The 57,671-nt window shown below is 61.7% G+C and carries 48 protein-coding genes (1 of these 48 running past the window's edge); 13 read left to right on the forward strand and 35 right to left on the reverse strand.

Annotation, left to right across the window (positions count from 1 at the left end; translation table 11 throughout):
• The first annotated feature begins 128 nt into the window (after window positions 1–128).
• Together K3819_RS14035 and K3819_RS14040 are read left to right on the forward strand one after the other, a co-directional pair.
• A complete protein-coding gene (locus K3819_RS14035; RefSeq protein ID WP_221399598.1) occupies window positions 129–2,210 on the forward strand; it encodes a bifunctional diguanylate cyclase/phosphodiesterase in 2,082 nt (693 codons plus the stop codon).
• A gap of 85 nt (window positions 2,211–2,295) precedes the next feature.
• Entirely contained in the window at window positions 2,296–3,042 is a 747-nt protein-coding gene (locus tag K3819_RS14040) for an SDR family oxidoreductase (protein ID WP_085611724.1), read from the forward strand.
• 60 nt (window positions 3,043–3,102) lie between these two features.
• On the opposite strand, the gene mapR is transcribed toward K3819_RS14040, so the two are convergent.
• The 3 genes from mapR to K3819_RS14055 all read right to left on the reverse strand — a co-directional run bounded on the left by mapR (window position 3,103) and on the right by K3819_RS14055 (window position 6,518).
• A complete protein-coding gene (gene mapR / locus K3819_RS14045) occupies window positions 3,103–4,512 on the reverse strand; it encodes a GntR family transcriptional regulator MpaR (RefSeq protein ID WP_039772397.1) in 1,410 nt (469 codons plus the stop codon).
• 131 nt (window positions 4,513–4,643) lie between these two features.
• On the reverse strand, window positions 4,644–6,074 hold the full coding sequence (gene ccoG / locus K3819_RS14050; protein ID WP_221399599.1) for a cytochrome c oxidase accessory protein CcoG: 1,431 nt from the start codon (window positions 6,072–6,074) through the stop codon (window positions 4,644–4,646).
• 195 nt (window positions 6,075–6,269) lie between these two features.
• Complete coding sequence (locus tag K3819_RS14055; RefSeq protein ID WP_221399600.1) at window positions 6,270–6,518, reverse strand: DUF3203 family protein; 249 nt, start codon at window positions 6,516–6,518, stop codon at window positions 6,270–6,272.
• Window positions 6,519–6,641: 123 nt separating this feature from the next.
• Here K3819_RS14055 and K3819_RS14060 point away from each other — a divergent pair, with 123 nt between their 5' ends.
• Window positions 6,642–7,178: an MgtC/SapB family protein gene (locus K3819_RS14060; protein WP_074690911.1), complete on the forward strand. Its 537-nt coding sequence runs from the start codon at window positions 6,642–6,644 to the stop codon at window positions 7,176–7,178.
• Here K3819_RS14060 and K3819_RS14065 read toward each other — a convergent pair whose 3' ends face one another.
• Window positions 7,179–7,337: a hypothetical protein gene (locus K3819_RS14065; RefSeq protein ID WP_165369575.1), complete on the reverse strand. Its 159-nt coding sequence runs from the start codon at window positions 7,335–7,337 to the stop codon at window positions 7,179–7,181. It abuts the gene before it with no gap.
• 216 nt (window positions 7,338–7,553) lie between these two features.
• Between K3819_RS14065 and K3819_RS14070 the strand changes: the two genes are divergently transcribed.
• The 3 genes from K3819_RS14070 (at window position 7,554) to glgB (ending at window position 15,294) form a co-directional block, all read left to right on the forward strand.
• Window positions 7,554–9,548, forward strand: a complete 1,995-nt coding sequence (locus K3819_RS14070) for an alpha-1,4-glucan--maltose-1-phosphate maltosyltransferase (protein WP_221399601.1) — start codon at window positions 7,554–7,556, stop codon at window positions 9,546–9,548.
• A 170-nt stretch (window positions 9,549–9,718) separates the two neighbouring features.
• A complete protein-coding gene (gene treS, locus K3819_RS14075; protein WP_221399602.1) occupies window positions 9,719–13,060 on the forward strand; it encodes a maltose alpha-D-glucosyltransferase in 3,342 nt (1,113 codons plus the stop codon).
• Between the two features lie 2 nt (window positions 13,061–13,062).
• Window positions 13,063–15,294 (forward strand): 1,4-alpha-glucan branching protein GlgB, encoded by a 2,232-nt coding sequence (gene glgB / locus K3819_RS14080; protein WP_085611718.1) that lies wholly within the window; start codon window positions 13,063–13,065, stop codon window positions 15,292–15,294.
• Window positions 15,295–15,351: 57 nt separating this feature from the next.
• Here the strand turns inward: glgB and K3819_RS14085 are convergent, their stop codons facing one another.
• The 18 genes from K3819_RS14085 to K3819_RS14170 all read right to left on the reverse strand — a co-directional run bounded on the left by K3819_RS14085 (window position 15,352) and on the right by K3819_RS14170 (window position 38,186).
• Window positions 15,352–16,422, reverse strand: coding sequence for an autotransporter outer membrane beta-barrel domain-containing protein (locus K3819_RS14085; RefSeq protein WP_085611717.1), 1,071 nt, complete (start codon window positions 16,420–16,422; stop codon window positions 15,352–15,354).
• Between the two features lie 391 nt (window positions 16,423–16,813).
• The gene (locus K3819_RS14090) at window positions 16,814–17,611 is read right to left on the reverse strand and encodes an endonuclease/exonuclease/phosphatase family protein (RefSeq protein ID WP_085611931.1); all 798 of its coding nucleotides are present in this window, start codon (window positions 17,609–17,611) and stop codon (window positions 16,814–16,816) included.
• Window positions 17,612–17,702: 91 nt separating this feature from the next.
• Window positions 17,703–18,464 carry a PIG-L deacetylase family protein gene (locus tag K3819_RS14095; protein ID WP_221399603.1) on the reverse strand — a complete coding sequence of 254 codons (762 nt, stop codon included), beginning with the start codon at window positions 18,462–18,464 and terminating at the stop codon, window positions 17,703–17,705.
• 181 nt (window positions 18,465–18,645) lie between these two features.
• The gene (locus K3819_RS14100; RefSeq protein ID WP_221399604.1) at window positions 18,646–19,305 is read right to left on the reverse strand and encodes a glycosyltransferase family 2 protein; all 660 of its coding nucleotides are present in this window, start codon (window positions 19,303–19,305) and stop codon (window positions 18,646–18,648) included.
• Entirely contained in the window at window positions 19,302–19,901 is a 600-nt protein-coding gene (locus K3819_RS14105; protein ID WP_085611714.1) for a class I SAM-dependent methyltransferase, read from the reverse strand. Before K3819_RS14105 ends, K3819_RS14100 begins: the two co-directional genes overlap by 4 nt.
• Window positions 19,898–20,656: a PIG-L deacetylase family protein gene (locus K3819_RS14110; RefSeq protein WP_039768129.1), complete on the reverse strand. Its 759-nt coding sequence runs from the start codon at window positions 20,654–20,656 to the stop codon at window positions 19,898–19,900. The genes K3819_RS14105 and K3819_RS14110 overlap by 4 nt, the downstream gene beginning before the upstream one ends.
• Window positions 20,653–21,651 (reverse strand): acyl-CoA dehydrogenase family protein, encoded by a 999-nt coding sequence (locus tag K3819_RS14115; RefSeq protein WP_221399605.1) that lies wholly within the window; start codon window positions 21,649–21,651, stop codon window positions 20,653–20,655. The genes K3819_RS14110 and K3819_RS14115 overlap by 4 nt, the downstream gene beginning before the upstream one ends.
• Window position 21,652: 1 nt before the next feature.
• Window positions 21,653–23,812, reverse strand: a complete 2,160-nt coding sequence (glgX, locus tag K3819_RS14120; protein WP_064596299.1) for a glycogen debranching protein GlgX — start codon at window positions 23,810–23,812, stop codon at window positions 21,653–21,655.
• A 108-nt stretch (window positions 23,813–23,920) separates the two neighbouring features.
• Entirely contained in the window at window positions 23,921–24,256 is a 336-nt protein-coding gene (locus K3819_RS14125; RefSeq protein WP_085611710.1) for a DUF2934 domain-containing protein, read from the reverse strand.
• 29 nt (window positions 24,257–24,285) lie between these two features.
• Window positions 24,286–27,063 (reverse strand): malto-oligosyltrehalose synthase, encoded by a 2,778-nt coding sequence (locus K3819_RS14130; RefSeq protein WP_221399606.1) that lies wholly within the window; start codon window positions 27,061–27,063, stop codon window positions 24,286–24,288.
• Window positions 27,060–29,138 carry a 4-alpha-glucanotransferase gene (gene malQ, locus K3819_RS14135; RefSeq protein ID WP_221399607.1) on the reverse strand — a complete coding sequence of 693 codons (2,079 nt, stop codon included), beginning with the start codon at window positions 29,136–29,138 and terminating at the stop codon, window positions 27,060–27,062. The genes K3819_RS14130 and malQ overlap by 4 nt, the downstream gene beginning before the upstream one ends.
• Complete coding sequence (treZ, locus tag K3819_RS14140; RefSeq protein WP_039768135.1) at window positions 29,135–30,937, reverse strand: malto-oligosyltrehalose trehalohydrolase; 1,803 nt, start codon at window positions 30,935–30,937, stop codon at window positions 29,135–29,137. The genes malQ and treZ overlap by 4 nt, the downstream gene beginning before the upstream one ends.
• An 18-nt stretch (window positions 30,938–30,955) precedes the next feature.
• Window positions 30,956–32,542, reverse strand: coding sequence for a glycogen synthase GlgA (gene glgA / locus K3819_RS14145; protein WP_039768136.1), 1,587 nt, complete (start codon window positions 32,540–32,542; stop codon window positions 30,956–30,958).
• A gap of 529 nt (window positions 32,543–33,071) precedes the next feature.
• Window positions 33,072–34,025, reverse strand: coding sequence for a D-2-hydroxyacid dehydrogenase family protein (locus tag K3819_RS14150; protein ID WP_221399608.1), 954 nt, complete (start codon window positions 34,023–34,025; stop codon window positions 33,072–33,074).
• A gap of 13 nt (window positions 34,026–34,038) precedes the next feature.
• Window positions 34,039–35,064, reverse strand: coding sequence for an alpha/beta fold hydrolase (locus tag K3819_RS14155; protein ID WP_085611706.1), 1,026 nt, complete (start codon window positions 35,062–35,064; stop codon window positions 34,039–34,041).
• 85 nt (window positions 35,065–35,149) lie between these two features.
• Window positions 35,150–35,584: a YqaA family protein gene (locus tag K3819_RS14160; protein ID WP_221399609.1), complete on the reverse strand. Its 435-nt coding sequence runs from the start codon at window positions 35,582–35,584 to the stop codon at window positions 35,150–35,152.
• Window positions 35,584–36,030, reverse strand: coding sequence for a DUF411 domain-containing protein (locus K3819_RS14165; RefSeq protein ID WP_007957572.1), 447 nt, complete (start codon window positions 36,028–36,030; stop codon window positions 35,584–35,586). The genes K3819_RS14160 and K3819_RS14165 overlap by 1 nt, the downstream gene beginning before the upstream one ends.
• Window positions 36,031–36,194: 164 nt before the next feature.
• On the reverse strand, window positions 36,195–38,186 hold the full coding sequence (locus tag K3819_RS14170) for a methyl-accepting chemotaxis protein (protein WP_221399610.1): 1,992 nt from the start codon (window positions 38,184–38,186) through the stop codon (window positions 36,195–36,197).
• A 382-nt stretch (window positions 38,187–38,568) separates the two neighbouring features.
• On the opposite strand from K3819_RS14170, the gene K3819_RS14175 reads away from it, so the two are divergent.
• Window positions 38,569–39,102, forward strand: coding sequence for a hypothetical protein (locus tag K3819_RS14175; RefSeq protein ID WP_064596317.1), 534 nt, complete (start codon window positions 38,569–38,571; stop codon window positions 39,100–39,102).
• 40 nt (window positions 39,103–39,142) lie between these two features.
• On the opposite strand, the gene K3819_RS14180 is transcribed toward K3819_RS14175, so the two are convergent.
• The 6 genes from K3819_RS14180 to K3819_RS14205 form a co-directional block, all read right to left on the reverse strand.
• Window positions 39,143–40,060, reverse strand: coding sequence for a GNAT family N-acetyltransferase (locus K3819_RS14180; RefSeq protein WP_085611703.1), 918 nt, complete (start codon window positions 40,058–40,060; stop codon window positions 39,143–39,145).
• Window positions 40,060–41,349 carry a phenylacetate--CoA ligase family protein gene (locus tag K3819_RS14185; protein ID WP_221399611.1) on the reverse strand — a complete coding sequence of 430 codons (1,290 nt, stop codon included), beginning with the start codon at window positions 41,347–41,349 and terminating at the stop codon, window positions 40,060–40,062. Before K3819_RS14185 ends, K3819_RS14180 begins: the two co-directional genes overlap by 1 nt.
• Window positions 41,333–43,777 carry an aldehyde dehydrogenase family protein gene (locus tag K3819_RS14190; protein ID WP_221399612.1) on the reverse strand — a complete coding sequence of 815 codons (2,445 nt, stop codon included), beginning with the start codon at window positions 43,775–43,777 and terminating at the stop codon, window positions 41,333–41,335. Before K3819_RS14190 ends, K3819_RS14185 begins: the two co-directional genes overlap by 17 nt.
• Window position 43,778: 1 nt before the next feature.
• Complete coding sequence (locus tag K3819_RS14195) at window positions 43,779–44,909, reverse strand: acyl-protein synthase (protein ID WP_221399613.1); 1,131 nt, start codon at window positions 44,907–44,909, stop codon at window positions 43,779–43,781.
• Window positions 44,909–46,168, reverse strand: a complete 1,260-nt coding sequence (locus K3819_RS14200; RefSeq protein WP_085611699.1) for an MFS transporter — start codon at window positions 46,166–46,168, stop codon at window positions 44,909–44,911. Before K3819_RS14200 ends, K3819_RS14195 begins: the two co-directional genes overlap by 1 nt.
• A 262-nt stretch (window positions 46,169–46,430) precedes the next feature.
• The gene (locus K3819_RS14205; RefSeq protein WP_178076145.1) at window positions 46,431–46,571 is read right to left on the reverse strand and encodes a hypothetical protein; all 141 of its coding nucleotides are present in this window, start codon (window positions 46,569–46,571) and stop codon (window positions 46,431–46,433) included.
• 157 nt (window positions 46,572–46,728) lie between these two features.
• Here K3819_RS14205 and K3819_RS14210 point away from each other — a divergent pair, with 157 nt between their 5' ends.
• Entirely contained in the window at window positions 46,729–46,917 is a 189-nt protein-coding gene (locus tag K3819_RS14210) for a hypothetical protein (protein ID WP_039768149.1), read from the forward strand.
• Window positions 46,918–46,935: 18 nt separating this feature from the next.
• Here the strand turns inward: K3819_RS14210 and K3819_RS14215 are convergent, their stop codons facing one another.
• Entirely contained in the window at window positions 46,936–47,313 is a 378-nt protein-coding gene (locus tag K3819_RS14215; RefSeq protein WP_085611698.1) for a fe2+ zn2+ uptake regulation protein, read from the reverse strand.
• 294 nt (window positions 47,314–47,607) lie between these two features.
• On the opposite strand from K3819_RS14215, the gene K3819_RS14220 reads away from it, so the two are divergent.
• Complete coding sequence (locus K3819_RS14220) at window positions 47,608–49,944, forward strand: acylase (protein ID WP_221399614.1); 2,337 nt, start codon at window positions 47,608–47,610, stop codon at window positions 49,942–49,944.
• Window positions 49,945–50,006: 62 nt separating this feature from the next.
• On the opposite strand, the gene K3819_RS14225 is transcribed toward K3819_RS14220, so the two are convergent.
• On the reverse strand, window positions 50,007–51,011 hold the full coding sequence (locus K3819_RS14225) for a FecR family protein (protein WP_064596334.1): 1,005 nt from the start codon (window positions 51,009–51,011) through the stop codon (window positions 50,007–50,009).
• Window positions 51,012–51,165: 154 nt separating this feature from the next.
• Here K3819_RS14225 and K3819_RS14230 point away from each other — a divergent pair, with 154 nt between their 5' ends.
• Window positions 51,166–51,435: a PepSY domain-containing protein gene (locus K3819_RS14230; RefSeq protein WP_085646474.1), complete on the forward strand. Its 270-nt coding sequence runs from the start codon at window positions 51,166–51,168 to the stop codon at window positions 51,433–51,435.
• 328 nt (window positions 51,436–51,763) lie between these two features.
• A complete protein-coding gene (locus K3819_RS14235; protein ID WP_221399615.1) occupies window positions 51,764–52,795 on the forward strand; it encodes an Ldh family oxidoreductase in 1,032 nt (343 codons plus the stop codon).
• 55 nt (window positions 52,796–52,850) lie between these two features.
• Here K3819_RS14235 and K3819_RS14240 read toward each other — a convergent pair whose 3' ends face one another.
• A complete protein-coding gene (locus K3819_RS14240; protein WP_007957537.1) occupies window positions 52,851–53,168 on the reverse strand; it encodes a YqjD family protein in 318 nt (105 codons plus the stop codon).
• A 153-nt stretch (window positions 53,169–53,321) separates the two neighbouring features.
• On the opposite strand from K3819_RS14240, the gene K3819_RS14245 reads away from it, so the two are divergent.
• The gene (locus tag K3819_RS14245) at window positions 53,322–53,576 is read left to right on the forward strand and encodes a hypothetical protein (protein ID WP_007957535.1); all 255 of its coding nucleotides are present in this window, start codon (window positions 53,322–53,324) and stop codon (window positions 53,574–53,576) included.
• On the opposite strand, the gene K3819_RS14250 is transcribed toward K3819_RS14245, so the two are convergent.
• Window positions 53,577–54,491 carry a LysR family transcriptional regulator gene (locus K3819_RS14250; RefSeq protein WP_221399616.1) on the reverse strand — a complete coding sequence of 305 codons (915 nt, stop codon included), beginning with the start codon at window positions 54,489–54,491 and terminating at the stop codon, window positions 53,577–53,579.
• A gap of 84 nt (window positions 54,492–54,575) precedes the next feature.
• Here K3819_RS14250 and K3819_RS14255 point away from each other — a divergent pair, with 84 nt between their 5' ends.
• Window positions 54,576–55,499, forward strand: a complete 924-nt coding sequence (locus K3819_RS14255; RefSeq protein WP_221399617.1) for a carbon-nitrogen hydrolase family protein — start codon at window positions 54,576–54,578, stop codon at window positions 55,497–55,499.
• Here K3819_RS14255 and K3819_RS14260 read toward each other — a convergent pair.
• The 3 genes from K3819_RS14260 to K3819_RS14270 all read right to left on the reverse strand — a co-directional run.
• Window positions 55,489–56,046, reverse strand: a complete 558-nt coding sequence (locus K3819_RS14260; protein ID WP_221399618.1) for a GNAT family N-acetyltransferase — start codon at window positions 56,044–56,046, stop codon at window positions 55,489–55,491. The genes K3819_RS14255 and K3819_RS14260 overlap by 11 nt on opposite strands.
• Window positions 56,047–56,096: 50 nt before the next feature.
• Entirely contained in the window at window positions 56,097–56,570 is a 474-nt protein-coding gene (locus tag K3819_RS14265; RefSeq protein ID WP_039768163.1) for an LEA type 2 family protein, read from the reverse strand.
• Window positions 56,571–56,639: 69 nt separating this feature from the next.
• On the reverse strand, window positions 56,640–57,671 hold the 3' portion of the coding sequence (locus tag K3819_RS14270; RefSeq protein ID WP_085611690.1) for a nucleobase:cation symporter-2 family protein. 435 nt of this gene lie beyond the right edge of the window; 1,032 of the gene's 1,467 nt are visible here — the last part of the coding sequence; the start codon falls outside the window, past its right edge — the gene reads right to left on this strand; it ends in the stop codon at window positions 56,640–56,642.

Consider the following 57,671-nt stretch of genomic DNA (forward strand, 5'->3'; position numbering starts at 1 on the left):
AGCGTTTCATCGGCTTGATGGCCATTTGATTACTTTGTCAGTGCGTTCTTCTGTGCAATCAGTACAATCGGCGCATTTGGCCCCGCGGAGATCGGACGCAGTACGGCGGGGTGGTCACGAGAATTCCCATGCTCATCGGTAGCTATTCCTTCACGCTGGTTTTCATTTCGCTGTGTGTGGCGATCCTCGCTTCCTACACCGCGCTCGATCTCACCGGGCGCATTGCCACTGCCAAGGGCCGCGCCGTGCAGTTATGGACCGCCGGCGGGGCGTTTGCCATGGGCATCGGCGTCTGGTCGATGCACTTCATTGGCATGCTGGCGTTCAAGCTGCCGATCAGCCTCGGTTACGACATTTCGATCACGGCGCTTTCATTGCTGATCGCCGTGCTGTCCTGCGGTTTTGCCCTGTGGCTGGTCAGTCAGCCGAAACTGCCGGCCTGGCAACTGGCCTTTGGCGCGTTGATCATGGGCGCCGGCATCAGCGCCATGCATTACACCGGCATGGCCGCGATGCGCATGCAGCCGGGCATCGACTACGATCCGACACTGTTCGGCGCTTCGCTGCTGATTGCCGTAGGGGCGTCGGCGGCTGCGCTGTGGATTGCCTTTCGCCTGCGTCAGCACTCGCCTTACGTGCGGCTGTTCCGTGCCGGGGCGGCGATTGTCATGGGCGTGGCGATTGTCGGCATGCACTACACCGGCATGGCGGCGGCGCGGTTTCCCGACGGCAGTTTCTGCGGTGCGGCACTCAGCGGCCTGAACGGCAATGGGCTCGACAATCTGGTGCTGATCACCACGCTGGCGGTGCTGGCCATCGCGCTGCTGACCTCGATTCTCGACGCGCGCCTGGAAGCCCGCACGGCTGATCTGGCCCATTCATTGACCGTGGCCAACCGCGAACTCACCCAGCTGGCGCTGCACGACACCCTGACCGGCCTGCCGAACCGCATGTTGCTGGACGACCGGATCAATCAGGCGATGAAAAAGGTCAACGAGCAGGGCGGCTGTTTTGCTTTGATGTTCATCGATCTGGACGGCTTCAAACCGGTCAACGACGCTTTCGGTCACCACATGGGCGATCAGTTGCTGCGCGAAGTGGCGGTGCGTCTGCGCGAAGACTTGCGCAGCCTCGACACGCTGGCGCGGATCGGCGGCGACGAATTTGTCCTGCTGGTGCGCCTGACCGAACCCAACGATGCGCTGGGTCTGGCGGCGCGTCAGGTCGGGTTGATCGCCCGGTCGTTCCGGGTCGCCGAGCATGAGTTGCAGATTTCCGCCAGCGTCGGCATTGCCCTGTACCCCGGCAACGGGGAGAGCGCCCAGGAACTGCTGATGAACGCTGACGCCGCGATGTACCACGCCAAGGGCGGCGGCAAGAACGGCTACAGCTTCTTCGACGTTTCGATGAACAGCAACGCGCGCAAGCAACTGCAATTGCTGCAGGACTTGCGGGCGGCGCTGGAGCATGGCGAGTTCAGCCTGCATTACCAACCCAAATTCCATGCGGCCGACGGTCGTCCGGTCGGTGCCGAAGCCTTGTTGCGCTGGGAGCACCCGACCCAGGGCATGCTGATGCCGGACAAGTTCATCGATCTGGCGGAGAAGACCGGGCTGATCATTCCGATTGGCGAGTGGGTGCTCAATGAGGCCTGCCGGCAGATGCGCGAGTGGTACGTACTGGGCTACACCGACTGGCGAATTGCGGTGAACCTGTCGGCGTTGCAGTTCTGCCATGCAGGGCTGGTAAGCAGCGTGGCCAAGGCCTTGGCCACCCACCATTTACCGGCCAACAGCCTGACCCTGGAAATCACCGAAACCACCGCCATGAGTGACGCCGATGCGAGCATGACGGTGTTGCAGGAACTGTCCGACATGGGCGTCGATCTGTCCATCGACGACTTCGGCACCGGTTATTCGAGCCTGATGTACCTCAAGCGTCTGCCGGCCAACGAGTTGAAAATCGATCGCGGTTTCGTCCGCGATCTGGAACACGACAGCGATGACGCGGCCATCGTCTCGGCGATCGTCGCCCTCGGTCAGGCGCTGGGGCTGCGCATCGTGGCTGAAGGCGTGGAAACCGATTCGCAGCAGGATTTCCTGACGCAACTGGGCTGCGATTCGCTGCAGGGTTATCTGCTCGGTCACCCGATGCCGGCGGATCGCTTCCTGCAGGACATCGTGCGCGGCAAACCATTGGCGGTGAGCTGAGCCGCTAATCGCAGGTCATGCAAAACCCTGCAATGACGGTTATTCTTGCCCCGACTGTTACGTGTGCATCGGGGGAAAGGCCAGCATGGATAAAGTCATTGTGATCACCGGCGGTGGTCGTGGAATCGGCGCCGCCACCGCGCTGTTGGCTGCCGAGCAAGGCTATCGGATCTGCATCAATTACCAGACCGACGAACAGGCCGCTCACCACGTGCTCGAACAGGTCCGCGAACGCGGCGCCACGGCCATCGCCGTGCGCGCCGACGTCAGTATCGAAGACGAAGTGATCGCGCTGTTCAACCGGGTGGACAGCGAACTGGGCCGCGTCACCGCCCTGGTGAACAACGCCGGCACCGTCGGGCACAAGTCGCGAGTCGACGAGATGTCCGAATTCCGTATTCTCAAAATCATGAAAACCAATGTGCTGGCGCCGATCCTCTGCGCCAAGCACGCGATCCTGCGCATGTCGCCCAAACACGGCGGGCAGGGTGGCAGCATCGTCAACGTCTCCTCGGTCGCCGCGCGGCTGGGCTCGCCGAATGAGTATGTCGATTACGCGGCGTCCAAAGGCGCGCTCGACACGTTCACCATCGGGCTGTCCAAGGAAGTGGCAGGCGAGGGGATTCGGGTCAACGCGGTGCGTCCGGGTTACATCTATACCGACTTCCACGCCTTGAGCGGCGACCCGGATCGGGTCAGCAAGCTGGAGTCGGCCATTCCGATGGCCCGGGGCGGGCGGCCGGATGAAGTGGCGGAGGCGATTGTCTGGTTGCTGTCGGACAAGGCTTCGTATGCCACCGGGACTTTTGTCGATCTCGGCGGCGGGCGCTAAGCCTCCAATGATCGTTCCCACGCAGAGCGTGGGAACGATCATCGTGGTTGCATGGGAACGTCAGAACGACCGCACAATCCGCCCCAGCGTCTCCATCGCCTTCTCCGCATCCTCGGTCCACGGGCTGCCGTAGTTCAATCGAATGCAATTCCTGAAGCGCTGGGTCGGCGAAAAGATCGGCCCCGGCGCGATGCTGATCCCCTGCGCCAACGCCATCTGAAACAACTTCAACGAATCCATCTGCGGTGGCAGTTCCAGCCACAGAAAATAACCGCCGGCGGGTTGGCTCACGCGTGTCTGTGCCGGGAAGTAGCGGGCGATAGCCGCGAGCATGGCGCTTTGCTGTTCTTCCAGGGCGTAGCGCAGTTTGCGCAGGTGACGGTCGTAGCCGCCGTGTTGCAGGTAGTCGGCGATGGCGGCTTGCGCGGGCATCGAGGCGCACAGCGAGGTCATCAGTTTCAGTCGTTCGATCTTTTGCGCGTAGCGGCCGGCGGCGACCCAGCCGATGCGGTAGCCGGGAGCCAGGCTCTTGGCGAAGGAGCCGCAGTGCATCACCAGCCCTTCGGTGTCGAAGGCCTTGGCCGGTTTCGGCGCCTGCTGGCCGTAATAGAGTTCGGCGTAGACGTCGTCTTCGATCAATGGCACTTGATGCTGTTTCAGCAGTTCCACCAGTTCCTGTTTCTTGGCCTCGGGCATGGTCGCGCCCATCGGGTTCTGGAAACTGGTCATGCACCAGCAGGCCTTGATCGGGTGTCGTTCCAGTGTCTGGGCGAGCACGCCGAGGTCGATGCCGTCGCGCGGGTGCACGGGGATTTCCACGGCTTTGAGCTTCAGCCGTTCCAGCACTTGCAGGCTGGCGTAAAACGCCGGGGCTTCGATGGCCACCAGATCACCAGGCTCGGTCACGGCTTGCAGGCACAGGTTCAGCGCTTCGAGTGCGCCGTTGGTGATCAGCAGTTCTTCCATCGGCAGCATCAGGCCGCCGACCATGTAGCGCAGGGCGATCTGCCGCCGCAGTTGCGGGTTGCCCGGCGACATGTCGGTGACCACCATGCGCGGGTCCATCTCCCGGGCGGCGCTGGCCAGTGAGCGGGACAGGCGTTGCAGCGGGAACAGGGTCGGGCTGGGGAACGCCGAGCCGAACGGCACGGTGCTCGGGTCTTTGATCGATTCCAGTACCGAGAACACCAGTTCGCTGACGTCGACCTTGGTGGACTCGTTGACCTGACTGCTGATCACCGGCTCCGAGAACGGGCTCGGGGCGTGGGTATTGACGAAGTAGCCGGAGCGCGGGCGGGCGCGGATCAGGCCGCGACGTTCCAGCAGGTAATAGGCCTGGAACACCGTGGACGGGCTGACCCCGTAGGTCTGGCTCGCGTAGCGCACCGACGGCACCCGCTGACCGGGGCCGAGGACGCCGGAGCGGATCAGTTCAGCGATGTCGTCGGCGAATTTTTCGTAGCGTTTCATCTAGATCCTGCGTTAGGGGCGTTCTGGAAAATCGGCGCTGGTTTTTTCGCCAGCAGGCTGGCTCCCACAGGTACACATGATCATTGTGGGAGCGAGCCTGCTCGCGAATGGCTGCGCCGCAGTCTAAGGGATCAGCGATTCATCGGCGCAACAAACCGGCTCTTCGCCACGCTATAAATCCCCGGCTCATCACTGTCGGCAATCTTGAAGCTCAAGGTCTGTGAGCTGCTGGCCGGGCGCTCGGAGGTCATCGCCACCGACACCGGCACATCGACGATCTCGCCCGGCGCCAGGCTCAGTTCGGTCTTGCCTTGCAGCTGGAAGCCTTCACCGTCCACCAGCGTCAGGTTGTAATCCTGGCGCTGCTGGGTCTTGTTGATGACCTTGAGGGTGTAGATGTTTTCGATCTGGCCCTGGCCGTTTTCACGGAACAGGCCGCGATCCTTGGTCACGTCCAGCGACACCATCGGCCGTTCGACCAACGCCAGGGCGAGGGCGCCGATCATCACCACCAGCACCGCGACGTAGCCGATCAGCCTTGGACGCAGCAGATGGGTCTTGCCACCCTGCAATTCACGCTCGGAGGTGTAGCGAATCAGGCCACGGGCGTAATTCATCTTGTCCATGATCGAATCGCAGGCGTCGATGCACGCCGCGCAGCCGATGCATTCCATTTGCAGACCGTCGCGGATGTCGATGCCGGTCGGGCAGACCTGCACGCACAACTGGCAGTCGATGCAATCACCGAGGCCGGCCTCGGCCGGTTTGATCTCGCGTTTGCGCGGGCCCCGGTTTTCGCCACGGGCGGCGTCGTAGGATATTGCCAGGGTGTCCTTGTCGAACATCACGCTCTGGAATCGCGCATACGGGCACATGTGCATGCACACCGCTTCACGCAGCCAGCCGGCATTGATGTAGGTGGCGGCGGTAAAGAACAGCACCCAGAACAGACTGACGCCGCCGATCTGCAGGGTCAGCAGTTCTTCGGCCAGCGGCCGGATCGGGGTGAAGTAGCCGACGAAGGTCAGGCCGGTCAGCACGCTGATCGCCAGCCACAGCGTGTGCTTGGCCGCACGCCGCGCCAGTTTGTTCAGGCTCCACGGCGCCGCCTGCAATTTGATCCGCTGGTTGCGCTCGCCTTCGGTGATCTTCTCGCACCACATGAAGATCCACGTCCACGAACTCTGCGGGCAGGTGTAGCCACACCAGACCCGGCCGGCGAACACGGTAATCGCGAACAGGCCGAACGCGGCGATGATCAGCAGCGCCGAGAGCAGAATGAAATCCTGCGGCCAGAAGGTCGCGCCAAAGATGTGGAATTTGCTTTCGGAAAGGTCCCAGAGCACCGCCTGACGTCCGCCCCAGTTCAGCCATACCGTGCCGAAGAACAGCAGAAACAGAAACCCCGCGCCGCTCATGCGCAAGGTGCGGAACAGGCCGGTGAAGCTGCGGGTGAAGATCTGGTTGTCGCTGGTGGCGTGTTTCGCCTTCATTGGGCGCGCCGGTACTTTTTTGATCCGGGGAGATGCTTCTACGGTTCGGACAGGGATTCGTTCGCTCATGGTCGTTCGCTCATCAGCCTCCATCAGGCCAGGGAACTATGAGCGCCGATCTGTTTGCATAACAGACTCAGGTATTTCAATAAAAAGCATATCAGATGGGCTGTTCTGCCACGCCTGCGACAACTTGAAGCAGCCCGCAGGCCAAAGCGCAGAGGCCTATCCCAGAGCTCTGCGCCGGTTGTTGATCGAGGTCAGTCAAATCACCGAATCACTGTCGTCGGCCTTCAGGTGTTTGCGCCCATCCCGGGCGCCTGCGACGGTCAATGCGTCCGCTTCGGCTTCGGTGACGTAGATGCGCCGTCCATCCAGCTCGACGAACGACATGGATTTTTCGCTATCTGTCCTGACTTCCAGCGTGTCGCAGATACGAATTTCCTCACCATTTTCAACGGTGAAAAAACAGACTTTCGATTCCGGATTGCTTTCATCGATACGAAGGGGCATGGGGTTGTCCTTTTTTCACGGGAGTCTGAGACGTTAGGGTGCGCGGTTCTGCAGATCGTTCTACGCAACCGATTAATGGTCGGCGCTGTCCATCCTTTATCAACTCATTACAAGGACTGGACGATGAACGCCTGGTGGCATGAAGTGTGGGAAACCATGCAAGCGGAATTCGCCGACATCGGCGATGCGTCGCAGCTGACCCGGATCACCGTGCGCCTGTTGATGGCGGCCATATTGGGCGGGATTCTGGGGTTTGAGCGCGAGCACAAGGGCAAGGCTGCCGGGGTGCGAACGCACATGCTGGTAGCCCTTGGTGCGGCGTTGTTCGTGCTGGTACCGCAATTGTCCGGATCCCAGGCCGACGCGATGAGCCGGGTGGTGCAGGGCGTGATTGCCGGGATCGGCTTTCTCGGCGCCGGCACCATCCTCAAGAACCATGAAGGCGACGAAGGCCACGTCAAGGGCCTGACCACCGCCGCCGGTTTGTGGATGACCGCCGCCATCGGCGTCGCGGCCGGTCTGGGCCGCGAGGCGACGGCGGTGCTCAGTACGTTGCTCGCGTTGGGAATATTCAGTGTCATGCCGCGGATCGTCAGGGTCTTCGAAAAGGATCACATCGAAAAGGACCGCATCGAGAAAGACCACAACGACCTACGCTGATCAGACGATTACCGGTGGCATGGTCGTCGGCGGTTCTTCCTTGGGCGGTGGCGTGGTGCCAGGCGGCTCCTGTTCAGGGATCGGTTGCGGTTCGGTTTCGGGCAGGGTCGGTTTGTCGATGTTCGGATCGGGTGTTTCAGCGGGAATCGGAATAGTCATCGGGTGAACCTCCGTGTGGCACTTGGCGTGGGACGTGCTTAAGTGGATTGACCACTTCACTGCGAAATCGATCCGATTTTGTAGCGCGGCAAATCCCTGTGAACTTTTCCCGGCGACGGCCGCTCGGAACCTGAGAGAGTTCATCCGGGCCCAGGCCCGACCGTGACCGCCAAACAGGCAAACGAGCGTCCTTGGGGCGTTAAGGAGAGATGCTCAATGACTGCTGAAAAACCTTCCGAACAGAGCTACAACCCGCACATGCCGCTGTCGCAGGCCTTGCTGTTGCCGCGCATCGTCATTGAAAACACCATGCCGACCCTCGACGGCGGGCAGTTTGCCGTCAAGGCGATCGCAGGTCGGGAGATCGTGGTCACCAGCAAGGTGTTCGCTGACGGTCACGACAAACTGGCAGTGCGCATCCGCTGGCGCGAAGAGGGTGACGAGACCTGGCAGACCGAAGTCATGAGCGATCAGGGCAACAATGGCTGGCGCGGTGTGTTTCAGCCGCAGCGCATGGGCCGTTATCTGTTCCTGATCGAGGCGTGGATCGACCAGTTCGCCAGTTTTCAGTACGAACTGGAGAAAAAACACACCGCCGCCGTCCCGGTCAGCCTCGAGCTGCAAGAGGGACGCACCATGGTGCAGCAGGCCGCCGAGCGCAGCGAAGGTCAGCTCAGCGAACAACTGGCCGGCTTGCACCACGAATTGTCCGGCCTGCTCGAAACCGAGCAGGTCGCGTTGTTTCTGCACTCGCGCAGTGCGCACCTGATGGCCGAGGCCGATCACCGCGCCTACCTGAGCATCAGTGCGGAATTCCCGGTGGACGTCGAGCGCGAATTGGCGGAATTTGCCAGTTGGTACGAACTGTTTCCCCGCTCGATCACCGACGATCCCACCCGCCACGGCACCTTCAATGACGTGCACTCGCGCCTGCCGATGATTCAGGACATGGGCTTCGACGTGTTGTATTTCACGCCGATCCACCCGATTGGTCGCAGCCATCGCAAGGGTCGCAACAATTCCCTGACCGCCGGCCCGGACGATCCCGGCAGTCCGTATGCGATCGGCAGCGAGGAGGGCGGCCACGAAGCGATTCACTCGCAACTCGGCACCCGTGAGGACTTCCGTCGGCTGGTGGCCGCTGCCGCTGACCATGGTCTGGAAATCGCCCTCGATTTCGCCATTCAGTGTTCCCAGGATCACCCGTGGCTCAAGCAGCATCCGGGCTGGTTCAACTGGCGGCCGGACGGCACGATCAAATACGCGGAGAACCCGCCGAAGAAATACCAGGACATCGTCAACGTCGACTTCTATGCACCGGAAGCGATTCCGAGTCTGTGGGTCGAGCTGCGCGACATCGTCGTCGGTTGGGTGCAGGAGGGCGTGAAGATCTTTCGCGTCGACAACCCGCACACCAAGCCGTTGCCGTTCTGGCAATGGCTGATCGCCGATGTCCGCACGCTGTACCCGGAAGTGATCTTCCTCGCCGAGGCTTTCACCACCCCGGCGATGATGGCGCGGCTGGGCAAGGTCGGTTACACCCAGAGCTACACCTATTTCACCTGGCGCAACACCAAGACCGAACTGGCGACCTATTTCAGCGAGCTGAATGAGTCGCCGTGGCGCGAGTGCTACCGGCCCAACTTCTTCGTCAACACCCCGGACATCAATCCGGCGTTCCTGCATGAGTCGGGACGTCCCGGATTTCTCATCCGCGCGGCGCTGGCGACCATGGGCTCGGGCCTGTGGGGCATGTACTCGGGGTTTGAACTGTGCGAATCGGCGCCGGTGCCGGGCAAGGAGGAATACCTCGATTCCGAGAAGTACGAGATCCGCATCCGCGACTTCAACCAGCCTGGCAACATCATTGCCGAGATCGCCCAGCTCAACCGCATCCGCCGCCAGAACCCGGCGCTGCACAGCCATCTGGGCCTGAAGATCTACAACGCCTGGAACGACAACATTCTGTATTTCGGCAAACGCAGTGCGGACGGCAGCAACTTCATTCTGGTGGCCGTCAGCCTCGATCCACATAACGTGCAGGAGGCGAATTTCGAGCTGCCGCTGTGGGAAATGGGCCTGCCGGACGATGCCACCACCCACGGCGAAGACCTGATGAACGGCCATCGCTGGGACTGGCACGGCAAGTACCAATTCATGCGGATCGACCCGGCGTATCAGCCGTTCGGAATCTGGCGGATCACTGTCTGAACACAGATCCCCTGTGGGAGCGAGCCTGCTCGCGAATGCGGGCCAACATTCAATACATAGGTTGCCTGCCAACTCGAATTGGCGAGCAGGCTCGCTCCCACAGGGTGCTCATCGTTTTGCGAGCCAAGTGATCGGCTCACCGTGTTTATAGAATTGAACAGGAGTTTCACATGGCGAAGAAACCCAAGGCTGCCACCTTCATCAAAGACCCGCTCTGGTACAAGGACGCGGTCATCTATCAGGTTCACGTCAAATCCTTTTTCGACTCGAATAACGACGGGATCGGCGACTTTCCCGGCCTGATCGCCAAACTCGATTACATCGCGGATCTTGGCGTCAACACCATCTGGCTGTTGCCGTTCTACCCTTCGCCACGCCGCGACGACGGTTACGACATCGCCGAATACCGGGGCGTCCACAGCGATTACGGGACGATGGCCGACGCCAAACGGTTTATTGCCGAAGCACACAAGCGTGGCCTGCGGGTGATCACCGAGCTGGTTATCAACCACACCTCCGATCAGCACCCGTGGTTCCAGCGAGCGCGCAAGGCCAAGCCAGGCTCGGCGGCGCGGGACTTCTACGTGTGGTCGGATGACGACCAGAAATACGACGGCACCCGGATCATTTTTCTCGACACCGAAAAGTCCAACTGGACCTGGGACCCGGTGGCGGGCCAATACTTCTGGCACCGCTTCTATTCACACCAGCCGGACCTTAATTTCGATAACCCGCAAGTCATGAAAGCCGTGCTGTCGGTCATGCGCTACTGGCTGGACATGGGCATCGACGGCCTGCGCCTGGATGCGATTCCGTACCTGATCGAGCGCGATGGCACCAACAACGAAAACCTCCCGGAAACCCACGACGTCCTCAAGCAGATCCGCGCCGAGATCGACGCCAACTACCCGGATCGCATGCTGCTGGCCGAGGCCAACCAATGGCCGGAGGACACCCAGCTGTACTTCGGTGACACCGACGCCGAGGGCGTGAATGGCGATGAATGCCACATGGCGTTCCACTTCCCGCTGATGCCGCGCATGTACATGGCGCTGGCCCAGGAGGATCGCTTCCCGATCACCGACATCCTGCGCCAGACCCCGGAGATCCCCGCCAATTGCCAATGGGCGATCTTCCTGCGCAACCACGATGAGCTGACGCTGGAAATGGTCACCGACAAGGAACGCGACTACCTGTGGAATTACTACGCGGCCGACCGTCGCGCACGGATCAACCTCGGCATCCGCCGGCGTCTGGCGCCGTTGATGGAACGTGACCGCCGCCGCATCGAACTGCTCAACAGCCTGCTGCTGTCGATGCCCGGCACGCCGACCCTGTATTACGGCGATGAGATCGGCATGGGCGACAACATCTACCTCGGCGACCGCGACGGTGTGCGTACGCCGATGCAATGGTCGATCGACCGCAACGGCGGCTTCTCTCGCGCCGATCCGGCCAGTCTGGTGTTGCCGCCGATCATGGACCCGCAATACGGCTATCAGTCGGTCAACGTCGAAACCCAGGCCGGCGATCCGCATTCGCTGCTGAACTGGACCCGACGCCTGCTGACCGTGCGCAAGCAATCCAAGGCGTTCGGTCGTGGCACCTTGAAGATGTTGTCGCCGGCCAACCGTCGCGTTCTGGCCTACACCCGCGAATACACCGGGCCGGACGGCAAGCACGAAATCATTCTGTGCGTAGCCAACGTGTCACGCAGTGCACAAGCGGTGGAACTCGACCTGTCGGCTTACGTCGGCATGGTGCCGGTGGAAATGCTCGGTGGTAACGCGTTCCCGCCCATCGGCCAGTTGAGTTTCCTGCTGACCCTGCCGCCTTACGGGTTCTACTGGTTCGGCCTGGCGGCGGAAAACCAGATGCCGAGCTGGCACGTGGAACCTGCGCAGAGCCTGCCGGACTTCACCACGCTGGTGCTGAAAAAGCGCATGGAGGAACTGCTCGAAGCACCGTCCCGGGCCACCCTCGAACAGGCGATCCTGCCGAACTGGCTGCAGAACCGTCGCTGGTTCGCCGGCAAGGACGCTGCCATCGAACAGGTGAAACTGGCCTACGGCGTGCGCTTCGGCGATGCGCAGCATCCGGTGTTGTTCAGCGAAATCGAAGTGCAGAGCGGCGGGCAGACCAGCCGGTATCAACTGCCGTTCGGGTTCATTGCGGAAGATCAGGTCGGGCCGGCATTGCCGCAACAACTGGCCCTGGCCCGAGTGCGCCGGGTTCGCCAGGTCGGCTTGATTACTGATGCCTTCAGCCTTGAAGCATTTGTTCGCGCGGTGCTGCAAGGTATGCAGGGCGGTACGGTGCTGGAGTCCAGTGATGGCGAGATCCGTTTCGAGGCGACGCCGCAACTGGAAAAACTCGGCCTCGGCGCGGAATCCGAAGTGCGCTATCTGTCCGCCGAGCAATCCAACAGCTCGGTGGTGATCGGCAACAGTCTGGTGCTCAAGCTGATCCGCAAAGTCGCTTCCGGCGTACACCCGGAACTGGAGATGAGCGCTTACCTGACCGCGGCCGGATTTGCCAATATCTCACCGCTGCTCGGCTCGGTGATTCGTCGGGACGGGAAGGGCGAAGACAATCTGTTGATGATTGCACAGGGCTACCTGAGCAATCAGGGCGACGCCTGGGAATGGACGCAGAACAACCTCGAACGTGCACTGCGCGACGAACTGGCCGACGCCGTGTCCGAGCAGGCGCAGCACTACAACGCCTTGGGCGAACTGAAGGATTTCGCAGGGATGCTCGGCCAGCGTCTGGGGGAAATGCATCAGGTATTGGCAGCGCCGAGCGACAACAAGGACTTCGCGCCGCAAGTCAGTTCGGCCAAGGATGCCCAGGCGACCGGCAAGGATGTGGCGGCGCAGGTCGAGCATGCGCTGAAGCTGCTCAAACAGCATCACGGCGAGCTCGATGCGGCGGATCAGAAGCTGGTCGCTCGTTTGCTCGACAACAAGAAAACCATCCTTGCCCACGTGCAGGAACTGGCCAAGCAATCCGCCGGCGGTCTGCGGATCCGTGTCCACGGCGACCTGCATTTGGGGCAGGTGCTGGTAATCAAGGGCGATGCCTACCTGATCGACTTCGAAGGTGAACCGGCGCGGCCACTGGCCGAACGCCGAGGCAAGCACAGTCCGTACAAGGACGTCAGCGGGGTGCTGCGCTCCTTCGACTATGCCGCGGCCATGGCGCTGAATGTGCACAACGTCGACAACAGCCCCGAGGCCGAAGCCGCGCGTCGGCGGGTCACGGAGCGTTACCTGCGCGAAGCCCGGGAAGCATTTCTCCAGGCATATCGCCAAGCGGCAGCTAGTCTTGATCATGCCTGGCAAGATCCTGAAGGTGCCGACGCCGCACTGGCGTTGTTCGGTCTGGAGAAAGCGGCCTACGAAGTGGCCTATGAAGCCGAAAATCGCCCCACCTGGCTGCCCGTGCCGCTGCACGGTCTGTATGGGTTATTGACGGGGCTCAAACCCTTTTCCGATCTTGGTGGAGAGTAGTCATGAGTTTCTCGAACAGGGAACAGGGTCACGCTAAAGAAAGATTGCTGCCCACTGCAAAAGACATTGATGCCTTGGTGCGCGCAGAACACCACGACCCGTTTTCCATTCTTGGCCCCCACGGCGATGGCGCCGGCGGGCAGTTTATCCGGGCGTATCTGCCCGGCGCGTTGAGTGTTTCCGTTGTCGATAAAAACAGTGGCGAAGAACTCGGTCCGCTGGAGGCTACCGAAACGCCGGGGCTGTTTGTCGGCCATTTCGAGGGCGCACGGCCGTACCTGTTGCGCACCCGCTGGGCCGGTGGTGAACAGGTCGCGGAAGATCCCTACAGCTTTGGTCAGTTGCTCGGTGAAATGGACTTGTATCTGTTCGCCGAAGGCAATCACCGCGACCTCAGCAGCTGCCTCGGCGCGCAGCTGAAAACCGTCGATGGCGTCGACGGTGTGCGCTTTGCCGTGTGGGCACCGAATGCCCGGCGGGTGTCGGTGGTCGGCGATTTCAACGTCTGGGACGGCCGGCGACATCCGATGCGCCTGCGACATCCGTCTGGCGTGTGGGAATTGTTCATTCCGCGCCTGCAGGCGGGCGAGCTGTACAAATACGAAATCCTCGGTGCTCACGGCATCCTGCCGCTCAAGGCCGACCCGATGGCGCTGGCCACCAGCCTGCCGCCGGACACTGCGTCAAAAGTCGCCGCACCGTTGCAGATCGACTGGCAGGATCAGGACTGGATGAACGGCCGCCACGAGCGTCAGCAGCACAGCGCGCCGCTGTCGATCTATGAATTGCACGCGGGATCCTGGCAGTGCGAACTCGATGATCTGGGCGAAGTGGCGCGCCAATACACCTGGCCAGAACTGGCCGAACGACTGATTCCTTACGTGAAGGAACTGGGTTTCACCCACATCGAATTGATGCCGATCATGGAGCACCCGTTCGGCGGTTCGTGGGGCTATCAGTTGCTGTCGCAGTTCGCTCCCAGTGCGCGATACGGCACGCCCGAGCAGTTCGGCGATTTCGTCAATGCCTGCCATCAGGCCGGCATCGGTGTGATTCTCGACTGGGTGCCGGCGCATTTCCCCACCGATACCCACGGTCTGGCGCAGTTCGATGGCACGGCGTTGTATGAGTACGGCAATCCGCAAGAAGGTTTTCATCAGGACTGGGACACGCTGATCTACAACCTGGGCCGCACCGAAGTGCACGGCTACATGCTGGCATCGGCGTTGCACTGGCTCAAGCATTTCCATATCGACGGGCTGCGGGTCGATGCGGTGGCGTCGATGCTCTATCGCGATTATTCGCGCAAGGCCGGCGAGTGGGTGCCGAACCGTCATGGCGGTCGCGAGAACCTGGAAGCCATCGATTTCCTGCGGCACTTGAACGACGTGGTGGCACTGGAAGCGCCGGGCGCGCTGGTGATCGCCGAGGAGTCCACGGCGTGGCCGGGCGTCAGCCAGAGCACCCAGCAGGGCGGGCTCGGTTTCGCTTACAAATGGAACATGGGCTGGATGCACGATTCGCTGCATTACATTCAGCAGGATCCGGTTTACCGCGCCCATCATCACAACGAATTGAGTTTCGGCCTGGTCTACGCTTGGTCCGAGCGCTTCATCCTGCCGATTTCCCACGATGAAGTGGTGCACGGCAAGCATTCGCTGATCGACAAGATGCCCGGCGACCGCTGGCAGAAATTCGCCAACCTGCGCGCCTACCTGAGCTTCATGTGGACCCATCCGGGCAAGAAGTTGCTGTTCATGGGCTGCGAGTTCGGTCAGTGGCGCGAATGGAACCACGACCAGCAGTTGGACTGGTATCTGCTGCAATATTCGGAACACCAAGGCGTGCAGAAACTGGTCGGCGACCTCAACCGGCTCTACCGCGAAGAGCCGGCGCTGCACGAGCAGGACGATGCGCCGCAAGGCTTTCAGTGGTTGATCGGCGACGATGCGATCAACAGCGTTTACGCCTGGTTGCGCTGGAGCAAGGACGGCACGCCTGTGCTGGTGGTGGCCAACTTCACCCCGGTGCCGCGCCAGTCGTACCGGGTCGGTGTGCCGTTTGCCGGGCGCTGGAAGGAATTGCTCAACAGTGATGCCGACACCTACGCCGGTTCCAACTATGGCAATGGTGGCGGGGCGTTCACCGAAGAGGTCGCCAGTCATGGGCAAGCGTTGTCGCTGGAGCTGAATCTGCCGCCGCTCGCGGTGTTGATCCTTAAACCCGAGGCCTGACCCCACGCTCCGTACTGATCGTTCCCACGCTCCGCGTGGGAACGATCATACGGGTGCTCACCAGCGCATCCGGATCCCCAGGCTGCCAATCAACCCGTTCAGGTCGTTGTCGTCCACGTCGCTACTGTAATCGGCGCTGACGTACAGGCTCACCGTCGGTGTCATCCTCGCCACCAGCCCCAGTCCGACTTCCACGGTCGAGGATTTGCGGCTGCTGCTGATCTTGTCCACCTGATCCAGCGTCACCGTGTTGCCGGTATACACCGTGTGCCACAGGTTCGTGCGCACGTAGGGTTCGACCGGCAAGCCGTTCAGGTCATAGCTACCTTTCAAGCGCGCACCGACTCGGCCGCTCCACGATGAAATGTCGCTGGAAGACGCATTGCCCGAGCCCGCATAGGGTGTGTCCAGGGTGATGCGCTGGTTGATCAATTGCGCCTGCGGTTCAACCACCCAGTTTTCACCCAGACCGATCGGGAATCCGCCTTCCACCGACAGCGTCATCGCGCTGCCTTCGGTGGCCAGGCGTGCGCCTTGCTCGTTACGGCTGAAACCGCTGACCCGGCCGCCACTGGCCGACAGATCGACGTGCCAGCCTTGTGGGCCAATCAGGCTGTAGTAAGCGCCCAGGCTCTGGCCTTGCAGGTTGAGGGTGTCGGTGGTCGGGTCGGCGAGGGCGCGGCTGGTGATCAGGCCGTTGCCATTGCCCCTGATCTGATTCACACCGCCGATCAGGCCGACTTGCTGGGTGTGCCCACTGCTGCTTTTCAAGGTCAGCACGGCGGGCCCCTTGAAGTCGCCGGTGCCGGGTGTGGCGAAGCCCGGGCTGAGGACGTCGGTTTGCGCCTGACGGGACGTCGGACCGTAAAGCTGCTCCCAGGCCGAGGGGGCGAGGTCTTCGGTAATCAGGTTTGTACCGCGCAGGTCCGGCTGTGGGCTGAGCCGTTGCGGGCCCGGAGTCACGACCGTGGCGGGGAGGGTCATGACGGGAATGTCCTGGCGATACCAGGGTGTTGCTTCGTCCGCCACAGGACCCGCCTGCGCCTCCATGGACGAGCACAGCAAGATAGAACTTGAAACGGTGCAAAAGGTAACTTTGATCTCTTGTGAGGTGAGTGAGGTTTTCATGGAGGTCTACCTTGCTAGCGCATGCAGTATCTCGCCTTGGCGTCTCTCCTACCCCGAACGAGGGGCGACCGAATGGAGCGTGGCGAATCCGTGGCCGCCCGTTTTTGACGAGTGACCTGGGGTTCGCCCCGAGTAGTGTTTCCGGGGGTAGTAAGGTAGAGCTAAGAAGACCCGAGCCGCTGCGTCAAGAAATTGAACGATGAGCGGTCGAGTCAAAACAGGTGATGCAAGTTTTTGTTTTTGCGTATTTATCTAAGTTCTTGTTTGTAGGGCTAATCGCTGTGGAAGCCGCGAGGCAGAGACTTTTTGCAACCGACAGTCGGTCTGCGAAACCGGGCCTGGCGACTAATTTCGCATCGTTGCGTATGTAAGGACAGCTGTCAGTATCGCGCTATAAATGCACTTCAACCGCCAGCGGCAAATGATCCGAAAGATGCGTCCACGGTTTGTTGCCGAGGATCTGCGGGTCGTGGCTGCTGGCATTGCGCAGGTAGATCCGATCCAGTCGCAGCAACGGGAAGCGCGCGGGATAGGTCTTGGCCGGGCGGCCGTGATGGCGTTCGAAGGCTTCGTGCAGGTAGTCGCGGCGGGCGAGGGCGACGTTACCCTGCAACTGCCAGTCATTGAAGTCGCCGGCGATGATCACTGGCGCATTGTCGGGCAGCGATTCGAGCAACTGACAAAGCAGCTGCAACTGCAATTGCCGATGGCTTTCGAGCAGGCTCAGGTGTACGCAGATGGCATGCACTTCGGCATGCCCCGGCACATCCAGTACGCAGTGCAACAGCCCGCGCCGTTCCGGGCCGGTGATCGAGACGTCGAGATTGCGGTATTCGCGGATCGGGTATTTCGACAACAGGGCGTTGCCGTGATGGCCATCGGGATAGACCGCATTGCGGCCGTAGGCAAAGTCACTCCACATGCTGTCGGCAAGGAATTCGTACTGCGAGGTTTGCGGCCATTCGTGGTAGCGGCTGGAATGCCGCTCGTGTTCGCCCACCACTTCCTGCAGAAACACCAGATCGGCCGAGGTGCTGCGCACCGCTTCACGCAGTTCCGGAAGGATGAAACGTCGGTTGAGCGCGGTGAAACCCTTGTGCGTATTGACCGTCAGCACCCGCAGGCGATGGATGGCGGACGGGGTGGAAGTCTGCGCGTCGACGACATGACGCTTGGGATCGCTGGACACGTTCACTCCTCTGAATCATGACTGCCTGTTCATGCGACTGATCCGGGCGCGGGCAGTTCACTTTGACTGGCTGCCCGCGCCCGATTGACGGTCAATCGACGAAGACGATCTCGTAGGGCAGGCGCATGCGTTCCAGTATCGACTTGGGCAACAGTGGCGCGATTCCGATCGCCGGTTCGCCATTGAGCTGGCTGGCGTAGGCATGGGTGGCGTGGCTTTTGCGCGCGACGGTCCAGGTGTCGAGGCGCAGCTTGCGCGCGCGATGCCACGGAATCTGTCCCTGATCGCGTTCCGGCCAGTGCCAGGCCCAGACCGGGACATCATGGTAGGTTGCGCCGGCCAGTTGTGCAGCCTTCGCACTGGCCCGACCGACCACTTCATGATCGGCGGTGCCATCTTCGCACCAGGTGCTGAAGACCACATCACCGGGGCGCAGGTAGCGGGCGATGAAATCGGTCAATTGAGATTCCTGATCGTGCAGGGCGTTGTCAGTGAAACCGCCGCGCACCCATTTCAGGCTGTGCATCGGCAAACCGAGGCGGCGCAAGGCTTCGACGCTTTCCTGCGGGCGGAACACGCTCAGGCGTTTCTCCGACCACTGGCGCGAGCCCGGATGACTGGCGCTGCCATCGGTGATCGACAGTAATTGCAAGGGATGGCCGAGGCTGGAAAGCAGTTGCAGCAAACCGCCGCAGGTCACTACTTCATCGCCGGGGTGCGGGGCGATGACCACGGCGCGGGCGCCGGGTGGCACCAAAGTGTGGGTATTGATGACGGGAATGTTGTCGAGCTGCGGGGCGCTGTTCCAGATCTGCGCCGGCAGACCGCTCTCGCTGAGGGATAACGGTTTCATGAGTGATACGTCCTTGTTGTGTCTCGCCCTCAGTCGCACAAGCGCCGGTCTCCAGGCGTGTTCGACCCGTGAAGGCTGGTGGATAGCCCTGCAGCGCTCCGAACCCTGGATTGCTGCGCAGCAGAGTATTGCTCAAGACGGGCGGTTCGTCGCGTCACAGATCAATCTGATCCGCTTTTTTTTATTCAGTCTGTGCCAACTGTCGCAGAAAGTCGCCAAATCCGCCGCGTGCACGACTGTCCAGACGGGCGCTGGTAATGACCTGTGGCCGATGACTCCAGGCGATGCTGGCCCCGCAAAGCTCCAGTTGGCGCACCAGCCGCACATCTTCGTCACAGGTCAATGGTTCGAAGCCTCCGGCACGCACGTAAGCTTGTGCGCTGACGCCCAGATTGGCGCCATGGATGTGCCGGTGTCCTTCGCAGGCTTGGTAACGACCGTGATAGCGAATCTGCGCAGCTTCATCGAAGGTGTCATGCCAGCGCTCGACCGTCACCGTGCCGCACACGGCATCGGTGCCTAATCCCAGTTGTTCCACCAGCCAGTCTTCAGCGACGCGGCTGTCGGCGTCGGTGCAGGAAATCCAGCGAGCACCCCGATCAAGCAGCTGTTGCGCACCGATGGCCCGGGCCAGGCCTACATTGCGTGCCTCGATGCTCAGCGCCCGCACAGGGTACTGGCTGACGATCTGCGCCGAACGGTCGGTGCAACTGTCGAGCACCACCAGGATCTCCACCGGTTCACCTGCCAGCATCGGATGCCCGGCGGCGCGCAGGGCGGCCTGCAGGCAGTCATCGAGCCACTCTTCTTCGTTGTGTGCCGGGATCAGGATGCCAATCATCGCAAACCCTCTAGCGCGGCCACCGAACGCGGTTCGCGGCTCCAGACTTCCAGCAGGAAATCCGCTTCCTGATGCAGGACCAGTCGTGGCATGTGCAGCTGTTCGTGAATCAGGTCATGGACCTGGCGAGCATTGAGCGGGCAGCCATCGATGGGCGGGCGCCAGTGACAGGCCAGCAATTGACCGTCTGCCGTCAACGAATCGCTGATGCGACGGATGACCTCTGTCAGATCCTGTCGATCAAGGTAGTAGCCGATTTCGCTGAATACGATCAGGTCGAATTTTTCCTCAGGCCAGTCAACAGGAAGGCGACCCTGCCGCACCTCGGCGTGGTCGAACAGGCTCAGCCGGGTACGCGCCAGATTCACCGCGGCGGCGCTTGTATCGCAGCACAACAGTCGATCACAGCGTTCGGCCAGCGCGGCACTCAGTTCACCGTTGGCGCAACCCGGTTCGAAGATCGCGCGGTAATGCGGGCGGGGCAGTGCCGCCAGGGTCACCAGGCGTTTACGCTGCTCGTACCAGCGCTGGCGAAATCCCCAAGGGTCGTTATTGCCGGCGAACAGGCCTTCGAAGTAACGATCCTCGACGCTCATAGAAAGACCACCTCGAACGGTTGCAGCAAACGGTCGATGACATAGGGCGCGAGCACCGGTGGCAGTCCCGCGTCGGGATCACCCTCCAACTGACTGGCGAAGGCATGCACTGCGTGACGCTTGCGCGCGACCTGCGCCGGGTTCAGCAGAATCTTGCGCGCCCGCTCCCAGGGCACGATGGCGTCTTCCGGCGTCGCCCAGTGCCAGGTCCAGACCGGCAGCTCGTGGCAAATCGCACCCACGCGGTACGCCGCTTCGACGCTGGCACGGCCGACAGCCTCATGGTCGCTGTGGCCGTCTTCGCGCCAGGTGGTGAAGATCACGTCGTCGGGTTGCAGGTAGCGGGTCAAGTAGTCACACAGCATCGACTCGCGCGCGGCGACCTGAGTGTCGGGGAATCCGCCGCGCAGCCATTGCACCTGATGCATGGGCAGGCCGAGGCGACGCAGGGCCTCGGCGGACTCCTGCGGGCGCACCACACTCAGGCGCTCCACCGGCCAGCGCTCCGAGCCAGGGTGACTGGCGCTGCCATCGGTGACCGAAATCAGTTGCAGGGTGCGGCCCGCCGCGGCGAGCTGTTGCAACAGCCCGCCGCAACCGAGCACTTCATCATCCGGGTGCGGCGCGATCACCACGGCCCGCGACCCCGGCGGAACCAGGTCGAGAATGTCGATGCTCTCCACCGCTGCCAGATGACGCGAGCCCTGCCACTCATGCAAGGAGGTTCCTTCACCGATGATCGGATTGCGCTTCATAGGGCCCAACCCTCGCGCGGTTGCTGCGCAGCCAGTTGGCCCAGTACTGCCAGATCCCGTTCGGCATGGCTCTGGCGCAGATACACCGGCAGGTCGGCCGCCAGGCGGGCAAAGTGCAGGTCCTTGCAGAACGGCCCGGCGCCAAGTGCCCGGCCAGTCTCGCGCATGACCTGTGCAGCGGCGTCCTCGACCACGGCACGCACACGCCGAGCCAACAACTCGGCGTCGGCTCCGGGATTGCTGTCGATGTCCAGGGCACTGACACGCAGCACCTGTGCGGCGCCGTGCAGCGCGCTGTCGACGGCGCCGAGACTGGCCAGTGCGTGCGGGTCCTCACGCCGCGCACAGTGCTGGCGCAAGCGTTCGCCGATCGCCCTCGCGGCGCCGTACCAGCACGCGGCGATCCCGATCCCGCCGTGCCAGAAACCCGGACGTTGCAGGTAGTCGCCAGGATCGCCGATCGCCTGGGCCTCGACCTCATCGAACAGCACCTCGACGCTGCCGGTGGCGGCCATGCCGACCGCTTGCCAGCCTTGATCGGTGACGGTCACCCCCGGTTGGTCGAGGGCCACGGCCACCAGTTGCTGATGATCGTCCTCATCCCACGCCGTCAGCAGGGCATGACTGAGCACTGCCGCTCCGGAGCACCAGGCCTTGCGTCCATTCAGCCGCACCATTTGGCCCGAACGGCTGACCCGAACCCGCGCCTGCGGTGGTTCGGCTGCCCACATGCCCCACGTGCTGCCGGGCGTCGGCGAGCCACCGAGTTGTTCGATGATTGCCAACGCATCGGTATGGCCTTCGTAGAGTTTGCACAGCCCCAGATCGTGCCCACCGACCTCGGACAGCCGTTGCCAGCGCTCCAGCGTACGACCGCTGCCGGGTAACGGCAGGTGATCGAGGCCGGCCTCGACCAGTTGCCGCAGACACAGGCCGAGGGCGGCTGTATCGCGGTAGTCCGGCGCGTGCCGTGAGAGATAGACGGGCAAGTCCATGTCAGTCCTCTTCTTCGCGTTGCAGTTCAAACAGCAGCAGCGAGCGTCCGGTGACCGAATACTCATGACCGAACTCAAAACGCTCCTGGCCACGGATCGATGGCTGGTTGGTATCGATCATGCACGTCCAGAAACTGCCTTCAGGCACTTCCGGCAAGGTGAAATTGACGATGTCGTGATGGGCGTTGACCACCAGCAGCAACGTAGCGTCGCCACCCTTGCGGCGGATCCCGGTTTCCTGGGCACGACCGTCAAGCAACATGCCCATGCAGCGATTCTGCGCGTCATGCCAGTGTTCGGTGGTCATTTCCGTGGCGTCCGGCGCAAGCCAGGTCACGTCCTTGACGCCGATGTCCTCGTTGTATTCGCCGACCAGGAACCGCCCGCGTCGCAGGATCGGATACGCCAGGCGCAACTTGATCAGGCGTTTGACGAATTTCAGCAGCGCTTTGCCGTCCTCGCTCAGGTCCCAGTTGACCCAGCCGATTTCGCTGTCCTGGCAGTAGGCATTGTTGTTGCCGTCCTGGGTACGAGCGAATTCGTCACCGGCCACCAGCATCGGCGTGCCTTGGGACAGCAACAGGGTAGCGAAGAAATTGCGCATCTGCCGGTGGCGCAGTGCATTGATTTCCGGATCGTCGGTAGGGCCTTCGACGCCGTGGTTCCAGGACAGGTTGTTGTTGCTGCCGTCCTGATTGTTTTCGTCGTTGGCCTCATTGTGCTTGTCGTTGTACGACACCAGATCGTTGAGGGTGAAACCGTCGTGAGCAGTGACAAAGTTGACCGACGAATAAGGCCGGCGACCGCGCTGGTTGAACATTTCCCCGGAGGCGGTCATGCGGCTGGCGAAGTCGGCGAGCTGACCGTCGTCGCCTTTCCAGAAGGCACGCACGGTGTCGCGGAACTTGTCGTTCCACTCGACCCAGCCCGGCGGGAAATTGCCGACCTGATAACCGCCGGGGCCACAATCCCAGGGCTCGGCGATCATTTTTACCTGACGCAGCACCGGATCCTGGCGGCAGGCCACGAGGAAACTGTGGCGTTCATCAAAGCCGTCGTGGTAGCGACCGAGGATGGTCGCCAGGTCGAAGCGGAAGCCGTCGACGTGCATTTCGCTGGCCCAGTAGCGCAGCGAGTCGGTGACCATTTGCAGCACACACGGGTGGCTCAGGTCGAGAGTATTACCGGTGCCGGAATCGTTGATGTAGAAGCGTTTGTCGTCCGGCATCAGGCGATAGTACGAGGCGTTGTCGATCCCGCGCATCGACAGGGTCGGGCCTTGCTCGTTGCCTTCGGCGGTGTGGTTGTAGACCACGTCGAGAATCACTTCGAGATTGGCGTCGTGCAGGTGCGCGACCATCTCCTTGAATTCGGCAATCTTGCCGCTGGCCAGATAGCGCGGGTCCGGGGCGAAGAACGCGATGCTGTTGTAACCCCAGTAATTGGTCATGCCCTTGTGCAGCAAGTGCTGGTCATTGACGAAGGCATGGATCGGCAACAGTTCGACGGTCGACACCCCGAGTTTGCGGATGTGCTCCAGCACATCGTCGACCATCAACCCGGCAAACGTGCCGCGCACATTCTCCGGCACCGAAGGGTGGCGCATGCTGATGCCGCGCACGTGGGTCTCGTAAATGATGGTCTTGTCCCACGGCACGCTGACGCGATGGTCGTGGCCCCAGGTGTGCGCCGGGTCGATGACCTTGCACTTGGGGACGAAGGGCGCGCTGTCGCGCTCGTCGAAACTGAGGTCGGCGTCCGGGTGGCCGATGGTGTAGCCGAACAGTGCTTCGGACCATTTCAATTCGCCCACCAATTGCTTGGCATAGGGGTCGATCAGCAACTTGTTGTGGTTGAAGCGGTGGCCGTTGGCCGGGTCGTAGGGTCCGTAGACCCGGTAGCCGTAGATCAGGCCCGGATGTGCATCGGGCAGATAGCCGTGGTAGATCTCGTCGGTGTATTCCGGCAGCTCGATGCGCTCGAGCTCAACTTCGCCGGCGTCGTCGAAAATGCACAGTTCGACCCGGGTGGCGTTGGCGGAGAACAGCGCGAAGTTCACCCCCAGACCATCCCAGGTCGCGCCGAGCGGGAAGGGCAGGCCTTCACGGATGCGCGAGGGTTCGGCGTGCGCGGCGGGCTCGGCTTTCTTTGGACGGGTCATAGGTGCTCCTGCAAAAAATCGGGGGGTAGGTGTTTTTCGAGGACGAGCGAGCCCTCGGTGGCGAGCGAACCCGCCACACGGTTATTCAAATCAATGGTTCGGGGGGCGTCAGACCGCAGGCGGCTTGCGCGGCGCGCGGGGCTTTTTCTCGGTGGCTTTTTCGCCCGGAGGAATCACTTTGGCAGCACCGGCGGGCTTGGCCTTCGTCGTGGTGGCTGTCTTGGGTTTGGCAGCTGTCCCTTTGCCGTCGAGCGCTTTGCTGGTGGCGGTCTTGCCGGCGGTTTTACTGCCGGCGGCTTTTGGCGATTTTTTCGGCGCCAATGCCTCGGCTTCGGCCAGTTTGCGCGCCATCTCCCAGTGGCGGGCGTCCTGGCCCTCGGGTTTACCTTCGGATTCCCAGATCTGATAGGCGAATTCGCGGATGCGTTTATCGTCGGTACTCATCGCAATGCTCCTGAACTGAACTCATGCTGCTAGACGTGTTGGATAAGCAGATTGACCGGGAAATCCCCCAGCGCGGCGCTGACCTGCAGCTCCCTGTTTTTTGTGACTGCGGTGCTCGAAAAAAGTCCCTTCGGATTTTCGTCAGAGGTGTCGAACGGTAAAACCACCCGCGTATCGCCCCAGCGCAGCGCGTCAACCATCGGCACAGCACTGTTTTCCAGCAAGGTTGCGCAACGGATCGGCACGATCACGATGATCCGTCGCTCCCCATGCTCGCGGGCAAACGCGAGCACGTTGTGCGCCTGGCTGCCCAGCACCTCGAGGGCCTGGTACGAACCCTGGCGAAACAACTCGGTGTGGTCGGCGCGCAGACGCAGCACCTCGGCGATCAATGCTTGCTTGATTCGCCCGTCGCGCCAGTTCGCCAACAGTTCCTGAACCGGCCCGGGTGCCTCCAGCGCCTGCTGCCTGGCGGCGTAGTCCACTGGCCGGCGGTTGTCCGGGTCGACCATGCTGAAGTCCCAGAACTCGTTGCCTTGATACAAGTCCGGCACTCCCGGCACCGTCATGCGCAGCAAGGTTTGCGCCAGACCGTTGAGGGCGCCGGCGGCGGCGATGCTGTTGAGGGTCTTGGCCAGCGCTGCGCGCAGCAGTTCGCCTTCAGGAGCCAGCAGTAATTGTTCGGTGAACGCCTGGGCTGCGTTTTCGTAGGCTTCGTTCGGCGCGCTCCAGCTGCTTTGCAGCTTGGCTTCGCGCAGGGCTTTCTGCTGCCACTGCCAGACACGTTTGGCGTAATCGGCGAAGCCCGCCTGATCGTCGTCACGCAACTCCAGCGGCCAACTGCCGAGCAGCGCCTGATAAAGGATCAGTTCGTCCGCAGACGACGGCAGCTGATCGTCATTGCGCAGCGGTCGGGCGAGGGCGCGCCACAGCTCGATCTGTTCGGCGTACCAATGGCTGCGCTCGCTGAGCACGGCCAGCCGCGCGCGGGTGTCTTCCCCGCGTTTGTGGTCGTGGGTGGCGGTGGCCAACAGATTGTCGGGAAAGCTCTCCAGACGTTGCAGGTTCACCGCGTGAAAGTCGCTGACCGGCGCACTGAACTGCTCGGTGTTGTAGCCGACGTCATTGCGCGACAGCAGCACCGCCGAACGATACAGCGCGGTGTCTTCCACCGCTTTGGCGGCGGCCGGCGAAGTGAGCTGTTGAAAGCGCACGCAGGCATGGCGCAGGATTTTGCGCGAGCGCCCACGGGGTTTGCGCCGCCATGGCTGGCCACCGAGCCAACCGGCTACGGAGTCCAGCACTGGCCAATCGGCTTCGCTCAATGTCTGCCGTGCACCGTCCATGGCCTGCTGGAAAAACACCTCGTCCCGGGCCGAGCGGCCCATCGGGGTGATGTAGGTGCGATAGACCGGGAAGTGCACGATCAGCGCCTGCAGCACCCGGCGGATCGAGCCGAGCGTAAGGTCGCGGGTCATCAGGTCGTCGCGTGCCACTTGCAGCAGGGCCTGGGCGACGCTTTCGCAATCGCTGGCCAGCGAGCCGTTGAGGATCTGCTGGCGCGCCAGTTGGGCTTCTTCGATGAACGCGGCGGGGCGCTCGGTGCGGCGTTGCCACAAGTCACCGAGCACGTGTTCGCCGTCCGGGTCGTGTTGCAGCAGTGACAGCTGGTTCATGAATTCGTAACCGGTGCTGCCGTCCACGGCCCAGTCGGTGGGCAGGGTTTCGCCGTCGCCGAGAATCTTCTCGACGTAGATCGGCAAGTGCCGGCCCGGCGCCAGGTGATCGAGGCGGCGGCGCAGCTTGCGGCAGTAACCGCGTGGGTCGGCGAGGCCGTCGATGTGGTCGATGCGCAGGCCGTCGATCAAGCCCTCGCCGATCAACTGGAAAATCTTGCCGTGGGTGGCCTCGAACACTGCCGGACGCTCGACCCGCAAACCGCCGAGTTCGTTGATGTCGAAGAAGCGCCGCCAGTTGATGTCATCCGCGGCTGTGCGCCAGCTCGCCAGACGATAGCTTTGCCGCTCCAGCAATTGGTGCAGGCGCTGAAAACCGTCTTCGGTCTTCGAATCGTAGTGCGTCAGGTTGCGCTCAATGGCCTGCAGAATCTGCGGGTCGCTGGCCAGTTGCTGAAGTTCTTCCTTGAGCGGAATCGCCAGCGCGCGAGCGTCGGTCTGATAACTGAGCGCGCTGAAACGTTCAGCGAGGGCCCTGAGGACTTCGTTCGGTGTGTCAGCGGACCTGAGCAGTTCGCCGTAGTCGCCGGGGCAGATGGGGAAGTGATGCTCGTAATGCTCGACGTGAAAGGTGCCGCTCTCGGCGTTGAACACCAGCGGCAGAGTCGCGTCCTGCAACGCGACGCCATAGTCACTGCCGAGAAACGGCAACAGCAACTGGCCTTCCATCAATGGGTCGGGCGAGTGCCACTGAATGTCGAAGAACTCGCCGTAGGGGCTGAGCCGTCCCCATTCCAGCAGATCGAGCCACCACGGGTTGTCGCCGCCACCGACTGCCATGTGATTGGAGACGATGTCGAGGATCAGCCCCATACCGTGCTCGCGCAGGCTGGCGACCAGACGACGCAAGGCTGGCTCGCCGCCGAGTTCCGGATTGACCCGGGTCGGATCGACCACGTCGTAGCCATGCATGGAGCCGGCGCGCGCGGCCAGCAGCGGCGAGGCATAAATGTGGCTGATGCCGAGTCGAGAGAAATACGGCACCAGCGGCACCGCCTGATCAAGGGTAAAACCGCGATGAAATTGCAGGCGGACCGTGGCGCGCAGTGTCGGGATAAGCAATGCACTCATTGGTCACGCTCGGCTGCTTGAAGGCGGGCACACGCCAATAGTTCCAGGCGTCTTGCGGCGTCGACACCGTCGAGCAGTGTCTCACTGGTGGCCGGCAAGCGGCGCGACCAGTTCGGGTGGGTGTCGATGGTGCCGGGCAGGTTGGCCTGTTCGTCGAGACCCAGCGCATCTTCCAGCGGCAGCAATACCAGCGGCGCGCGGGTGTGGCCGAGGAAACGGACTGCGGCGTCGACCACCTGATCGGCCTCGTGGGATTCCTCGCGAAAGTTCTGCGGGTCCTGGCTCAAGGCACTGCGCAGGCCTTCACGCTCGCGTTCGCGGTAACGGCGCCAGTCGATTTCGCCGTTGGCATCGACCAGCCCGAGCCGCGCGTTCCAGTCGATGTCGCGGCCATGCCACCAGCCGTTGAGCGTCGGCAGATCGTGGGTGCTGGTAGTGGCCAGTGCGTTGTCCGGCCAGTCGAGGATCGGTTTGAAATGGGTGTTGTCCTGTTCGAACAACAGCACGCGCATGCCGAGCATGGCGCGGGCGATCAGTTTTTCCCGCAGGCCGTCGGGCACGGTGCCAAGGTCTTCACCGAGCACGATCGCTTGATGACGATGGGATTCGAGGGTCAGCAGACGCAGCAAGTCGTCCACCGGGTAATACAGGTACGCACCGTCTGCCGGGGCGGAACCGTTGGGGATGACCCATAACCGCTGCAGGCCCATGACATGGTCGATGCGCAGCCCGCCGGCGTGGGCGAAGTTGGCGCGCAGCATCTCGATAAACGCGCGAAAACCGTTGCGCACCAGGCCTTCCGGGGAAAACGCGGAAATCCCCCAGCCCTGTCCGGAGCGATTGAGAATGTCCGGAGGCGCACCGACAGTCAGCGAGGCGAGCAGTTCGTCCTGAAAACTCCAGGCCTGGCTGCCGGCGCCGTCGGCACCCACCGCCAGGTCGGCGATCAAGCCGATGCCCATGCCGGCGCTGCGAGCGGCGGTCTGGGCGCGCTCCAGGCAGCGGTGAATCAACCATTGGCAGAACGCGAAGTAACTGATGCGCTCGGCGTATTCCTCGGCAAATGCGCCGAGCGCTGCGCCGCGCGGGTCGTGCCAGTGTTCCGGCCATTCGCGCCAGTCGAGGCTCTCGCCACGGGCGGCGCGCATTTCCTGGATGGCTTCGAAGCGGCAGTGGTTTTCCAGCGCTTCACCGCCGGCATCGCGGAAACTGGAGAAGTCGGCATGCAGCGGGTGTTCGCCGTTGATGAAACCGTCGTACAAGGCTTGCAGCAGTTTCAGTTTGGCTTCGGCCGCTTTCGGCCAGTCGACCAGTTTCAGGTCTTCCAGTTGCTTGAACTGGTCGGTCAGGCCGGCGGCGTCAATCGCATCACGCAGCGCGCGCTCGCCGAGGATGGTCCCCGGTGCGGCATACAGCGGATTGAGAAACAGCCGACTGGACGGCGAGTAAGGGCTGTAGCGCCCGGTGTCGGCGCTGAACATCGCATGCAACGGGCTGATCGCCAGTGCATCGGCACCCCGTTCGCCGGCCACCCGGGCCAGTTCTTCCAGGGCCTGGGTGTCGCCGAAACCGCCATCGCCGGAGCGGCGCAGGCCATAAAGCTGCACGCTCAGGCCCCAAGCGCGCGGGATCGGACTGTCCACCGCGTCGCCCACGCTGAAGCAGCGTTCCGGCGCCACGGCCAGGGTGAATTGCTGATCGGCGATGTGCACTTGCTGATAGCCGACCGGAATCTCTCCGGGCAGTATCGACTCCGCGTCAAGCCGCAGGCTCAAGCGCGAGCCATCTTCAAGGTGAATCTCACAAGGGGTTTCTGGTTCGAAATAGCGCGCCAGATCCAGGCCCTTGCCGAGATCGGCAGTAAGCAGTGGCGGCAGTTGGCGATTTTCCTGTACCTGTTGCAGTTCAAGCAGGCTGGCGTCGATTTCCTGGGCAGTGCCGGCCGGGTGGCCGAGACCGATCAGCACATTGCGAAGCACGGCCGGGGCGACTTTTTGGGCTCGCCCGTTGGCGTCGATCCAGTCGACGGCAAGGCCGGCTCGGCTGGCGAGAATTTCCAGTTGCGCATCGCTCATAGGCGCTCTCCATCCAAGGGGGGCAAAGGGGTTGCGGCCGTGAGGCTGACGAGCGCGCAATACGGGGGCAGAAGGCCCTTATCCGACATCTCGGCAGCGGGGGGCTGTTGAAACAGCCACACCGCGCCGGTCCGTGGAGGGTTGACCACTGCCGTCCCGCTGAGGTTCAGGTCAATTCGCAACTCACTGCCATCGCCCAGACGCCAGCGTGCGCTGACCGCACCACGGCCCAGCATTTGCGCGCCCAGGGCCTGGGTGCCGGACAGGTTCGGGATGATGTAGCGGTGACGCAATTGCAGCAGATGACGATAGAGCTCATTCGTTGCCTGCTGGCGCGGTGTGCCATTACCGGACCGCGTTGGCCGCGAAGCGTGGAAGGTCGATTCGGCGTTGGGGTCGGGTATCCGTTCGCGCTTATGCGGGTCGGTGAACGCACTGAATGCAGCGAACTCGTTGCGACGGCCTTCTCGTACCTGTTTCGCCAGTTCGCCGTGGTGGCTGGTGAAGAACAGAAACGGTTGCTCGGCGGCATATTCATCGCCCATGAACATCAGCGGAATCATCGGCGACAGCAACAGCAGCACCGTCGCCGCCTCGAGCGCGCGCGGATCGGCCAACTGATGCAGGCGCTCGCCGAAGGCACGGTTGCCGATCTGGTCATGGTTTTGCAGAAACAGTACGAAGGCAGTGGACGGCAGATGCTCGCTCGGTTCGCCGCGTGGTTCGCCGTGGCGGGTGATATGCCCCTGAAACACGAAGCCCTGGCTCAGGCAGCGGGCCAGTTGCTCGGTCGGTTGCAGAGCGTAGTCGGCGTAGTAGGCATCGGTTTCGCCCGTCAACAACACATGCAAAGCGTTATGGCCGTCGTCATTCCATTGGGCGTCGTAATTTTCTTCCAGCAGGCTCGATTGGTTGAGTTCGTTCTCGACGGTCAACCATACATGACGGGCAGGGTCGACCTGCTGGCGGACACGCTGCGCCAGTTCGGGCAGGAAGTCCTGACTTTCTATTGCATGGACGGCATCCAGGCGCAAACCGTCGAAACGGTATTCCAGCAGCCACATCAGTGCGTTTTCGACGAAGAAGTCCCGCACCTCACGACGGCGAAAGTCGATGGCCGCGCCCCACGGGGTGTGTTTGTCTTCGCGGAAAAAGCCCTTGGCGTAGCGATGCAGGTAGTTGCCGTCCGGACCGAAATGGTTGTAGACCACGTCGAGAATCACCGCCAGACCGTGGCCATGGGCGCTGTCGATCAGATGCTTGAGTTGTTCCGGAGTGCCATAGGAGGCTTGTGGCGCAAAATGCAGTACGCCGTCATACCCCCAGTTGCGATAGCCGGGGAATTGTGCGATCGGCATCAGTTCGATAGCGGTGATGCCCAGGGCGGCCAGTCGGGCCAGATCCTTTTCGACCTCATCGAATCCGCCTAGCGCACCCACATGCAACTCGTAGATCACCGCTTCATTCCACGGCCGACCTCGCCACGTTACGTGTTGCCATGGATAGGCGTGGGGATCGACCACCACGCTGTGACGGTCGATATCACCGTCCTGCGCCCTGGAGGCCGGGTCGGGCACCTCCAGTTCGCCGTCGATGTTGAAGCGGTAGCGGCTGCCGGCAGGGCAGCGGGTCTTGATGACAAACCAGCCATCGCCCTGGGGCAGCATGGGCAGCGACTGGCCGTTGCCCAGCTCGACGCTGACGTAAAACGCATCCGGCGCCCACAGCGCAAATTGTGTGTGGTCGGCATCCAGCATGATCGCGCCGTGGGGCCAGCTTTCAGGTGTCCGTGACGGCATTGTTGTAAAGCTCCCTGGTTATTTGTGGTGCGTTTTTCCCAGCGACTTGGCCACCAGTTGTTCGTAGAGTTCGGCGTAGGGTTCGACCGCCTTGCACCAGTTGAATGGCGCGGCCATTGCCCGGCAGCGCATGGCGTTGAGCAGTTCGGGAAAGGCAAATACCTTGAACGCGCGGCTCAGGGCTTCGCGGTAGCTGTCGGCGGTCGATTCGTTGAACAGGAAACCGGTAACACCGTTTTCGATGGTGTCGGCCAGCCCGCCGGTGTTGCGCGCGACCGGCAACGAGCCGAAACGCTGGGCGTACATCTGGCTCAGACCGCACGGTTCATAACGCGACGGCATCAGCAGGAAATCGCTGCCGGCGAACATCCGCCGGGCGTCGGTTTCGTTGAAGCCGATGCGCACGCCGATCTGGCCGGGGAAGCGCAGCGCCAGTTCGCGCATGGCTTGTTCTTCTTCCGGCTCGCCACGACCGATGATTGCGATCTGGCCACCGTTCTGCACGATGTATTCCGACACCGCCTCGGTCAGGTCGAGGCCTTTTTGATAGACCAGCCGCGAGACCACGGCAAACAGCGGACCTTCCGATTGTTCCAGGCCGAACAGTTCGCGAACGTGGGCGGCATTGACCGCTTTGCCTTCCCAGTCGCCGATGGCGAACGGTGCGAACAGGTGCGGGTCGGTGGCGGCGTCCCAGCTTTCATCGATGCCGTTGGGGATGCCGCTGAGCAAACCTTGCTGGGTCTTGGCAGCGAGAAAACCGTCGAGACCGCAGCCGAAATCCGGTGTGGTGATTTCCTGCGCGTAGGTAGCGCTGACCGTGGTGATATGGCTCGAATAGGCCATGCCGGCCTTGAGGAACGACATTTTGCCGTAGAACTCCATGCCTTCCTGTTGCAGGGCATGGGCGGGAATCCCGAGTTCGGGGCATGAGCCCAGGCTGGTCACGCCTTGATAAGCGAGGTTGTGAATGGTGAACAGGGTCGGCGTGCGTTGCCCGCGCCAGTGCATATAGGCAGGCGCGAGACCGGCCGGCCAGTCGTGGGCGTGCACCAGATCCGGGCACCAGTGGATTTGCGCGAGGTTGGCGGCGATATCGGCTGCGGCCAGACCCAGACGAGCGAAGCGAATGTGGTTGTCCGGCCAGTCGCGACCATTGTTGGCGCCATACGGGCCACCGTCACGGGCGTAGAGTTCAGGGCAGATCAAGACATAAATGACCAGACCGTCGGGCATGTCCATGCGCCCGATCTTGCAGGGTGGCAGTGCAGCGTGGCCACCCAGTTCGCCGATGATGTGGATCGGATTTTCGCTGTTCATGACCTGCGGGTAACCCGGGATCAATACCCGCACGTCATGCAGATGTGCCATCGCGCGGGGCAGGGCGGCAGAAACGTCTCCCAGACCGCCGGTTTTCACCAGATCGGCGATTTCCGAGGTCACGAACAACACTTTTTTCTTGTTGGGGTTCTGACTGGCTATCGGCGTCAGTGTCTTGGTGATCGGGACGCTGATCGATCGGCTGCCGGGAACGCTTAAAGTGCTCGATTCACCCATCGGCTGATGAGCCCGTTCTCCCTGAATTTCCAATGCCGCACTGATCATATGAATCTCCCGTCTTTTTGATCTAATTCTTGTCTTGAACATGCGATGTCCATGGCCAGGTCCTGTGGCCGGGCGCAAACACGCCACGCATGAGTGAGCAAAACGCTACCCAACACGTGCAAGCAGAATGGGTGAGGGGGCCATTGCAAGACTTGAACCAGTCGCTTTGGCCCTGCCTATCAGATGACCCGCCGCGATCTGCAAAAGTTTCGACGAATTTTTGACTTTGTGACCGGCCGGTTTTACCCCGCGAAAACCAGTCTAGGCCAGATCCTAGAGCGGGCCAGGGCAATTGGATGAATTGTTCGACAATCTGTTGCAGGCTCACGAAATCCGTGGCTTCGGGAGGGGGTGCGCCCCGACGAAGTGCATGTCTGGCGGGTTCGGTGACGCAAAATGGTGACCGGCCAGTCACGATTTCGGGCGCTGGGAAAGTGCGGGCGCACTGTTGCGGTGCGGACAGCTGTGTTGGTGAGCAGACAGTGGGTGCTGCTTCGCGGGCAGGGATTGCCCGCGAAGGCGAGGGGACTCAGTTAAGCAGGCGGATAGATTCCCCGGCTGACCACCCTTGAATGTCTTCGATCATCTGCGAAAAGAACAACTCATAGTTCTGGCGGCTGACGTAGCCGACATGAGGCGTGGCCAGCACATTGTCGAGGGTGCGAAACGGGTGCAGTGCCGGCAGCGGTTCCTGATCGAACACGTCAAGGGCCGCACCGCCGATACGCTGTTTCTGCAAGGCCTTGATCAGCGCCGCTTCGTCGACAATCGGCCCGCGCGCCGTGTTGACCAGCAGGGCGGTCGGCTTCATCCAGTCCAGCGCCTGGGCATCGACCAGGCCCCGGCTGCGATCGCTGAGCACCAGGTGCACCGACAGCACGTCAGCCTGTTCGAACAATTGCTGCTTGCTGACATAGGTGACGCCAGCCTGTTCGGCGCGTTCGGCGGTGAGGTTTTCGCTCCAGGCGATGACGCGCATGCCGAATGCCTGACCGAACTGCGCCACCCGCTGGCCGATGCTGCCGAGCCCGAGGATGCCCAGGGTCTTGCCGTGCAGGTCGCCGCCCAGACCTTGCTGCCACTGGCCGGCGCGCAGGGCGTTGGCTTCGCTCACCAGATTGCGGGTGGCGGCCATGATCAGCGCCCAGGTCAGTTCCGGCGCTGCGTGTTTGTAGCTGTCGGTGCCGCAGACCTTGATCCCGAGGCGGGCCGCGGCCGGCATATCCAGCACCGCGTTACGCATGCCGCCGGTGACCAGCAGCTTCAGGTTCGGCAAGCGTTTGAGCAGGTCTTCGTCGAAGCGTGTGCGTTCGCGCATCACGCAGATCACTTCGAACCGGCCCAGACGTTCGGCCAGCGTGGCGTTGTCCGCCGGGTACTCATGGACGAAGGTGACTTCGCCGAGACTGTCGAGCACCGACCAGTCGACTGCGCCCCGCGCGACGTCCTGCCAGTCATCGATCACCGCAATCTGCACCGCCATCAGCGTTACCTCTTCAACGAACGGGATTGGTTTTGTCCAGCCAGCCGAGCAGCGCCTCGTGGAACTTCGCCGGCTCTTCCATCTGCGGGGCGTGGCCCATGCCGGGGAATTCCACCAGCGTGGACTGAGGAATCAGTTTCGCCACCTGCTTGCCCAGCACCTCGTAGTGACCGATTTTCGCCTTCACTTCGGGCGGCGCGATGTCCTTGCCGATGGCGGTGGTGTCGGAGGTGCCGATCAGCAGCAGGGTCGGCATCTTCAAATCCTTGAACTCGTAGTACACCGGCTGGGTGAAGATCATGTCGTAGATCAGCGCCGAGTTCCATGCGACCTGAGTCTTGCCCGGACCGTTGCTCAGGCCGGCGAGCATGTCCACCCAGCGGTCGAATTCGGGTTTCCAGCGGCCGTCGTAATAGGTCGTGCGTTCGTAGTCGCGAATGCCCTGGGCGGTGACTTTCAATTCGCGCTGATACCACTGATCGACGCTGCGGTAAGGCACGCCAAGGGCTTTCCAGTCTTCCAGGCCGATCGGGTTGACCAATGCCAGTTGCTCGACCTGATCCGGGTATTGCAGCGCGTAACGGGTGGCGAGCATGCCGCCGGTGGAGTGGCCGAGCAGGGTGGCCTTCTGGATGCCCAGCGCCTTGAGCAATTGCTGGGTGTTGGCCGCCAGTTGCTGGAAGGTGTACTGGTAGTGATCGGGTTTGCTGGAGGTGCAGAAACCGATCTGATCCGGGGCGACCACCCGGTAACCGGCTTCGCTGAGGGCCTTGATCGAACTGTCCCAGGTCGCGCCGCAGAAATTCTTGCCGTGCATCAGCACCACGGTGCGCCCGTTGGCCTTGCCGTGGGCGGCGACGTCCATGTAACCCATCTGCAGCGACTTGCCCTGAGACTGAAAGGCAAAGTGCTTGAGGGTGTAGGGATACTCGAAACCCTGCAATTGCGGGCCGTATTGCGGGCCTTCGGCATGAGCGAGCAGGGGCAGGGCGGCGGTCAGCAGCAGGCCGGGCAGCCAGCGGGTCAGCGATACAGACATAGGACAACTCCACAAGAAATCGGCCGATGCTGGAACGGCCGGATTAGGGCGACGTTAAACACAGGCAATCCCCGGGCCCGATCGTTCAACCGAGCCAGCCGAGGGTGAGCATCGCCAGCACCCCGTAGCGGGCGCCTTTGGCGAGAGTGACGATCAACAGAAAACGCCCGAGAGGTTCGCGCATGACCCCGGCGATCAGCGTCAGCGGATCGCCGATGACCGGCAACCAGCTGAGCAGCAACGACCAGTGACCGTAACGCTGATAGTGAACGCGGGCTCGCTCCATATGCCTGGGGCTGACCGGAAACCAGCGCCGGTCCTGAAAGCGTTCCAGCCTGCGCCCCAGCCACCAGTTCACCAGCGAACCGAGGACGTTGCCCAGCGTCGCCACGGCCAACAGCCCCCAAAGCCAATAGCGCTCGCTGACCAGCAGCCCGACCAGCACGGCTTCCGATTGCAGCGGCAACAGCGTCGCCGCACCGAACGCCGCCACAAACAGCCCGAGATAACCCGCCGTCATCAATGGGCCGGGTAATCCGCCACCACCACATCGGCACCGTCTTTCTTCAGGCCGATCACTTGATACGCGTCGCTCATGCCGTCCATTTCCATGCCCGGCGAGCCCATTGGCATGCCCGGTGCGGCAACGCCCAGCAGGTCGTCACGTTTGCTCAGGGCCAGCACCTGTTCCGCCGGAACATGGCCCTCGACGAATTTGCCGTTGATGATTGCCGTGTGGCAGGACGCCAGACGTGGCGGTACGCCGTGTTGCTGCTTGAAGCTGCTCATGTCGCTTTCGACGTGGTCTTCGACCTTGAAGCCATTGGCTTCCAGATGGCTGATCCACTTTTTGCAGCAGCCGCAGTTGGCGTCGCGGTGGACTTCGATCGGAATAAGATCGGCGGCTTGCGCCAGGGAGGAGATGAACAGCGCGCTCAGGGCGGCCAGACGCAGATGGTTTCGCATGAATGGCTCTCGGCTTAGAGGAGAAACGGTCAAAAAAGGAAGGCATTTTGACCGGTTTTTCCTGCCGGGCATCAACGGAGTGTTTCCAAGTGATACGAGGCAGGCCTGCCAACATGATCGTAGATCAAAGCTGACAGGCCACTGAGCGCAAGATGACAAAACGGTCAGCGAACCTTGAACCGCCCCATGATCGCGCTGACCCGGCTGTTGGCTTCCAGCAACTGGCGGGTGTTGAGTTCGCTGGCCTGACCGCTTTCCACCAGCTCATCAACCATGTGGCGGATCTGCACCATGCTGCGGTTGATCTCCTCGGTGACCGCGCTTTGCTGTTCGGCGGCAGTGGCGATCTGGGTGCTGAGGCTGTTGATGTGGCTGACCGAACCGGCCATCTCGTCGAGGCCACTGTTGACTCGCGCCGTGGCATCGGCGGCCGACTGGCAGCTGGCCTGGGTGTTTTCCATGGCGCTGACCGACGAGCTCACGCCCTGGGTCAGACGGCTCAACATCTCGTTGATTTCGGAGGTGCTGGCCTGGGTGCGGGCGGCAAGGGCACGCACTTCATCGGCCACCACCGCAAAGCCGCGACCCTGTTCACCAGCGCGGGCCGCTTCGATGGCAGCGTTGAGCGCCAGCAGGTTGGTCTGGCCGGCAATGGCGCCGATCACGCCGAGGATTTCGGTGATGCGCTGGGCGTCCTGCTGCATGCTTTCGACCTTGTGGGTGGCGCTGGCCACTTCGTCGATCAACGCCACCACGCTGCTTGACGCTTCGCCAACCACCACGCGCGAGCGGTCGGCGTTTTCATTGGCGCGTTGGGTGAACGCGGCGGTTTCGGCAGCATTTTGCGCGACGCTTTCGGCGGTCGAACTCATTTCATTGATTGCAGTAACCGTCTGGTCGGTTTCCGAGGCGTGGCGCAGCAGAATCTGGCTGGTGTGCGCCGAGGTGCGTTGCAGGTTGTCGAGGCTCGAGGCCATGGCGCCGGTGGCCTGGGTCACTTCGCCGATCATGTTCTGCAGGTAGGCGATGAAGGTATTGACCGAGTGCCCGATGGCACCGAGCTCATCTTCAGCGCGGATGGTGATGCGCCGGGTCAGGTCGGCATCGCCGCTGGACAGCGAATCGATGTTGGCTTTCAGCGCTTTCATGCGCGAAATTAGTTGGCGAATCGCGTAGACCTGCAGCAGCACCAGCAGGATCACCAGCGGAATCTGCAACAGGCTCAGGCTGCTGAGCACGTCATCACGCTGGGCGGTGAGCATTTTGGTCGGCAGCGCGGTGGCGAGGAACCACGGGGTGCCTTCGATCGGGCGCATGAAGAAGGTGCTGGCTTCACCGTGATTGTCGAATTCGACGCGCTGCGCCTGATCGCGGTTTTGCAGCCCGGCCTTGACCTGGCTGGCGAAGGTCGAGCCACCGGCCAGTTCGCTGATGTTCTTCAGCACGATCGGCCCGCTGATGCGCGAGCTGTTGCTGATGATCTTGCCGTCAGCCTCGACGATCAGCATTTCGGCGTTGAGGTCTTTTTCCTTGCGCGCCACCAGATCGTTGAAGAAGCCCAATGTCACGTCGATGGTCGAGACGCCCCAGGCGCTGCCGTTTTTCTGGATGGCCATGGCGCAGTTGGTGCGCGGTTCGGCGCTGGCGTCATCTTTATAGGCAGCGGCCCACGCGCATTGGCCGCGCGGGGTCTGCATGCCGCCCTTGTACCAGCTCTGGTCGTAATAGTTGGGGGCTGCGTCGCTGTTCCAGAAGGTGTTCACCGCCAGTTTGCCGGAGGCGTCGCGGTGCCAGAACGTACTGAACTTGTTGCGTCCGGCCTCACGCTGGTCGGGCAACGGCCAGATGCCGCCGCCGAATACTTTGAGCTCGCCGTATTGATCCACCAGCCCCGGCAACACGGTGTCGATGGCTGCGCTGTCGAGCAGCGGGATGGTCTGGGTGATGCTGCGCTGTTGCGCCTGGACCTTGTTCAGTTCGCCCTGGATCTGCTCGGCCACTTCAGCAATGCGATTGAGCACCACCTGTTCTTCGGTATGGCGCAGCTTGGGCGCGACCAGCTGGCTGATGCCGACCACGGTCAGCACCGACAACAACAGAATGAACAGAACCAGAAACAGCGTGTAGCGAGCCTGAATGGTGCGGAATGCGGGCATGGAAACCGGTCCTTGAGCAGGGATTCTTATTGTGGGCAGGGGGAAAACAGCGCGGGTTTCCTAACGTATCGTCGCGACTTCGGGAAGCTTTAGGTACTTGCGTCCTAAAAGATGCAATCCCGACCGATGGAGCGTATCCGGCCTGATACACGAGGACTAACTGTCCCGAACATTAGAGCGATAAACCCACTTTCATCACATTGTCATGAATGCTCTGGTCCCGTATTTCCGGGGCTGTTGTCGGTTTTTATCGTGAATGTACGAAAATTGTAAAAAAGTGCAGAAAGGAGTTGGTGCCATTAGTTTGCCGGCCGATACTCCGGGCAACTCAAAAGTCGTCCAACAAGGAATTTTTCATGTTTTCCTCGCAAGGAGCCTGCTCATGACTATCGGCTATACCGGTGCCTGGCAACCCAAGGCGGGTTTGCTGGTTCGAGACACAGGAAGCTCGAGCAAACCGGTTTCCCAAAGCGTGAAGGTCAAGCAGATGCTGGCTCTGGTCGGCAACGACCCCAACGCAATCAGCATCGCCGAGATGGACAAGCAGGGTCTGCACAAGAACATCAAGGGTTTCGATCCCACCAATGTTTCGGCCAAACAATTGGGCAGCCTCAGTGCAATGCTGCGCAGCCGTGGCCTGATTTCCGAAGTCACGTCCATTACTCTGCTCAACGCCGGCGACAAGTTTGATCGCTTCGGCATTCAGAAGGATCCGGACGCCAAGTTCAATGCGCTGGAGTACTTCGCAACGCAACTGGATACCATCCAGAACAACAATCTCAAGGGCAACAAGTACGCCAATACGTTGATCCCCGAGTACAAGAAAGCCATCTATGTGCTGCAGAATTTGCAGACCTACGGTCAGGGTGGGGAGCGCAAGCCTCCTACCGACAAGGGTGTCAGCGCCAAGGCGTGATCACGCAGGCCCGCCCGGTTAACGGAGCGGGCCTCGTCGTTCATGGCACATTGAGTTCCCGACGCCGCATGTCTTCCTGCAGACGTTGCATCCGCGGACAGTGCAATGTCAGCGTTCCTGGCTGGAACCCGCGATGAAACAGGGCCAGCCATCCCGAGCCTTTTTCATCGGGCGCCAGCCCGGTGAAGGTGAAGTCCATGGTCGACAACTGGCGCCAGGCACTGTCGAAACCCTGCGCGAGTCTGAGCCTGATCGAAATCAGCCAATGGTCCGGCAACTGCTGCAGTTGCTTGAGCAATCCGTCGTCAAGCGATTCCAATACGCCGTCATAGCGCCCCCAACGCTGATCCAGTTGTATGGGGTCGCCGACCCAGGGTGATGGGTTGTCCCGTGTCCCGAACATGTCGACCATCTGCTGCATGAACTCGCGGCAGCCATCCGGCCATGCGAGGCTTGGCAACGGTCGCTGGTATCCGTCGATCTGGAGATAGCCGAGCACCAACGACTCCGGCACCGGTTCGCCAAAGGGCGAAGGGGCATGATCGGGTAGCAGCCCGGTGTTGTGAAACCCCAGACGGGCGGCCATCCGTTGCGTGTAGGGATGGTGGGTCATCTGCTTGATCGTCACGCCGTGGCATCCGAGCGCCTGGGCATGAACCAGCAATTGCCGGCTCAGTCGGGTGGCCACGTTCTGGCCACGGCTCTGCGGATCCACCACGCTCAATGCGAGTTCGGCAATGCGCGACTCCTTGTCGCGAATCAATGCCGCGTGCCCCAGAATCTTTCCCTCCGACACCGCCACCAATGAATGCCAGCGACCGCCGACATGGTTCTGCGTGATCATGCGCGGCAGGTAAACATGGGGCTGAGCGTATTGGTTGGCGTAGACCTTTCTGAAAAGCTGGCTGACGGCACGGGCGTCGCTGTTACGGTAACTGCGCAGGATCAGGGTTTCCATCAACGGTCCTCCCGGTGCAGATTGTCGTATACCCGCAGATCGACTACACGCTGCTGTTTACCTGACCGAGGATGGCGTGACAGTGACTGAATCGTGCAGCGCCGGATCTGCAATTCGAGCAAATGCCCGGTGCTCAATTCTTCGATCAATGGATAGGCTTCGATCAACGCACGGTGCAGTAACCGGTCTGCCTGCTCAGCCATCGCAGACAGGGCATCCGGTACCCAGCGCAGGCGCAGAATATCCCTTGTGCCTTCCTGTTCGATCACCAGTTGCCAGTCTTCACTGCCGGTAATCTGCTGTACGGTTTGGCCGATGGCCTGAGGCAGGAGGGTCAGTATGCCGACACGAACCCGCTGACTGTCGGCACAGCGTCCCATCAACGCGAATTTGCGCCGGGGAACATTACCGGGCTCTCGCCAACAGGCGCGATCGCCGACCGGATAGCGAATCAACGGCATCAAGCGACGGGTCATGTTGGTCACCACCAATCGTCCCACCCGGTTGCACCCGTCAATCACCTCTCCGGTTTCTTCGTCGAGAATCTCCAGCACGCTATGGTTGTCCGCCGCATGATGTTCGCCCAACGCGCAGTCACGTTGACTGGCGCCGATGAAACCGGCGTCGACACTGGCATAGCCCAGAGACGCAATGCGCGCACCGGGAAAGATACGGCCCAATCGTCGCAGTTGTGCCGGGAACAGACTTTCCCCGGCGTAGAGCAGGGTGGTCACGCCCTCGAGTACCCGCCCGTGCTGCTCAAGCCAGGCCGCAAAGGTCAGCAAATGGGCGGGCAGTCCGGCCAGCACATTGATTCGGTGCCGAACGACGGCATCGGCGAGGATGGCCGAGTCGACATGACCGGTGAACGGAAATTCGACGATATCCGTTTCCACATGCGCCAGCGCATCGTGGGTGAAGATGAAACTGGCGTAGAGGTCGCCAGCGAAAAACAGGTTGGCGATGCGGTCGCCCGCGTTCAACTGGCCGCTGAGACTGCGACCGAAATCCGTCACCAGTGTTTGCCATTCCTGGCGCCGGAAAATCGAGAATTTGCCGGCGCTGGTGGTTCCCCCCGTCTTGAATACCAGTGCGTTTTCCAGAGAGCCGGTCAGTGCAGGCCAGTGGTCGAGATCCTGGCTGCCTTCCCAGTAGGCAGCGGGATCGATCACCGGTAATTCAGCCAGCGAAGTGACGTGCTCGGGCACATCAGCGAAGTGGCCTGCGTAAAAGCTTGAATGGCGACGGGCAAACGCCACGAGCTCGTTCAACTCAATCCTTGTGTTCATGTTGCATTCCTTGCAAGTCAGTGGGCGGGACCACGCTGCGGTTGTCGATCACCTGCGGCGTCTTTCCGCTGTGTTTGTTTCGGGCGAACTGATCGATCGCACAGTGTTCTGCGTCCACCGTCAGCAGTCCCGTGCGGATGAGGGTCGCCAGCGTCGGGTAATTCAGCAGGCGGTCATGAACTTCGCGGGCGGGCAGCGAACTGCGAAACCGCATCCGCTCCAGCCCGTCGGGTGCGTGCTCCAGGACCAGCTGGAACTCGACCTGCAGATGCCGAGCCAGTGTTTCCAGACAGATGAAGTCCGTGCCGATGCGCAGCAGCCGGCCGTGACGTTGCAGCAACTCGAAGCGTGGAGCCGGCAGCCCGCATGGACACCGGCCGGGTATCCAGCGGCCGCTGTCGCCAAGGTCGTATCGCTGAACGTCCTGGCCTTGTCGTTCTATCGAGGTGAACACCAGACGGCCGATTTCATCGCCATTCACCGGCTGATCGGCTTCAAACGCGACGATTTCCAGATGTTGAATATCGCTCATCAGATGGAATACGCCATCAGACGTTGCCGGGCAGGCATGACCGAGCGGCCCGGCATCGACGCTGCCGTAAATGGCCGAACGGATCAGCCTGACGCCACAGCTGTGCATCAACGCAAGGCTCTGTTCGCCGGGATGCTCACCGCCGAGAAAGACCTTTTCGATGCCGCCATAGTCACGCAATCGTGACTGCTCGTTTAGAAACAGACGATGCAGGGTGCTCGGCATGCCGACCAGTGTGGTGACGCGTTGTTCGATGATCAAACGGGCGATTTCGCGGTAATCGTCATCGGCGGGCGCGCCCATCGGCAGATGAGTGACACCCAGTAGCTCCAGCACTTTGGAAAAGCTGAAGAAGCCGCCATACAGCCCGCCACTGAAGAACAGGTTCATCACGCGGTCGCGGGCCGGGTCGAGGCCTGCGGCAAACAGCCCGTCGGCGGCGGCACGCATTTGCCGATCAAAATCGCGGTAACTGAAACCCGACAACACCGGAACGCCGCTGCTGCCCCCGGAGCGGAAGTACAGGCGGGCCGCCGGATTGATCGGGCGGGCGATAAACGTTTCCTTTGTCATGATCGGGCGACCTGCGACGCCGGGCGGCACCGGTAGCGGATCGAGCGTGGCACAGGCCGTCAGTGTCGCAACCGGCAGGCTGACCGAGACCCGCCGACTCAGGCGCTGCAAGGCATAGACACCGTCGTGGGGTTCGCCCTCGTAACCTTCGTGAATCGATTCAACGGGGGCGATTCGCGTGACGCCTGCTGCGATCAGCATCTGCGAAAGTTCTGCTGTCTCGTGTTCGGAGCAGATCAGGGCGCAGCTTTGCAGCATGTTTCGCCAAGGCACGAGCGCCTCGATGACTTGCGTTCGTGGCAGTGGTTTGAGCAGCACACTGCGAAACAGCGGCGAGGGCGCGAGTTGCTGGTCATGCGTCCAGATCACCCGCCAGCCCGGTGCTTTCCAGACATGTCCGGGGGGGCCGACAAAACTCTGGGTCAACTGCGCGATCGCCGTGTCTGTGGTGATTTGCGACGCCTCTTGAAGTGACGGCATCAAGGCCGGCCAGTGCTGGGCCCGACGTTCCAACGCCTTTGCCAGGCCCGCGCCGATGATGCGCAGAACAGCTTCGTCATCGCTGTCCACCAGCAGCCATTGCGGGCTGGAACAGGCCTGTTGGTCGAGACGACAGACTTCATCCGCCACCGCGTCCAGCGCCTCTGGCGAGGCGGTCTCGGGAGTCAGGTAAACAAAACTGATCCGATGACCCCAGTCGATCCAGCGACAGCCGGCCGGGATCTGTCGGCGGATGGATTGAAGCGCCGATTCGCCGCCCCAGGCTGAAATGCCGTTGGCGCGTTCGCAGAGTTGGCCGATTTGCTCGGTCGTTGCTGGTATGACCGCGACGTGTCCTGCGATCTGGCCGGTGGCGTCGCACTGAGTCAGCGCATGGAGCAAGCGAGCGGTCAGGCCCTGGTCACTGCTGCTGGGGCGCAGCCAGTTGACGTTGCCGGCCAGCAGGCTCTCGATCACGGCGCAGAAGGCCAACAGCGGTGCATTGCCAGGGGTGATGTGCACCACCAGACCCAGCGGGCTCCAGCGTTCGAAGTGCGACTGGCGATAGTCGATGCGGCGCAAGGCATCCGGTTGCTCCCCCAGCTCACGTTGCAGTTTGTGCTGCAGGGCATCAGGCTGGCAGAACTCGATCAGGGATTGACGGTGTTCAGGTTCAAGAGGCAGATCCGGATCGTGCAGTCGGGTGGAGAAAACCGCGACCGCATCGAGGACTGCCCCACGCTGGAGTGCCGTGCCCAGTCGCTGTGGCAGGTCCAGATGAAGTTGCTCCAGTGCGGCGTCGAGCCGGTAGTCGGGGTGAAGCTGTCCGTTGATCAGATACATGTCAATGCCTCCCCAGCAGTTCAGCGGCGGCCAGGGCGCAGCTTCTGCCGGCCGTGGTCGCGGCGCGGCCATGCAGTTCGAACCAGTCTGCAGATAGACCGCAGCCACAGCTGGCGCCTGGATGCAGGGTAGCCAGATCGCTCATGACCACGGCGTGGGCCGGACTCGATGAAATGTAGGGCGAGACGAAACTCAGCAAGCCTTGACGGCCATACGGCAGAACCGTGAAGTCGGACGGATTGCGCACGAAGACCTGCGAATAGACGGGCACATGGAAATGATGATGAGCACATTCAAGGTAAGGCACCGGATGCTCGACCGCGCCGTAACCGTCACGGCAGCGAGAGACCTCAAGGCCCAGTTGTCGGTGCATGCGCTCGTACAGTTGCTGACGGGGAATCTCCTGCGCGGCATGGGTTTTCCAGCCACCCCCGAAGAGCGCCAGCGAGTCCGGTGTCAGTTGCAGTTCGCGAACGCCGGTGGCCCGCATGCGTTCAAGGGTCTGCCAGAGAAAGGCGGGAAAGCCGAGAATCCGTACGGGCAAGCCTTCTTCGGCGAAGGATTGCAGGGCGGCAATGACGCCGAAACTGTCGAACTCGTGACCGCCGCCGGTACGGCGCAGGGCATAGGCCACTCGATTGACGGGGGCGAACCGACACAGGAACTGGTCAGTAAAGGAGGTTCCCAGGCTGATCGTGCCCTCCGGCTCATAGCTCAAAAGCAAGTAGTTGCACGGGGTTTGCGGGTTGCTCCAGCCATAATGGTGAAAGATGCGTTCGACCATGTATTGGGCGGCGCCCAGGCTGCGTTCGTCGTAACGCATGCGACTTTTCTGACCGCTGGTGCCTGAGGATGTCAGCTCCAACGCGTGGGTACCGGTGGGGCTGAGCAATAGGTGCTGCTTGAAAAAACTGGCGAAAATCGGCGGTAGACGCGACCAGTCGTCGAGGCTGTTCAGATTGTCCACGGTCAGCCCGTTGGCGTTCAGCCAGCGTTCGTAGCCCGGGGTATGCAGGCTGTGGAAACGGCTGATCTCGACCATGGCCTGATCGAACAGCCCGTCCGGCACGGAGTCCGGGCAATAGGGGTGCGTCAACGCGCAGAGCTTGTCGCTGTGGGGGAAATGGAACATCAGAAGTCCTTATCGTTATGGTGAACGGTCGGCCTTGCCGCAGCAGGCAAAAACCGGTTGAGCAGGGGCAGGCACAGCAGGCCGCCGACCGCGGCCCACAGCGCAAAGAAATCGAGGCGAAGGCCGCCGCCGATGGCGGCAATCAACGATCCACCGGCACCCATTACGGCAATCGAAATCATGCCGATCGCGGCCGAGACCAGTCCTTTGCTGTCATCGCTGCAAAACAGCGCCAGCCGATACAGGGCTGCGTTGCTCATGCCCAGCCCTACGGCGTACAGCGCGAGGCCGGCAATCAGTGCGGTGAGGGAGAGACCGGTCATGGCAACGGCCACCAGGGTCAGCAGCCCCAGGCAGTACGGCCACAGTGCCAGGCGAATCAATTGCGGCAATTCACGTGTGGGCAGCAACCGGTCGAGAATCAGATTGCCGAGAATGACGGCTGAAAAGACCGGTATCTGCCACAGGGCATATTCCCGCGTTGTCAGCCCCAGTGACTGGATCAGCAACAGCGGTGCAAGACCGATCCAGGCGATCAGCGGCAGGCTCATCAGGCCAAGTGCAACGCAGGTCCCGAGAAAGTTTTTGTTGCGCGCCAATGCAAGGTATCGAACACCGATCTGGCGAAGGGAAAAGGCCATGGGCGGTTGCTGAGTGCCATCACGACGGACCACGCCGATGGTTTCGGGCATGCAGGCGTACAGTCCGGTCCATGCAAGTACGGCAACCAGGGCCAGGCCGAGAAACAGTTCGCGCCAGCTGAGCCATTCCAACAACAGACTGCCCAGCAGCGGACCGATCAGCGGCGAAAGCAGTGCAACATTGCCGAGCAGCGCCATCAGGCGCACCGCATCGGCTTCGCAGAATACTTCCTGAAGTGCGGGATAGCTGACAGCCACCACAAACCCCAGCCCCATGCCCTGGATAAGCCTTAATGCGTTGAAAACTTCAATACCGGGCGTAAAGACTGTCGCTGCACACGTTGCACCGAACAGTGCGCAACCGGCCAGCAACAACGGGCGTCGGCCGAACCGGTCGGCAAGCGGTCCGATCAGCCATTGCAGGCACACTCCACCGATCAGGTAGAGATTGAAAGCGTTGGGGATATGACGGGCATCGGCTTCAAGATCCCGAGTGACGGTGAGCATCGCCGGCATGACCATGTCGCTGGCCATGTAGGTCAGCCATTCGAACAGCATGATGGCGAGGCAGAAACCGAGCGCCTGCCGCGGCGAGAGATTGATGAGAGTTCTTTGCATACGCTTCCACGAGATTCGAGAGAGAGCGCAAAGGGTAGAGGCGGGGTCAGACTGTTCCTACGTCATTGCTGTGACGCTCTATGACGGGGGGTTGCGTGATGTTGCACAAGTCGGGATGCCTACTCGCAAGAGCGAATTGCCTGACAAGATAATGGGGGGAGTCTTAAGAAAAATGCCCACATTCCTGTGGGCATTTCGGCTGACACTAAATCAGTTGTTGCATTTGAATGAATGGACGCTGGCATCCTTCTCGCAACATGACTTAACGATGGTCGTAGTAGCCCGGACCTTGCGGTGCGTAGTGGCGATGGTCGCCATGCCAGCCGCCGTGGGGAAAAATGATGCAGCCGCTCAGGGTGAGCAGTGCAAGGACAGGAATCAGCCAGGTGATTCGACGCAGCATTTCTAAAATCCTCATGGTTAAAGCCGCCTGAAGCCAAAGCTCTTCATCGGCTGTAACATGAGACCCCGTTTGCAGCGGCATATCCCCGTGAAAGGGTATGTGCATGGCATCGACGCCGATACAAACCCGATACATTCCAACGGTTCAGGAACCTGTAATGACCCAGAAGCAACGCTTGAAATATTCGATTCTGATCGCCCTCGCCGTACTGCTGATCATGCTCGGCCTGTCCTGGCTGCAAAACGCCGGCAAGCTCAGCGAGCAAACGTTCCAGTACATCGCCATCGGTGTGGCGGTGGTGGTTGTGGTGATCAACGGCGTGATGCGCCGCAAGGTCAAGCCCTGACGGCATCTGCCGGGCGCTTCAATCGTGGTTGAGCACGGCGGCAGCCTGGGGATGGAGGCTGTAGCTCTTGTCGTCGTTGAACGTGATCACGCCTTCGGCGCACAGGCGCTTGAGTACTTCGCGCACGCTGAGGAAGGACAACGGAATGTCCAGATCCAGCAACTGGCTGTGAACACCACGCACACCCAGACGACGGTCGTCCTCGGCGGCGACCAGCAGGGTGTCGATGACTTTGAGGCGAATCAGGCTGGTGCGCAGGCCGAAGCTTTTAAGCAGCATACGGATGCGTTCATTGCCGTGACGCTCGACCCGTTGCCCGAATACGTCGGCGTGTGAACCCATGGGCGCTCCTTGTGGGGTCTGGCTACCTTCCGATGGTAGGGGTGGGTTGTACATGCGATTACTCCTTTCAGAGCCTGATCAGGAAAGGTTTTTCGTGCTCTCCCTAAACAAGACGTTTCAGCTCGACAAATCATGAAGCGGAAAATGTAGAAAATTTGTCGTGGTTTTGTCTTTTCCCCGTGATTGCGGCACGAAACAGGTGTGTGACCGACTAAATTTTTTTTCCGCGGCTTCGTTTTCTGGACAGGCTCATTGCGTGTGACGCGTGGGTGATTTCAGAGCGAGCCGGGTCCGACGTGTTCACGGTGGCGGGCGGTTCGCTCTTCGGCATTTCGATCAGGAGCGAGCGTGACTATTTCCAGGCAATTCACCGGACTGACCCTTGCCGGCCTGTTTCTCGGGCTGAGTCTGTCGGCGCAGGCGTTCAGCCCTTCCGGCCAGACCGGCGCCGATATCCGCCGCACCGGTTTTGGCGTACCGCACATCCGCGCGGAAAACGAACGTGGTCTCGGGTTCGGCATCGGTTATGCCTATGCGCAGGACAACCTGTGCCTGCTGGCCAACGAAGTCGTGACGGTCAATGGCGAGCGGTCGCGGTACTTCGGGCCGGAGCAACTGACAGTCGAAGAGCGCGAGAACCGCGTCAGCGACGTGTTCTTCCAGTGGCTCAACACGCCGCAGGCAGTGAACGCTTTCTGGCAGGCCCAGCCGGTCGAAGTGCGTGATCTGGTGGAAGGTTATGCCGCCGGCTACAACCGTTATCTGGCCGAACGCCGTCAGCAGGGCTTGCCACAACAGTGCCAGGGTGAATGGGTGCGCGATATCGCCGCCGAGGACCTGGTGAAGCTGACCCGTCGTCTGCTGGTCGAGGGCGGGGTGGGCCAGTTCGCCGAAGCGCTGGCGGGTGCTACTCCGCCGCAGGCCACTGCGAAGATTGAAAACGATGCGCGGGCCTATCAACTGGCGGACACGCGCCTGCAACGCTTCGCACTGGACCGTGGCAGCAACGCCGTGGCGGTCGGCAGCGAGCGTTCGTTCAATGGCCGTGGGATGCTGTTGGCCAACCCGCATTTCCCGTGGGTCGGCGGCATGCGCTTCTATCAGATGCACCTGACCATTCCGGGCAAACTGGATGTGATGGGCGCGGCGCTGCCGGGCCTGCCGGTGATCAACATTGGCTTCAACCAGCACCTGGCCTGGACCCACACCGTCGATTCGTCAAAGCATTTCACCCTGTATCGCCTGCAACTCGATCCGAAGGATCCGACCCGTTACCTGCTCGACGGCCAGTCCTTGCCGATGAACAAGCAGACGGTCACGGTGCAGGTCAAACAGGCAGACGGTCAGGTAGTGCCGGTCTCGCGGGATGTCTACAGTTCGCAGTTCGGCCCGATTGTGCAATGGCCCGGCAAGCTCGATTGGGACAATCAGTTCGCCTATAGCCTGCGCGATGCGAACCTCGACAACGACCGGGTGCTGAAACAGTGGTACGCCATGAACCGCGCCGGCAATCTCAAGGATCTGCAGGATTCGGTGCACACGATTCAGGGCATCCCGTGGGTCAACACCCTGGCCGTGGATGACAAGGGCCAGACGCTGTACATGAACCTGTCGGTGGTGCCGAACGTCAGCGCCGACAAACTGGCCAGGTGCAGTGATCCGCGCGCCGGTCTGAAAATGATCGTGCTCGACGGTTCCAACAGCACCTGCACCTGGGACATCGACCCGCAAGCCGCACAGAAGGGCATTTACGCCTCCAGCCAGTTGCCGCAGCTGCTGCGCAAGGACTTTGTCCAGCACTCCAACGACTCGGCGTGGCTGGCCAACCCGGCGCAACCGCTGACCGGCTTCTCGCCGCTGATCAGTCAGGACGGCCAGCCATTGGGCCTGCGCTCGCGCTTTGCGCTGGATCGTCTGGCGACCCTGAGCAAGAAAGGCCCGGTGTCGGTGCAGGATCTGCAACACATGGTGATGGACGATCAGGTATTCCTGGCGACTCAGGTGGTGCCGGACCTGCGAAAGTTCTGTGCTTCGCAGTCTGAGGCCGCGTTGAAATCGGTATGCAGCAGCCTGAAAGCGTGGGACGGCCGGGCGAATCTGGAGTCGGGCGTCGGCCTGGTGCATTTCCAGAACATCATGCAAGCGATGCAGGAATCGCCGCAGGCCTGGCGCGTGGCGTTCGATCCCAAGGATGCTCAGCACACCCCGCGCGGGCTGGCCGTTGAAAAACCGGAAGTGGCCAAAGCATTGCGCGAGGCGATGCTGGCGTCGGCCGAAACTGCCGCCAAAATGGGCCTGACCGAGAAAACCCGCTGGGGGGATGTGCAGGTGGTCAGCAGTGGTGGCCAGCAAACGTCGATTCACGGTGGCCCGGGCACGCTCGGCATCTACAACGCCATCCAGAGCGTGCCCCGTGAAGACGGCAAGCTGGAAGTGGTCAGCGGCACCAGTTACCTGCAAGTCGTGACGTTCGATGACAAGGGACCGCATGCCCAGGGCCTGCTGGCATTCTCGTTATCCAGTGATCCGGCGTCGAAGTATTCCCGGGATCAGACCGAGGCCTTCTCGAAGAAACAGTGGAGTGTGTTGCCGTTCACCGAACAGCAGATCGAGGCCGATCCGCAGTATCAGGTGCAGACCGTGCGCGATGATCTGGAAAAGGCGGGGAAAGTCGCAGCGCAGTAATCAGCGGTTTAATCCGTCGACAGTCGCAAAGGCAGAAGGCCGCTCCCTCACGGGAACGGCCTTCAGTTTTTTGGCGGTTGCTGCGGCATCGGGTTGATCACCGGGTTGCCGTCCTTGTTGCGGGTCAGGAAGACCGGCAGGACTTTGGGCAGAGAACTGGCGAAGCTGTTCAGTTCCTTGATGTTGTAAATGCCGCCCACCCGGATCGAACCGGTGGCGTTGTCGGCCAGCATCAGGGGCTTGTCCAGGTAACGGTTGATCTGCGGCAATGCTTCGTTCAGCGGCAGGTTGTCGAGCACCAGTTTGCCGCTGCGCCAGGCCAGTGCGTTGTCGTTGGCATAGGTCTGGCTGATCTGCGGAGTGAAATCGCCATGCCTGTAGCGTGCCTGCATCGAAGGCCCCAGGCGCAGACCATCGCCGGGCAATTGAGTGTTGCTGGTGACCAGCACGGAACCCTCGATCAGGTTGACCTTCACCTGATCCTCATACATCCAGACGTTGAAGCGTGTGCCGGTGACGCGAATCCTGCCTTCGGCGGCCCTGACGACGAACGGGTGGCTCAGGTCGTGGCTGACTTCAAAGAACGCCTCGCCCTTTTTCAGGGTGACGCGACGCTCGTCCTTGTAATTGCTGTAGGTCAGTTCGGTGTTGAGATTCAGCTCGACCTGGCTGCCATCGCCCAGGGTGACATGGCGGACATTGTCGGTGGCCGCGAAATGCTGATAGCTGTCAGGCAGCCAGCCGAGGTTCCATCCGGTCCAGGCCGCCAGCGGCAAAGCCAGTGCGCAGACGCAAGCCGCTACGGCGTACTGGCGCCATGATCGGGTCGCCGTCGGGTGAATCGGCAGGGCCGGTGCCGTTGCCGGCCGGGGCAGGTGTTCAGCGACGTCCCAGATTTCCAGCATCGCCTCATACTCGAACGCGTGAAGCGGGTGCGCATCGCGCCATTGTTCGAACGCCATGCGCTCTTCAGCGGTGCAGTCAACGGCGTGCAGGCGCATGCACCAATGCGCGGCGGCATCGGTGATTGCATCGTATTCGGCTTCCGAGAGAGGGTTCTGGGTCATTGACTCATCCTGATTTCGCGCATTCTAACCTTGGGCGGAAGGCGCCGAGAACAGCCGTCATGGCATTTACCCATCAAACGTGGAACTTTTTTTCGCTGCAGCGCCCCAAAAAACAGGACATCCCGCGAACATTAACCATAAATGGAGTGAAAACATGATCAAAAGAACCTTGGCCGCTGTGGTTGCAACCGCCAGTCTTCTGAGCGCAGGCGCGGCACTGGCCGACCGCCCGGGCGCGGGCTGGATCACCATCGAGAAGGCCATCGAGATCGTGAAAACCAAGGCCGGTTATGTCGAGGTCTACGAGATCGAGGCCGACAACAATGGTTATTGGAAAGGCGAAGGACGCAAGGCCGACGGGGTGGTGTACGAATTCCGTATAGACGGCGCCTCCGGCAATGTCCTTCGCGATCAGAAAGACTGACCCCCACGGTTGTGGAGCGATGCGCAGGTGTCGAGCCTGCGCATTTTTTATGCGTGAATCAAACGCTCGGATCGGCTCCAGCTGGCCGACCCTTTCTACCCGGTGCTCTGGGCGACATTGATGTGATCGAGGGCAAATTCGACGAGGTTTCTGGCGGGACCGGCCAGTGTCAGATTGGGATTGATCTGAATGTGAAGGGTATTGACCCCGCTGTCTGGAAATCGGCTGTCCATTGCGGGGTTGACAGGCCACCGGCCAGCCGTGGTTAATCCTCTGGCGGGTTGTTCGTTCGCTGTTGTTCCCTCCAATAATTACTCTGGAGCTTCAGATGTCTGCGCCACACGATCATGCGGTCTCGTCCACGGTGTCCCTGGACGAGCTGACTCAACTGCTGGAAACGATTTTCACCCGTCACGGCACCTCGGCCGAAGTCGCCAGAACCCTGGCCGCCAATTGCGCCAGTGCCGAGCGGGACGGTGCTCACAGTCACGGCGTATTCCGGATTCCCGGTTATGTCTCGACGCTCAACAGCGGCTGGGTCAACGGCAAGGCCGTGCCGAAAGTCGAGGACGTGGCTTCAGGGTTTGTCAGCGTCGATGCCGGCAACGGTTTTGCCCAGCCTGCGCTGGCGGCGGCACGTCCACTGCTGATGGAAAAGGCCCGCAGTGCCGGGATTGCGGTGTTGGCGATCCGCAACTCCCACCACTTTGCCGCGCTGTGGCCGGACGTCGAGCCTTTTGCCGATGAAGGTCTGGTGGCGTTGAGCGTGGTCAACAGCATGACCTGCGTGGTACCCCACGGTGCCGACCGGCCATTGTTCGGCACCAACCCGATCGCCTTCGCCGCACCCCGGGCTGACGGTGCGCCGATCGTGTTCGACCTGGCCACCAGCGCCATCGCCCATGGCGACGTGCAGATCGCAGCGCGCAAAGGCGAGAAACTGCCGGCGGGCATGGGGGTCGACAGCCTCGGCCAGCCGACCTGCGACCCAAAGGCGATTCTGGAAGGCGGTGCATTGCTGCCGTTTGGCGGACACAAAGGCTCGGCGCTGTCGATGATGGTCGAGCTGCTGGCCGCCGCGCTGACCGGTGGAAATTTCTCGTTCGAGTTCGACTGGAAGAACCATCCCGGCGCCAAGACCCCGTGGACCGGTCAGTTGCTGATCGTGATAGATCCAAGCAAGACCGCCGGGCAAAGCTTTGCCGAGCGCAGTCAGGAACTGGTGCGGCAGATGCACGGGGTAGGGCTCAAGCGCTTGCCGGGGGATCGGCGGCATTTGCAGCGGGCCAAGTCACTGGCCAAAGGGATCGAACTGGATCAGCAGACCCTGGCGCAGTTGCGTGAACTGGCCGGCGAATGAGTTTTTGCCGGGCATGAAAAAGGCGAGCCCGAGGGCTCGCCTTTTTTGTTCGCGCTCAGCGGCGACCGAGCAACAATCCGACTACCAGGCCGAACCCGGCGGAAATCGCCACGGTCTGCCACGGGTGCCCGCCGATGTAGCTCTCGGTGGCGTCCACCGCCGGTTTGGTGCGGTCACGCACGCTGGTGACCGAATCCAGCGCCTGCTGCAATTTCTGGGCGATTTGCCCGCGCAGGGTCTCCGCTTCCTCGCCGACCAGGGATGCACTGCTCTTGAGCAGTTTTTCCGACTCTTCGATCAGCGCCTGAAGTTCGCTGAAGGCCTGGTCCTTGATTTGGTCTTCGGCGGCTTGAACGGCGGTTTTCCGGGCCATTGGGTGACTCCTTGCAGGTGAATGGACAGTGAACAATGGAGTGTGGCGCGCCTTGAAAAGTTGCAGCGATTTTCCATCCGGAACAAAAACCAGCGTCAGAGGTTTCCGTCCAGCGTGTAAGATGTCGCCATTTCATGCAGCAGGTAATTCCCGATGAGTTTCAATCTGGCCGACAAATCCCTCGCAGAGCGCGCCGCGCTGGAAGATGAGAAATCCCGACTGTTCGAACTCTGGCAGAACAATCTGGGCAAAGCCAAGGGCGAGGCCGCGCGGTTGTTCGGCGAGCGCTCCAAGCGCAAGGGCAAATGGGCCGAGTTCGTGCGCGCGGAACTGGACGGCATGTCGCCGCCGGAATTCGCCAACATGGTGCGCAGTGAAGTCAATCGCCTGATGGCGGCCAACAAGTAATCACTCGGTTCTGAAGCTGGCGCCAATCGCTTCGCGCACCGTCAGCACCACCGGATCGATCTGGGTGCTGGTGCGCCAGCCCAGTTCGATCGGGTAGCGCGGCAGCGCCAGCGGGCAGGGCAGCAGCGCCAGCCCGCTCATTGAAGCAATGGCCTGCGCGGCGTGGGTCGGAATGGTCGCCACCGCCTCGCTGCCCTTGAGCAGATGCGGCAACGCGGCGAAATGCGTGGTCGAGGCGCAGACCCGGCGAGTCCGGCCCAGCGCCGCCAGCCCTTCATCGGTGATCCCGATAAAACCGCCCGACGACACCAGCAGGTGCTCGCGGGTGACGAATTCTTCCAGATCGATCTGCTGCTGACCCGGCGCCAGGCTCGCCGGATCCACCAGACACGCGTAACCCCCTTCACCCAACACCTGACGGCTGAGCAGCCGCTCGGCAAATCCGCCGGCGGTGATCGCCAGATCGATGCTGCGTTCCATCAGCGCCCGGGCGACGATCTGGCTGTGGGTCTGGCGGAAAATCAGCCGCAGTTTCGGTGCGCGACGGGCGATTTCCTCGATCAGCCGACGGCCGTAAGCGATCTCGAAGTCATCCGAAAGGCCCACAGTGACCGAACGTCCTTCGTAATGATTGGCGGTCGGGTCGACCATCGCCAGGCTTTGCCGGCATTTGTTCAGGGCATCGCTGACCACCGGTTTCAACTGATTGGCCTTGAGCGTCGGCGCCAGCCCCCGGCCGGTGCGCACGAACAATTGATCGCCATACAGTTCGCGCAACCGGCGCAAGGCCGCGCTGACCGCCGACTGGGTCACGCCCAGGCGCAACGCCGCGCGGCTGGCACTGGACTCTTCATGCAGGGCTTCAAAGACTTTCAGCAGGTTGAGGTCGACGGTTGCGATATTCATTTGGCTCATATCAATCAGCAGTGGATCGGTCTTTATTCATGATCCCGTGACGCCGGAGAATGAGCAACACCTGAACTTCACGGAGTGACCGCCATGCCCAAATCAATTGTTGCCGCCCTGCAGATCGGCGCCTTGCCCGGTGGCAAGGCTGAGACCCTGGAACAGATCCTGAGCTGGGAAACCGCGATCAACGAATCCGGCGCCGCGCTGGTGGTGATGCCCGAAGCCTTGCTCGGCGGTTACCCGAAAGGCGAGGGGTTCGGCACGCAGCTGGGTTATCGCTTGCCGGAAGGCCGTGAGGCCTACGCCCGTTACTTCGCCAACGCCATCGATGTGCCGGGGGCGGAAACCGAAGCGCTGGCCGGGTTGTCGGCGCGCACCGGCGCCAATCTGGTGATCGGTGTGATCGAACGGGCCGGCAGCACTTTGCATTGCACCGCGCTGTATTTCGACCCGCAGGCGGGCCTGGTGGCCAAGCACCGCAAACTGATGCCCACCGGCACCGAACGGCTGATCTGGGGCAAGGGCGACGGCTCGACGCTGCCGGTGCTCGATACTCAGGTCGGCAAACTCGGCGCCGTGATCTGCTGGGAAAACATGATGCCGCTGATGCGCACGGCGATGTACGCCAAGGGCATCGAGGTCTGGTGCGCGCCGACTGTGGATGAGCGCGAGATGTGGCAGGTGAGCATGCGCCACATCGCTCATGAAGGGCGCTGTTTTGTGGTCAGCGCCTGTCAAGTCCAGGCCTCGCCGAATGAGCTGGGCGTGGAAGTTGCCAACTGGCCGGGGGATCGGCCGCTGATCGCCGGCGGCAGCGTGATCGTCGGGCCGATGGGCGATGTGCTGGCCGGGCCGTTGCGCGGCGAGGCCGGACTGCTCACCGCCGAGATCGACACCGCCGAACTGGTGCGCGCCCGCTATGACTACGACGTGGTCGGCCACTATGCACGGCCGGATGTGTTCGAACTGAGCGTCGACGAGCGGGTGAAACCCGGCGTGCGTTTTACGGTTTGACGGTTAATCGGCGCCGCCATTCTTCGCGGGTGATTTCCCAGATTTCCCGTGGGAAGCGACCGCCGACAAAGTCGTCCTCATCGGTGCGGATCAAGCGCATGCCGCTACGCTCCGAGAGCTTTCGCGAACCGAGGTTCGGTGCGGCTTTCGGTACGCGCATCAACGGTTGATCGAGGGTTTCGAACCAATACCGGGTCACGGCTTCGCTGGCTTCGGTCATCAGGCCCTGACCCTGCCAGGCCGGGGCGAGCCAGAACCCACGGTGGTTGTCCGGCTCGTCCATCAGGCTGATGTTGCCGATCAATTGCTCTGGCGCCGATCTTAGGCGAATCGTCCAGTGCCACTCTTTGCCGGCCGCAACGGCAGGCAGCGCAATGTCGCACAGGTAGGTGAGGGCGCCGTCGTCCGGGTAAGGCCAGGGCACGAAGACATTCAGATACCGCACCACTTCCCAGTGGGGAAATTGCTGCTGGATGGCCTCGGCATCCGCGAGTTCAAGCGGACGCAAAATCAGCCGTTCGGTATACAGCGTGGGCGTGTCTTGCATAAACCACGACTTCCATGTTCTGACAGTGGGCCGTGCAGACTACCGCATCTTTACCAGGTTGCGGCACTGGCCCTCGGCAGACTGAGCTTGCCGGTATCGACAAAGCGCATCGTGCCAAACAGCCCGCCCGCCAGTTTGCCGCGCAGCACATAGGGCAGGTTGTCGAGGGTTTGGGTCTGGCTCAGGCCGAGGGTCTGGCGCAGCACCGAGAACGCGGAAATGCTCACGGGGACGCTGACGATTGTTTCGGAGAATCGTGGAATCGAGCCGGTCTGATCGCTCACACCCGACGCCAGCGAGTGGCCGTTGACCTCCAGATCCAGCGCGATGCCGTTGTAGTCGATGGGCGTTTCATTGGGGTTCTGCACGCGCAGCTTGATCGCGAAGCGCACTTCCAGATCCTGGCTCGGCAGCGGTTCGAGGCCGACCACGTTGATGTTCACCGGGTCGCGGTTGGGGAACAGCGCGCAGGCGCTGAGGGAGAGCAGAAGCAGGGACAGGATGACGGCTTGGAGGCGGCGCATTGATGCTCTCTCATTGAAAAAGGGCTGAACCGTTGCCGGTATCAGCCCTTTTTGATGGAGCGGACAGGATCAACGGTTCAACTGTGCGACAGCGGCGTTTGTTGCGGGTTCAGCTTTGGCCGGCAGGTCGGGGTTTTCCATGACCTGAAGGATAGAGGCTTCCGGATCGAAGTCATCTTCTTCCAGCTCGATGAATTCTTCCGGCAGGAAGATATTCAGCACGATGGCACACAGCGCGCCGACGGTGATCGGCGATTCGAAAATATTGCGCAGCGCCTGCGGCAGCTCGCGCAGCACTTCCGGCACGGCGGCGATGCCCAGACCCATGCCGACGGAAATCGCCACGATCAGCATGTTGCGCCGATGCAGGCCGGCCTCGGCGAGGATCTTGATCCCGGCCACCGCCACAGTGCCGAACATCACCAGCTCTGCGCCGCCGAGCACCGGTTTCGGCATCAGTTGCAGCACCGCGCCGATCATCGGGAACAGTCCCAGCAACACCAGCAGACCGGCAATGAAGAACGCCACGTAGCGGCTGGCCACGCCCGTCAGCTGAATCACCCCGTTGTTCTGGGCGAAGGTCACCATCGGCATGCTGTTGAACACCGCCGCCATGGCCGAGTTGAGGCCGTCGGCGAGCAGCCCGGACTTGATCCGGCGGATGTACAGCGGGCCTTTGACCGGTTGCCGCGAGATCATCGAGTTGGCAGTCAGGTCACCGGCGGCTTCCAGCGGCGACACCAGGAAAATCACCGCCACCGGCACGAACGCCACCCAATCAAAGTTGAAACCGTACTTGAACGGCACCGGTACGCTCACCACCGGCACTTCGGGCAGATTGGCGAAGTCCACGGTGCCCATCAGCCACGCCACCACGTAGCCGAGGGTCAGGCCGATAACGATTGCGCCTAACCGCAGGAACGGCACGTCAACCCGGTTCAACACCACGATGGTGCCCAGCACCAGCGCTGCCAGGAACACGTGACTGGCCGCGCCCAGATCCGCCGCGCCGAAGCCGCCGGCAATGTCGGTCATCGCCACTTTGATCAGCGACAGGCCCATCAGCGTGATGATGGTGCCGGTCACCACCGGGGTGATCAG

The sequence above is a fragment of the Pseudomonas sp. 3-2 genome (assembly GCF_019710535.1).
Taxonomy (GTDB): Bacteria; Pseudomonadota; Gammaproteobacteria; order Pseudomonadales; family Pseudomonadaceae; genus Aquipseudomonas; species Aquipseudomonas pharyngis.

Bases quoted from the DNA above. Each gene is read 5' to 3' on its own strand.
- K3819_RS14035 (WP_221399598.1), top strand. From the start codon at position 129: ATGCTCATCGGTAGCTATTCCTTCACGCTGGTTTTCATTTCGCTGTGT.
- K3819_RS14040 (WP_085611724.1), top strand. From the start codon at position 2,296: ATGGATAAAGTCATTGTGATCACCGGCGGTGGTCGTGGAATCGGCGCC.
- mapR (WP_039772397.1), bottom strand. From the start codon at position 4,512: ATGAAACGCTACGAAAAATTCGCCGACGACATCGCTGAACTGATCCGC.
- ccoG (WP_221399599.1), bottom strand. From the start codon at position 6,074: ATGAGCGAACGAATCCCTGTCCGAACCGTAGAAGCATCTCCCCGGATC.
- K3819_RS14055 (WP_221399600.1), bottom strand. From the start codon at position 6,518: ATGCCCCTTCGTATCGATGAAAGCAATCCGGAATCGAAAGTCTGTTTT.
- K3819_RS14060 (WP_074690911.1), top strand. From the start codon at position 6,642: ATGAACGCCTGGTGGCATGAAGTGTGGGAAACCATGCAAGCGGAATTC.
- K3819_RS14065 (WP_165369575.1), bottom strand. From the start codon at position 7,337: ATGACTATTCCGATTCCCGCTGAAACACCCGATCCGAACATCGACAAA.
- K3819_RS14070 (WP_221399601.1), top strand. From the start codon at position 7,554: ATGACTGCTGAAAAACCTTCCGAACAGAGCTACAACCCGCACATGCCG.
- treS (WP_221399602.1), top strand. From the start codon at position 9,719: ATGGCGAAGAAACCCAAGGCTGCCACCTTCATCAAAGACCCGCTCTGG.
- glgB (WP_085611718.1), top strand. From the start codon at position 13,063: ATGAGTTTCTCGAACAGGGAACAGGGTCACGCTAAAGAAAGATTGCTG.
- K3819_RS14085 (WP_085611717.1), bottom strand. From the start codon at position 16,422: ATGAAAACCTCACTCACCTCACAAGAGATCAAAGTTACCTTTTGCACC.
- K3819_RS14095 (WP_221399603.1), bottom strand. From the start codon at position 18,464: ATGAAACCGTTATCCCTCAGCGAGAGCGGTCTGCCGGCGCAGATCTGG.
- K3819_RS14100 (WP_221399604.1), bottom strand. From the start codon at position 19,305: ATGATTGGCATCCTGATCCCGGCACACAACGAAGAAGAGTGGCTCGAT.
- K3819_RS14105 (WP_085611714.1), bottom strand. From the start codon at position 19,901: ATGAGCGTCGAGGATCGTTACTTCGAAGGCCTGTTCGCCGGCAATAAC.
- K3819_RS14110 (WP_039768129.1), bottom strand. From the start codon at position 20,656: ATGAAGCGCAATCCGATCATCGGTGAAGGAACCTCCTTGCATGAGTGG.
- K3819_RS14115 (WP_221399605.1), bottom strand. From the start codon at position 21,651: ATGGACTTGCCCGTCTATCTCTCACGGCACGCGCCGGACTACCGCGAT.
- glgX (WP_064596299.1), bottom strand. From the start codon at position 23,812: ATGACCCGTCCAAAGAAAGCCGAGCCCGCCGCGCACGCCGAACCCTCG.
- K3819_RS14125 (WP_085611710.1), bottom strand. From the start codon at position 24,256: ATGAGTACCGACGATAAACGCATCCGCGAATTCGCCTATCAGATCTGG.
- K3819_RS14130 (WP_221399606.1), bottom strand. From the start codon at position 27,063: ATGAGTGCATTGCTTATCCCGACACTGCGCGCCACGGTCCGCCTGCAA.
- malQ (WP_221399607.1), bottom strand. From the start codon at position 29,138: ATGAGCGATGCGCAACTGGAAATTCTCGCCAGCCGAGCCGGCCTTGCC.
- treZ (WP_039768135.1), bottom strand. From the start codon at position 30,937: ATGCCGTCACGGACACCTGAAAGCTGGCCCCACGGCGCGATCATGCTG.
- glgA (WP_039768136.1), bottom strand. From the start codon at position 32,542: ATGATCAGTGCGGCATTGGAAATTCAGGGAGAACGGGCTCATCAGCCG.
- K3819_RS14150 (WP_221399608.1), bottom strand. From the start codon at position 34,025: ATGGCGGTGCAGATTGCGGTGATCGATGACTGGCAGGACGTCGCGCGG.
- K3819_RS14155 (WP_085611706.1), bottom strand. From the start codon at position 35,064: ATGTCTGTATCGCTGACCCGCTGGCTGCCCGGCCTGCTGCTGACCGCC.
- K3819_RS14160 (WP_221399609.1), bottom strand. From the start codon at position 35,584: ATGACGGCGGGTTATCTCGGGCTGTTTGTGGCGGCGTTCGGTGCGGCG.
- K3819_RS14165 (WP_007957572.1), bottom strand. From the start codon at position 36,030: ATGCGAAACCATCTGCGTCTGGCCGCCCTGAGCGCGCTGTTCATCTCC.
- K3819_RS14170 (WP_221399610.1), bottom strand. From the start codon at position 38,186: ATGCCCGCATTCCGCACCATTCAGGCTCGCTACACGCTGTTTCTGGTT.
- K3819_RS14175 (WP_064596317.1), top strand. From the start codon at position 38,569: ATGACTATCGGCTATACCGGTGCCTGGCAACCCAAGGCGGGTTTGCTG.
- K3819_RS14180 (WP_085611703.1), bottom strand. From the start codon at position 40,060: ATGGAAACCCTGATCCTGCGCAGTTACCGTAACAGCGACGCCCGTGCC.
- K3819_RS14185 (WP_221399611.1), bottom strand. From the start codon at position 41,349: ATGAACACAAGGATTGAGTTGAACGAGCTCGTGGCGTTTGCCCGTCGC.
- K3819_RS14190 (WP_221399612.1), bottom strand. From the start codon at position 43,777: ATGTATCTGATCAACGGACAGCTTCACCCCGACTACCGGCTCGACGCC.
- K3819_RS14195 (WP_221399613.1), bottom strand. From the start codon at position 44,909: ATGTTCCATTTCCCCCACAGCGACAAGCTCTGCGCGTTGACGCACCCC.
- K3819_RS14200 (WP_085611699.1), bottom strand. From the start codon at position 46,168: ATGCAAAGAACTCTCATCAATCTCTCGCCGCGGCAGGCGCTCGGTTTC.
- K3819_RS14205 (WP_178076145.1), bottom strand. From the start codon at position 46,571: ATGCTGCGTCGAATCACCTGGCTGATTCCTGTCCTTGCACTGCTCACC.
- K3819_RS14210 (WP_039768149.1), top strand. From the start codon at position 46,729: ATGACCCAGAAGCAACGCTTGAAATATTCGATTCTGATCGCCCTCGCC.
- K3819_RS14215 (WP_085611698.1), bottom strand. From the start codon at position 47,313: ATGTACAACCCACCCCTACCATCGGAAGGTAGCCAGACCCCACAAGGA.
- K3819_RS14225 (WP_064596334.1), bottom strand. From the start codon at position 51,011: ATGACCCAGAACCCTCTCTCGGAAGCCGAATACGATGCAATCACCGAT.
- K3819_RS14230 (WP_085646474.1), top strand. From the start codon at position 51,166: ATGATCAAAAGAACCTTGGCCGCTGTGGTTGCAACCGCCAGTCTTCTG.
- K3819_RS14235 (WP_221399615.1), top strand. From the start codon at position 51,764: ATGTCTGCGCCACACGATCATGCGGTCTCGTCCACGGTGTCCCTGGAC.
- K3819_RS14240 (WP_007957537.1), bottom strand. From the start codon at position 53,168: ATGGCCCGGAAAACCGCCGTTCAAGCCGCCGAAGACCAAATCAAGGAC.
- K3819_RS14245 (WP_007957535.1), top strand. From the start codon at position 53,322: ATGAGTTTCAATCTGGCCGACAAATCCCTCGCAGAGCGCGCCGCGCTG.
- K3819_RS14250 (WP_221399616.1), bottom strand. From the start codon at position 54,491: ATGAGCCAAATGAATATCGCAACCGTCGACCTCAACCTGCTGAAAGTC.
- K3819_RS14255 (WP_221399617.1), top strand. From the start codon at position 54,576: ATGCCCAAATCAATTGTTGCCGCCCTGCAGATCGGCGCCTTGCCCGGT.
- K3819_RS14260 (WP_221399618.1), bottom strand. From the start codon at position 56,046: ATGCAAGACACGCCCACGCTGTATACCGAACGGCTGATTTTGCGTCCG.
- K3819_RS14265 (WP_039768163.1), bottom strand. From the start codon at position 56,570: ATGCGCCGCCTCCAAGCCGTCATCCTGTCCCTGCTTCTGCTCTCCCTC.